Annotated in this window: 52 protein-coding genes, 1 other RNA gene and 4 pseudogenes (1 of these 57 running past the window's edge); 21 read left to right on the forward strand and 36 right to left on the reverse strand. The window is 73.4% G+C overall.

What is annotated here, in order from left to right; translation table 11 throughout:
• The 5 genes from HF519_RS08650 to HF519_RS08670 all read right to left on the reverse strand — a co-directional run.
• Positions 1 to 430, reverse strand: a 430-nt coding sequence (locus tag HF519_RS08650) for a hypothetical protein (RefSeq protein ID WP_211169742.1), incomplete at its 3' end; no start/stop codon positions are given.
• Positions 427 to 711, reverse strand: coding sequence for a hypothetical protein (locus HF519_RS08655; RefSeq protein WP_169411970.1), 285 nt, complete (start codon positions 709 to 711; stop codon positions 427 to 429). The genes HF519_RS08650 and HF519_RS08655, both read right to left, overlap by 4 nt.
• A 27-nt stretch (positions 712 to 738) precedes the next feature.
• Entirely contained in the window at positions 739 to 1,872 is a 1,134-nt protein-coding gene (locus HF519_RS08660; RefSeq protein ID WP_312859993.1) for a vWA domain-containing protein, read from the reverse strand.
• Positions 1,873 to 1,874: 2 nt separating this feature from the next.
• Positions 1,875 to 2,783 (reverse strand): AAA family ATPase, encoded by a 909-nt coding sequence (locus tag HF519_RS08665; RefSeq protein ID WP_169411972.1) that lies wholly within the window; start codon positions 2,781 to 2,783, stop codon positions 1,875 to 1,877.
• A 46-nt stretch (positions 2,784 to 2,829) separates the two neighbouring features.
• Entirely contained in the window at positions 2,830 to 3,171 is a 342-nt protein-coding gene (locus HF519_RS08670) for a hypothetical protein (protein WP_169411974.1), read from the reverse strand.
• Positions 3,172 to 3,303: 132 nt separating this feature from the next.
• On the opposite strand from HF519_RS08670, the gene HF519_RS08675 reads away from it, so the two are divergent.
• Positions 3,304 to 4,251, forward strand: coding sequence for a LysR family transcriptional regulator (locus tag HF519_RS08675; RefSeq protein ID WP_169411976.1), 948 nt, complete (start codon positions 3,304 to 3,306; stop codon positions 4,249 to 4,251).
• Here HF519_RS08675 and ptsP read toward each other — a convergent pair.
• From ptsP to dhaK, 3 genes are read right to left on the reverse strand one after another with little or no spacing between them, the layout of a single operon-like run.
• On the reverse strand, positions 4,210 to 6,792 hold the full coding sequence (gene ptsP / locus HF519_RS08680) for a phosphoenolpyruvate--protein phosphotransferase (RefSeq protein WP_312859994.1): 2,583 nt from the start codon (positions 6,790 to 6,792) through the stop codon (positions 4,210 to 4,212). The two genes, HF519_RS08675 and ptsP, sit on opposite strands and share 42 nt — an antisense overlap.
• A complete protein-coding gene (gene dhaL, locus HF519_RS08685) occupies positions 6,789 to 7,451 on the reverse strand; it encodes a dihydroxyacetone kinase subunit DhaL (protein ID WP_169411978.1) in 663 nt (220 codons plus the stop codon). The genes ptsP and dhaL overlap by 4 nt, the downstream gene beginning before the upstream one ends.
• 4 nt (positions 7,452 to 7,455) lie before the next feature.
• Entirely contained in the window at positions 7,456 to 8,457 is a 1,002-nt protein-coding gene (gene dhaK, locus HF519_RS08690) for a dihydroxyacetone kinase subunit DhaK (RefSeq protein ID WP_169411980.1), read from the reverse strand.
• A 200-nt stretch (positions 8,458 to 8,657) separates the two neighbouring features.
• Between dhaK and HF519_RS08695 the strand changes: the two genes are divergently transcribed.
• Positions 8,658 to 9,611 carry an aldo/keto reductase gene (locus tag HF519_RS08695; protein ID WP_169411981.1) on the forward strand — a complete coding sequence of 318 codons (954 nt, stop codon included), beginning with the start codon at positions 8,658 to 8,660 and terminating at the stop codon, positions 9,609 to 9,611.
• A 13-nt stretch (positions 9,612 to 9,624) separates the two neighbouring features.
• On the opposite strand, the gene HF519_RS08700 is transcribed toward HF519_RS08695, so the two are convergent.
• Complete coding sequence (locus tag HF519_RS08700) at positions 9,625 to 9,999, reverse strand: tautomerase family protein (RefSeq protein WP_169411983.1); 375 nt, start codon at positions 9,997 to 9,999, stop codon at positions 9,625 to 9,627.
• A gap of 91 nt (positions 10,000 to 10,090) precedes the next feature.
• On the opposite strand from HF519_RS08700, the gene HF519_RS08705 reads away from it, so the two are divergent.
• Entirely contained in the window at positions 10,091 to 11,269 is a 1,179-nt protein-coding gene (locus HF519_RS08705; RefSeq protein WP_169412054.1) for a winged helix DNA-binding domain-containing protein, read from the forward strand.
• Between the two features lie 431 nt (positions 11,270 to 11,700).
• Entirely contained in the window at positions 11,701 to 12,015 is a 315-nt protein-coding gene (locus HF519_RS33240) for a sortase domain-containing protein (protein ID WP_369009242.1), read from the forward strand.
• On the opposite strand, the pseudogene HF519_RS08715 reads toward HF519_RS33240, so the two are convergent.
• A pseudogene (locus HF519_RS08715) lies at positions 11,967 to 12,416 on the reverse strand (HAD family hydrolase); the annotation flags it as partial. The gene HF519_RS33240 and the pseudogene HF519_RS08715 sit on opposite strands and share 49 nt — an antisense overlap.
• Before the next feature lie 327 nt (positions 12,417 to 12,743).
• Here HF519_RS08715 and HF519_RS32255 point away from each other — a divergent pair.
• From HF519_RS32255 to HF519_RS08750, 7 genes are all read left to right on the forward strand, one after another.
• Positions 12,744 to 13,340 (forward strand): tetratricopeptide repeat protein, encoded by a 597-nt coding sequence (locus HF519_RS32255; protein WP_169411987.1) that lies wholly within the window; start codon positions 12,744 to 12,746, stop codon positions 13,338 to 13,340.
• A 162-nt stretch (positions 13,341 to 13,502) separates the two neighbouring features.
• Complete coding sequence (locus HF519_RS08725; protein WP_169411988.1) at positions 13,503 to 13,682, forward strand: hypothetical protein; 180 nt, start codon at positions 13,503 to 13,505, stop codon at positions 13,680 to 13,682.
• Positions 13,683 to 13,719: 37 nt separating this feature from the next.
• On the forward strand, positions 13,720 to 14,025 hold the full coding sequence (locus tag HF519_RS08730) for a DUF3099 domain-containing protein (RefSeq protein WP_169411990.1): 306 nt from the start codon (positions 13,720 to 13,722) through the stop codon (positions 14,023 to 14,025).
• Positions 14,022 to 15,029: a non-homologous end-joining DNA ligase gene (ligD, locus tag HF519_RS08735; RefSeq protein WP_312859995.1), complete on the forward strand. Its 1,008-nt coding sequence runs from the start codon at positions 14,022 to 14,024 to the stop codon at positions 15,027 to 15,029. The genes HF519_RS08730 and ligD (HF519_RS08735) overlap by 4 nt, the downstream gene beginning before the upstream one ends.
• Positions 15,026 to 15,922: a non-homologous end-joining DNA ligase gene (gene ligD / locus HF519_RS08740; protein ID WP_169411992.1), complete on the forward strand. Its 897-nt coding sequence runs from the start codon at positions 15,026 to 15,028 to the stop codon at positions 15,920 to 15,922. The genes ligD (HF519_RS08735) and ligD (HF519_RS08740) overlap by 4 nt, the downstream gene beginning before the upstream one ends.
• Before the next feature lie 367 nt (positions 15,923 to 16,289).
• Positions 16,290 to 17,708, forward strand: coding sequence for an MFS transporter (locus tag HF519_RS08745; RefSeq protein WP_211169744.1), 1,419 nt, complete (start codon positions 16,290 to 16,292; stop codon positions 17,706 to 17,708).
• Positions 17,709 to 17,888: 180 nt separating this feature from the next.
• A complete protein-coding gene (locus HF519_RS08750) occupies positions 17,889 to 19,433 on the forward strand; it encodes a GDSL-type esterase/lipase family protein (RefSeq protein ID WP_246242873.1) in 1,545 nt (514 codons plus the stop codon).
• 15 nt (positions 19,434 to 19,448) lie between these two features.
• Here the strand turns inward: HF519_RS08750 and HF519_RS08755 are convergent, their stop codons facing one another.
• From HF519_RS08755 to HF519_RS08770, 4 genes are all read right to left on the reverse strand, one after another.
• Positions 19,449 to 20,933, reverse strand: a complete 1,485-nt coding sequence (locus tag HF519_RS08755; RefSeq protein ID WP_169412060.1) for a SulP family inorganic anion transporter — start codon at positions 20,931 to 20,933, stop codon at positions 19,449 to 19,451.
• Between the two features lie 238 nt (positions 20,934 to 21,171).
• Complete coding sequence (locus HF519_RS08760; protein WP_169411993.1) at positions 21,172 to 22,779, reverse strand: peptide chain release factor 3; 1,608 nt, start codon at positions 22,777 to 22,779, stop codon at positions 21,172 to 21,174.
• Positions 22,776 to 23,168: a MerR family transcriptional regulator gene (locus tag HF519_RS08765; protein WP_438826385.1), complete on the reverse strand. Its 393-nt coding sequence runs from the start codon at positions 23,166 to 23,168 to the stop codon at positions 22,776 to 22,778. Before HF519_RS08765 ends, HF519_RS08760 begins: the two co-directional genes overlap by 4 nt.
• A gap of 126 nt (positions 23,169 to 23,294) precedes the next feature.
• A complete protein-coding gene (locus HF519_RS08770) occupies positions 23,295 to 23,771 on the reverse strand; it encodes a MarR family winged helix-turn-helix transcriptional regulator (protein ID WP_169411995.1) in 477 nt (158 codons plus the stop codon).
• Between the two features lie 1,452 nt (positions 23,772 to 25,223).
• Here HF519_RS08770 and HF519_RS08775 point away from each other — a divergent pair.
• The gene (locus HF519_RS08775) at positions 25,224 to 25,712 is read left to right on the forward strand and encodes a Crp/Fnr family transcriptional regulator (protein ID WP_211169745.1); all 489 of its coding nucleotides are present in this window, start codon (positions 25,224 to 25,226) and stop codon (positions 25,710 to 25,712) included.
• Between the two features lie 50 nt (positions 25,713 to 25,762).
• Here the strand turns inward: HF519_RS08775 and HF519_RS08780 are convergent, their stop codons facing one another.
• The gene (locus tag HF519_RS08780) at positions 25,763 to 26,611 is read right to left on the reverse strand and encodes a S1C family serine protease (RefSeq protein ID WP_169411997.1); all 849 of its coding nucleotides are present in this window, start codon (positions 26,609 to 26,611) and stop codon (positions 25,763 to 25,765) included.
• A gap of 166 nt (positions 26,612 to 26,777) precedes the next feature.
• Positions 26,778 to 29,474 (reverse strand): PEP/pyruvate-binding domain-containing protein, encoded by a 2,697-nt coding sequence (locus tag HF519_RS08785; RefSeq protein ID WP_169411999.1) that lies wholly within the window; start codon positions 29,472 to 29,474, stop codon positions 26,778 to 26,780.
• A 149-nt stretch (positions 29,475 to 29,623) separates the two neighbouring features.
• On the opposite strand from HF519_RS08785, the gene HF519_RS08790 reads away from it, so the two are divergent.
• Complete coding sequence (locus tag HF519_RS08790; RefSeq protein WP_169412001.1) at positions 29,624 to 29,815, forward strand: hypothetical protein; 192 nt, start codon at positions 29,624 to 29,626, stop codon at positions 29,813 to 29,815.
• Between the two features lie 20 nt (positions 29,816 to 29,835).
• Here the strand turns inward: HF519_RS08790 and HF519_RS08795 are convergent, their stop codons facing one another.
• From HF519_RS08795 to HF519_RS08815, 5 genes and pseudogenes are all read right to left on the reverse strand, one after another.
• A complete protein-coding gene (locus tag HF519_RS08795) occupies positions 29,836 to 30,615 on the reverse strand; it encodes a sulfite exporter TauE/SafE family protein (RefSeq protein ID WP_169412003.1) in 780 nt (259 codons plus the stop codon).
• Positions 30,616 to 30,705: 90 nt separating this feature from the next.
• Positions 30,706 to 31,161 carry an ATP-binding protein gene (locus HF519_RS08800; RefSeq protein WP_169412005.1) on the reverse strand — a complete coding sequence of 152 codons (456 nt, stop codon included), beginning with the start codon at positions 31,159 to 31,161 and terminating at the stop codon, positions 30,706 to 30,708.
• A 356-nt stretch (positions 31,162 to 31,517) separates the two neighbouring features.
• A pseudogene (locus HF519_RS30345) lies at positions 31,518 to 31,769 on the reverse strand (sigma factor-like helix-turn-helix DNA-binding protein); the annotation flags it as partial.
• An 88-nt stretch (positions 31,770 to 31,857) separates the two neighbouring features.
• A pseudogene (locus HF519_RS08810) lies at positions 31,858 to 32,262 on the reverse strand (YciI family protein); the annotation flags it as partial.
• Between the two features lie 31 nt (positions 32,263 to 32,293).
• Positions 32,294 to 32,896, reverse strand: coding sequence for an MEDS domain-containing protein (locus HF519_RS08815; protein WP_169412007.1), 603 nt, complete (start codon positions 32,894 to 32,896; stop codon positions 32,294 to 32,296).
• A gap of 682 nt (positions 32,897 to 33,578) precedes the next feature.
• Between HF519_RS08815 and HF519_RS08820 the strand changes: the two genes are divergently transcribed.
• On the forward strand, positions 33,579 to 33,929 hold the full coding sequence (locus HF519_RS08820; RefSeq protein ID WP_169412009.1) for an STAS domain-containing protein: 351 nt from the start codon (positions 33,579 to 33,581) through the stop codon (positions 33,927 to 33,929).
• 241 nt (positions 33,930 to 34,170) lie between these two features.
• Here the strand turns inward: HF519_RS08820 and rnpB are convergent.
• Positions 34,171 to 34,582, reverse strand: an RNA gene (gene rnpB / locus HF519_RS08825) — RNase P RNA component class A.
• Between the two features lie 60 nt (positions 34,583 to 34,642).
• On the opposite strand from rnpB, the gene HF519_RS08830 reads away from it, so the two are divergent.
• The gene (locus HF519_RS08830; RefSeq protein WP_169412066.1) at positions 34,643 to 35,401 is read left to right on the forward strand and encodes a sulfite exporter TauE/SafE family protein; all 759 of its coding nucleotides are present in this window, start codon (positions 34,643 to 34,645) and stop codon (positions 35,399 to 35,401) included.
• 72 nt (positions 35,402 to 35,473) lie between these two features.
• On the opposite strand, the gene HF519_RS08835 is transcribed toward HF519_RS08830, so the two are convergent.
• The 6 genes and pseudogenes from HF519_RS08835 to HF519_RS08860 form a co-directional block, all read right to left on the reverse strand.
• Positions 35,474 to 35,872 (reverse strand): hypothetical protein, encoded by a 399-nt coding sequence (locus tag HF519_RS08835; RefSeq protein ID WP_169412011.1) that lies wholly within the window; start codon positions 35,870 to 35,872, stop codon positions 35,474 to 35,476.
• Between the two features lie 48 nt (positions 35,873 to 35,920).
• A pseudogene (locus tag HF519_RS08840) lies at positions 35,921 to 37,011 on the reverse strand (bifunctional RNase H/acid phosphatase).
• A gap of 16 nt (positions 37,012 to 37,027) precedes the next feature.
• Positions 37,028 to 37,765: a zinc ribbon domain-containing protein gene (locus tag HF519_RS08845; protein ID WP_169412013.1), complete on the reverse strand. Its 738-nt coding sequence runs from the start codon at positions 37,763 to 37,765 to the stop codon at positions 37,028 to 37,030.
• The gene (locus HF519_RS08850) at positions 37,762 to 38,949 is read right to left on the reverse strand and encodes a Nif3-like dinuclear metal center hexameric protein (protein ID WP_169412015.1); all 1,188 of its coding nucleotides are present in this window, start codon (positions 38,947 to 38,949) and stop codon (positions 37,762 to 37,764) included. Before HF519_RS08850 ends, HF519_RS08845 begins: the two co-directional genes overlap by 4 nt.
• Positions 38,946 to 40,043, reverse strand: a complete 1,098-nt coding sequence (gene cobC, locus HF519_RS08855; protein WP_169412017.1) for an Rv2231c family histidinol phosphate aminotransferase CobC — start codon at positions 40,041 to 40,043, stop codon at positions 38,946 to 38,948. The genes HF519_RS08850 and cobC overlap by 4 nt, the downstream gene beginning before the upstream one ends.
• 31 nt (positions 40,044 to 40,074) lie before the next feature.
• Positions 40,075 to 40,242: a hypothetical protein gene (locus tag HF519_RS08860; protein ID WP_169412019.1), complete on the reverse strand. Its 168-nt coding sequence runs from the start codon at positions 40,240 to 40,242 to the stop codon at positions 40,075 to 40,077.
• A gap of 222 nt (positions 40,243 to 40,464) precedes the next feature.
• On the opposite strand from HF519_RS08860, the gene HF519_RS30350 reads away from it, so the two are divergent.
• A complete protein-coding gene (locus tag HF519_RS30350) occupies positions 40,465 to 40,878 on the forward strand; it encodes a low molecular weight protein-tyrosine-phosphatase (protein WP_211169756.1) in 414 nt (137 codons plus the stop codon).
• Positions 40,875 to 41,723, forward strand: coding sequence for a fructosamine kinase family protein (locus HF519_RS08865; RefSeq protein WP_438826386.1), 849 nt, complete (start codon positions 40,875 to 40,877; stop codon positions 41,721 to 41,723). The genes HF519_RS30350 and HF519_RS08865 overlap by 4 nt, the downstream gene beginning before the upstream one ends.
• Positions 41,724 to 41,742: 19 nt before the next feature.
• Here HF519_RS08865 and HF519_RS08870 read toward each other — a convergent pair whose 3' ends face one another.
• The 3 genes from HF519_RS08870 to HF519_RS08880 all read right to left on the reverse strand — a co-directional run bounded on the left by HF519_RS08870 (position 41,743) and on the right by HF519_RS08880 (position 44,505).
• Complete coding sequence (locus tag HF519_RS08870; RefSeq protein WP_169412023.1) at positions 41,743 to 42,672, reverse strand: GNAT family N-acetyltransferase; 930 nt, start codon at positions 42,670 to 42,672, stop codon at positions 41,743 to 41,745.
• Positions 42,673 to 42,790: 118 nt separating this feature from the next.
• Entirely contained in the window at positions 42,791 to 43,975 is a 1,185-nt protein-coding gene (locus tag HF519_RS08875; RefSeq protein WP_169412025.1) for an FAD binding domain-containing protein, read from the reverse strand.
• Between the two features lie 8 nt (positions 43,976 to 43,983).
• A complete protein-coding gene (locus tag HF519_RS08880; RefSeq protein WP_169412027.1) occupies positions 43,984 to 44,505 on the reverse strand; it encodes a pyridoxamine 5'-phosphate oxidase family protein in 522 nt (173 codons plus the stop codon).
• 19 nt (positions 44,506 to 44,524) lie between these two features.
• Between HF519_RS08880 and HF519_RS08885 the strand changes: the two genes are divergently transcribed.
• Positions 44,525 to 46,126: a thiamine pyrophosphate-binding protein gene (locus HF519_RS08885; protein WP_169412029.1), complete on the forward strand. Its 1,602-nt coding sequence runs from the start codon at positions 44,525 to 44,527 to the stop codon at positions 46,124 to 46,126.
• Between the two features lie 117 nt (positions 46,127 to 46,243).
• Here the strand turns inward: HF519_RS08885 and HF519_RS08890 are convergent, their stop codons facing one another.
• The 3 genes from HF519_RS08890 to HF519_RS08900 form a co-directional block, all read right to left on the reverse strand.
• Positions 46,244 to 47,641, reverse strand: a complete 1,398-nt coding sequence (locus HF519_RS08890; RefSeq protein ID WP_169412031.1) for a WS/DGAT/MGAT family O-acyltransferase — start codon at positions 47,639 to 47,641, stop codon at positions 46,244 to 46,246.
• Between the two features lie 70 nt (positions 47,642 to 47,711).
• On the reverse strand, positions 47,712 to 48,950 hold the full coding sequence (locus HF519_RS08895; protein WP_169412033.1) for an SAM-dependent methyltransferase: 1,239 nt from the start codon (positions 48,948 to 48,950) through the stop codon (positions 47,712 to 47,714).
• Positions 48,947 to 50,356, reverse strand: coding sequence for an FAD-binding oxidoreductase (locus HF519_RS08900; protein ID WP_169412035.1), 1,410 nt, complete (start codon positions 50,354 to 50,356; stop codon positions 48,947 to 48,949). The genes HF519_RS08895 and HF519_RS08900 overlap by 4 nt, the downstream gene beginning before the upstream one ends.
• A gap of 81 nt (positions 50,357 to 50,437) precedes the next feature.
• Between HF519_RS08900 and HF519_RS08905 the strand changes: the two genes are divergently transcribed.
• Positions 50,438 to 51,145 carry a dienelactone hydrolase family protein gene (locus HF519_RS08905; RefSeq protein ID WP_169412037.1) on the forward strand — a complete coding sequence of 236 codons (708 nt, stop codon included), beginning with the start codon at positions 50,438 to 50,440 and terminating at the stop codon, positions 51,143 to 51,145.
• Positions 51,146 to 51,187: 42 nt separating this feature from the next.
• Here HF519_RS08905 and HF519_RS08910 read toward each other — a convergent pair whose 3' ends face one another.
• Positions 51,188 to 52,171: an aldo/keto reductase gene (locus tag HF519_RS08910; RefSeq protein WP_169412039.1), complete on the reverse strand. Its 984-nt coding sequence runs from the start codon at positions 52,169 to 52,171 to the stop codon at positions 51,188 to 51,190.
• A gap of 123 nt (positions 52,172 to 52,294) precedes the next feature.
• Here HF519_RS08910 and HF519_RS08915 point away from each other — a divergent pair, with 123 nt between their 5' ends.
• Complete coding sequence (locus HF519_RS08915) at positions 52,295 to 54,226, forward strand: primary-amine oxidase (RefSeq protein WP_169412041.1); 1,932 nt, start codon at positions 52,295 to 52,297, stop codon at positions 54,224 to 54,226.
• 88 nt (positions 54,227 to 54,314) lie between these two features.
• On the opposite strand, the gene HF519_RS08920 is transcribed toward HF519_RS08915, so the two are convergent.
• Positions 54,315 to 55,370 carry an alpha/beta hydrolase gene (locus tag HF519_RS08920; RefSeq protein ID WP_169412043.1) on the reverse strand — a complete coding sequence of 352 codons (1,056 nt, stop codon included), beginning with the start codon at positions 55,368 to 55,370 and terminating at the stop codon, positions 54,315 to 54,317.
• Positions 55,371 to 55,456: 86 nt separating this feature from the next.
• Between HF519_RS08920 and HF519_RS08925 the strand changes: the two genes are divergently transcribed.
• Positions 55,457 to 56,465, forward strand: partial view of an acyl-CoA dehydrogenase family protein gene (locus tag HF519_RS08925; protein ID WP_169412045.1) — the 5' portion only. The gene runs 137 nt beyond the window's last position; the window shows 1,009 of its 1,146 coding nt (coding positions 1–1,009); the start codon lies at positions 55,457 to 55,459; the stop codon falls past the right edge of the window.

Below are 56,465 nucleotides of genomic sequence, written 5' to 3' on the forward strand. Positions count from 1 at the left end.
CTGGAGATCCCGGGCGGCGAAGGGGTAGCGGGGCTGTGTTGGGGGCGTCGGAGTACTCCCCGATCCACTCGTCGCGCCACGCCGTGTCGTAGCGCTGCTCGTTGCAGTGCGGGTCGTAGACGGAGATCAGTTCCCGGGCGACCATCTCCCGGTGCCCCCGCCCGCCGCCCGGGATCTCCAGGGTGGCGATGTGCACCTTCCACTTCGACCCCGCGCGCTGCACCCAGCAGTGCGCCCGGCGGTGCTTGAACGGGAAGCCCTCCGCGGACAGGTCGTCGGCGTGCCCGACGTAGACGACCGCGTAGCGCTCCCGGTCGGGGTCCGGCTTGTAGAAGATCGCGTAGACACCCGGCTCGGCCGGCGGGGTCCACCCGCCCAGCAGCCGCGGGCCGGAGAACGCGTAGCCGGCGAGCGAGCCGAGCCGGATCACGCGTCCGAGTCCTCGTCCTCGCTGATCGCCTCGACGCGCACGATCGGGAACACCGGCAGGCCCGCCGTGCGCACGGCGTCCTCGAAGGTCGCCGTCCCGCGCTCGATGGCCTCCTCGCGCGTCTCGGCGAGCACGACGACCTGCGCCCCGTAGCGGTTGCTACCGATCCCGGTCGCGATGCCGCCGCTGGTCGCCACGGCGTCAGCCAGTTCGACGACCTCGTCGTGGGACACGATGCGGTCGCCCTCGGCCTCGACGCCGACGCTCCACCGGATCGTCATCCGGCTCTCCTTCCACCGGTGAGATGACTAGCCCAGCTCGGGGAGCAGGTCGGCCAACTCTTCCAGACTGCTCAGGTCGTGACCGGACAGCAGCAGGTCGATGTGCGGGTCGGCGACCATCATGGCGACCGTCTGCGGCCGGTAGTTCGCGTTGTTCTGCTTGTGCGGGTTCATCCACACGATGCGGTGGCTCAGCCGCGAGAGTCGCTCCATCGCCGTCGCGAGCACGTCGGGGTCGCCCCGGTCCAGGCCATCGGAACAGATCACCACGATGCCCCCGCGTGCCATCCCCCGCCGGCCCCAGTGCCGCACGAACGCGTCGAGCGACTCGCCGATCCGGGTGCCGCCCTCCCAGTCGACGACGAGCCCCGCGGCCCGCTCCAGCGCGTCGTCGGGCTTGCGCGTCTCCAGCGACGCGGTGAGGTGGGTGAGCCGGGTGCCGAAGCAGAAGACCTCGACCTTGGCCGAGGCCCGCTTGGCCGAGTACGCGAACTGCAGCAGCGCCCGCGAGTAGTCGGCCATCGACCCGGAGATGTCCAGGATGAGGATCAGCGGGCGCAGCCGGAGCCGGCGACGCCGCCAGTGGAGATCGACCATCTCGCCGTGCATCCGCAGTGACCGGCGGATCGTGGCGCGCAGGTCCGGCCGGCGCCCCCGCCGCGCCGGGCGGGACCGACGGGTGCGCCGCCGCGGCGGGGTCAGCCTGATGCGCGCCATGATCCGGCGCAGCGCCTCCAGCTCACCGTCGGTGCACGCGGCGAAGGACTTGCGCTTCAGTGTCTCCGCATCGGACGCCATCAGGCCCAGCACGGTCTCCTCGTCGGGCTCCTCGGCACCCGGGTCGACGGCCGGGATCTCCAGCACCGTCTCGGCCTCGGGTTCGGCCCGGGCCTCGATCTTCACGAGGTCCTGCACCGGGTTGCCCGCGTCGAGGAAGAACTCCTTGAACACCCGGTCGTAGACGACGATGTCGTCACCGCGGGTGACCAGCGAGACCCGCCCGCCCCAGTACAGGTCGACGAGGTCGGTCGGGTCCAGCGGCGTCATCGCGGCACAGAACGTCAGGACGTCCCCCGTCCCGACCGAGACGCCCTCGGCGCGCAGTGCCCGGCCGAACCCGACGAGCACGCCGACGAGTCCGGGCGAAGCCGTCGTCGTCACCGCTACCGCGAGGTGATCTCGTCGAGCCGGGACCGCACCAGTTCCTCGTCGTCGTGCTCCTTCACGACCGACCCGAGCGTGAGGCCGGCGGCCTCGGCGTCGAGTTCGGACTCGCCGAGGAAGTCGAGCATGCGGGCCCAGTCGATCGTCTCCGCGACACCTGGTGGCTTGGCCAGGTCCATCTCGCGCAACCGGTTCACCGCGGCGACGACCTTGGCCGCGAGCTCCGTGGACACCGACGGCTCCCGCACCGTGACGATCTCGATCTCACGCTCCGCGGAGGGGTACCCGAGCCAGTGGTACAGGCAGCGGCGCTTGAGCGCGTCGTGCAGCTCGCGGGTGCGGTTGGACGTCAGCAGCACCAGGGGCGGGCGGGCGGCCTTGACCGTGCCCACCTCGGGGATGCTGATCTGGAAGTCCGACAGCACCTCGAGCAGGAAGGCCTCGAACTCGTCGTCGGCACGGTCCACCTCGTCGATCAGCAGCACCGCGCCGTCGCCGGCCTTGATCGCCTCCAGCAGCGGGCGCTCGAGCAGGAACCGCGGACCGAACAGCTTGTCGACGACGGCGTGATCGTCGGCGGGGTCGTCGGCGGGGTCGTCGGCGGAGCCGGGCAGGCGGCGCTCGGAGAGCGCCCGGATGTACAGCAACTGGCGGGCGTAGTCCCATTCGTACATCGCCTGGTTGGTGTCGATGCCCTCGTAGCACTGCAGCCGGATGAGCTTGCGTCCCAGGACCGTGGCCAGCGTCTTGGCCAGCTCGGTCTTGCCGACGCCGACCTCACCCTCCAGGAGGATCGGGCGGTCGAGCGACATCGCGACGTACACCGCGGTGGCCAGCCCGCGATCCGCCAGGTACCCGCCCGCACGTAGCGTCTCGGTCAGCTCGGCGACCGAGCCCGGTTGATTCACGAAGCGTTCTCCTCAGATACGGGCAGCGCCACCGGGCAGGGGACGGTCAGTCGGAGTCGGGGTGGCGGATCATCTCCCCGATGCTCACGCCCCCGGGGCGCAGCTTGCCCTCGCGTTCGAGCCGGGCCCGCCACGCCGATCGCAGATCGGGGTCCACCGGGGTGTTGGTCCCCTCGGGCCCCGAGGGGACCGCGTCCGGCGCCATGCCGCCGAATCCGATGTCCTTCATGTTCCTGCAGACCTTGGTGTGGCCGGTGCCGAATCGCTCCTCCAGCTCGGCGCTGGTCTGCCCCCGGGCTGACCAGATTCCACGCAACACCGACATCGCCTGCCGTTGCTCGTCGCCGTGGTCGTGGGCCGGTCGTGGGTCCTGGTGGTCTCCGCTCATGCCCGGCACCCCTCTCCGCTCGCGGTCGACCGTGGTGGGTCCGAGCATCGTGGCCCAGTGCCGGACCCCCGACAAATCACACTTAAGTCTTTACTTAGGTCCGCCCGGGATGATGGGGGTCACACTACTCACATGACGTTGACACAGTTGTCTGCGTTCGTTCTCGTGGCGCGCCTCGGCTCGGTGAAGGCGGCGGCCAACGCCCTCTCGGTCAGCGAACCCGCCGTCTCCCAGGCGCTCGCGGCGCTCCGGAAGTACCTGGGTGATCCCCTGCTCACGCGTGCCGGCAACGGGATGACGATGACGCCGGGGGGCAGCAGGCTGCTGAGCATCGCGGCGCAGATGGTCGCGCTGGGCGCCGAGGCGGAGGCGGCGGTCCGGTCGGCCAAGGGCGCTCCGGAGCAGCTGCGGCTGGTGGCCCCCAGCACGATCGTGGAGTTCGTGGCCGGGCCCCTCGCCGATGCCTTCACCGCCCGGTCGTCGGGCTCGATCGAGGTGTCCGCGGGCGTGGCCGCGACCGACGAGATGGCGGTGCTGGTCTCGCAGCGCCTCGCCGACCTCGCGCTGGGTCCGAACCTGGGCGCCGACCGCAGCCTCGGCCTGGTCAGCGAACCCGTCTTCCGATGCCGGCTCGTGGTGCTCGGCGCCCCGGACACTCGGTTCCGGGGGTCCCCGGCGCAGTGGCCCTGGCTGGTCGAGTCGGCGGCGACGGACCCGAACAGCGACGTCAGCCGGTTGCTGCGCGCGCTCGGTGTGCCCGAGTCCCGGCTGAGCGTGTTCCCCAACCAGACCGCGGCGTGGGATGCGGCAGCCCGGGGTGCCGGGGTGGCCCCGGCCATCGCGCATCTCGCCGTGCACCAGCTACGCCGCCGTGAGCTGACGGTCATCGACATCCCGGGCACGCCGATGGACGTGGTCTGGCACGCGACGACGCTGCCCCTCGACCGGCGCTCGGTGGCCGCCGGCTCGCTACGGCACTTCCTCGGCACACCGGAGGCGATGCGGCTGCTGCGCGCCCCGGGCTCCGGGGTGCCGCCGTCACGGTTCCGCCCGCCCGTCTACGTCACGATCTGGAGCTGACCCGGACGGGCCGGCCCGCCCCGGTCGGCGCTCCCCCACCAGCTCGCGCACGGCGGCCGGTGTGCCCAGCCCAAGCGCCGCGCCCGCGAGCGAGCGCGCCCGGTCCATGTCGAGCTCGCGCACCGCTTCCTTGATCCGCGGGACCGCGGGTGGCGCCACGCTGAGCTCGCGCACGCCGAGCCCGAGCAGCACCGCGACGGCCTGCTCGTCGGCCGCCAGCTCACCGCAGACCGCGACGAGGGTGTCCGGTCCGGCGCCCCGGCACACCGCGTCCACCAGCGCCAGCACGCCCGGGTCGAGCGCGTCGGCGAGTCCGGCGACGGCGTCGTTGCCGCGCTCGGCGGCCAGCGCGTACTGGGTCAGGTCGTTGGTGCCGATGCTCAGGAAATCGACGTGCGGGGTGAGCACTGGCGTCTTCAGCGCCGTCGCCGGCACCTCGACCATGATCCCCACCTGCAGCCCGTCCGGGCGTCCGCGTCCCTCGCGGGCGATCGCGTCGTCGAGCATCCGGCGGGCGGCCAGCAGTTCGTCGAGCGTGCTGACCATCGGGAACATCAGGCTCACCGGCGCGTCGTGGGCCACCCGGACCGCGGCCAGCAGCTGATCGGCCAGCAGGGCCGGGCGCGCCAGCCCGAGCCGGATCCCGCGGAGTCCGAGGAACGGGTTCGCCTCCGCCGGCACGGGCAGGTAGGCCAGCGGCTTGTCCCCGCCCACGTCCAGGGCCCGCAGAGTGATGCGCCGGCCGCCGAAGGCGTCGGCGATCGCACGGTAGGCCGCTTCCTGCTCCTCGACGTCCGGGGGGTGCTCCCGGCCCAGGAACAGGAACTCGGTGCGGACCAGCCCGGCCAGATCGGCGCCGAACCCGGCCGCCGCCACGGCATCGGGAAGCGACCCGACGTTCGCGCCGACGAGGACACGGGTGCCGTCGCGGGTGGTCGCGGGGGCGGCCGCCCGGGCCCGTACGTGCTGTTCCCGCGCGGCGAACGCGCCGGCCCGGGCCTCGAAGTCACGCAGGACCGCGTCCGGCGGATCGACGATGAGCTCACCGGTCCCCCCATCGAGAGCGATCGGGGTGCCGTCGGCGACGTCGAGCACGGCCGCTCCCGCGCCGACGACGGCCGGGATACCACGGGCCCGCAGCAGGATCACGCTGTGGGCGGTGGGGCTGCTGTAGGCGAGGACGACACCCGAGACGTCCGCGGGGTCCAGTTCCGTCGCCTCGGCCGGTGTGAGATCGCCGGCCACCAGCACCCCGGACGGCCGGGGCCACCCGCGGTCGTCCGGACCCTGCAACGCGCGGAGCACCTGGTCGCCGACCGCGAGCACGTCCGCCGCCCTGGCCTGCTGGTACGCATCGGGCAGGGCCGCGAACTCCCCGGCCACGCGGCGCACCCCGCCGGCCCAGGCGGGCGCCGCGGCCTCGCCGCCGTCCACCCGGGAACGGACCTCGTCGAGCAGGCCGGTGTCGTCGAGCAGCAGCAGGTGCGCGTCGAAGATGGCGGCCTCGGCCGTCCCGACCTCCTGCGCGGTGCGCGCCCGCACCCGCTCGATCTCCTCACGCACCGCGGCCAGCGCCGCGGTCAGGTCACGCCAGGCCCCGGCCGGGTCGTCCGTGCGCTCGGCGGGAACGTCCGGCATCTCCTGCCGCAGCGGTCGAGCCGGGCCGATTCCGGTGCCCGGCGACGCGGCGACCGGGCCGCGCGGCGGCACCGGGGTCTGGGCCGGAGCCGCAGCGGCGGGGCCTTCGTCGAACTGCCGTTGCGCGAGGGCGAGCAGGCGGTCCAGGGTGTCGCGGGCCCCCGGCCCCGCCACCTCGATCTCGACCTCGTGCCCGCACTGCGCGCCGAGGGTGGCGACCCGGGACAGGCTGGCGGCGGGCACCCACTCCGAGCCGGTCGTGCGGTTGCGCAGGCGGACCTGCGCTCCGGACGCCCGGACCTCCTGCACCAGCCGGGCCGCCGGGCGGGCGTGCAGTCCGTGCGGGTTGCCCACGGTGAACGAGCCGGTCGGCGCGCCGTTCCCGGTGCCCGCCGCGGGCCCGGTACTCACCGCGCCCCCGGCACCCGCTGCCGCTTCGGTGCCGCCCGGCTCGGGGCCGGGCGCGGCTGCGGTAGCTGCCGGCGGTCCGCCCAGCTGCGCCGTCTTGCCGGCCAGCGCGGCGCTCGCCTCCGCCGCCACCTCCGTCCGGTCCGCCCCGCCCGCCGCCGCGACGGCCGCGACGACCAGGCCCTCGACGAGCGGTGCCGGGCAGAGCAGCACCCGGTCGCGGGCGTCGTCGTCGAGCAGCTCGCACGCGAGCTCCGCGGAGAGCACCGCGCTACCCAGGTCCATCAGCACGACCACCCCGGCGCCGCTGTCCGCGGTGGCGACCGCGTCGGCGATCGCGGCCGCATCGGTGCCGAACGTGTCCTCGTCCAGTCCCGCGGCGACGACGATGGGCACCTGCCCGCCGTGCAGCATCTCCCGGGCCAGCTCGACCGCGGCCCGGGCCAGCGGCCTGCTGTGCGCGACGACGACGAGCCCGACGGGCGGATCGCTCACCGCTGCCCCGGCCCGCCCAGGGCGGTCGCCGCGGCGGCCACCAGCAGCGCCACCGACGTCGCACCCGGATCCTGGTGCCCGACGCTGCGTTCACCGAGGTAGCTGGCCCGGCCCTTGCGGGCCTGCATCGGGATCGTCGCGTCCCGGCCCGCATCGGCCGCCGCCGACGCGGCCCGCAGCGCCGCACCGAGCGAGGCACCCTCGTCGAGGCCGGCGTCCAGGGCGTCGACCGCGGGGGCCAGGGCGTCGAACATCGTCTTGTCCCCGGCCTCGGGCTTGCCGCGCGCGACCACCCCGTCCAGCCCCGCGCGCAACGCCTTGGCGAAGCCGGGACCGTCCAGCTCGTCGACCTCGCCCGCCGTGGCGCCTACCCGCAGGAACAGGGTCCCGTAGAGCGGCCCGCTGGCGCCGCCGGTCTTGCTCACCAGCGTCATCCCGACCTTCTTGAACAGGGCGGCGGCACTGGCCGGGGCCGCGGCGTCCAGGGCGGCGATCGCGGCGGTCATGCCGCGATCCATGTTGATCCCGTGGTCGGCGTCGCCGATGGCGGAGTCCAGCCGGGTGAGCTCGTCGCGGTGCTCGCCGACGAGCCGGGCGAACTCGCGGATCCAGCCGCCCAGCGCGTCGAGATCGACGGTGTCCGCGCCGGCACCGGTCACCGGATCACACCCCCCAACGCAGCGCGGGGGTGCGGACCGGGGCGTCCCACAGCCGGAGCAGGTCCTCGTCGGCCTTGAGCAGCGTCACCGAGCAGCCGGCCATGTCCAGGCTGGTGATGTAGGGCCCGACCAGGGAGCGCGCCACTCGTACGCCCGCCTTCTCCAGGATCCCCGCCACCTCGTGGAACATCAGGTACAGCTCGAGCAGCGGGGTCCCGCCCATGCCGTTGACGAACGCGATCACGCCGTCGCCGCCGCTGAAGTCGGTGTCGGCCAGGATCGGCTCGAGCAGGTACTCGGCCACCTGCCGGGCCGGGACGTGCGGCACGCGCCGCCGGCCGGGCTCACCGTGGATGCCGATGCCGATCTCGATCTCGGTCTCCGGGAGCTCGAACGTGGGCTGCCCGGCGGCGGGCACCGTGCACGATGTCAGCGCCATCCCCATGCTGCGGCCGCCCTCGTTGACCCGGCGGGCCACGTCGGCGACCTCGGTGAGGCTGCGGCCCTGCTCGGCGGCCGCGCCGGCGATCTTCTCCAGCAGCACGGTGACGCCGACCCCGCGGCGACCGGCGGTGTAGAGGCTGTCCTGGACCGCGACGTCGTCGTTGGTGACCACGGACGCCACCTCGACGCCCGTCTCGGCCGCGGCCATCTCCGCGGCCATCTCGAAGTTCATGACGTCGCCGGTGTAGTTCTTGACGATGTGCAGGACTCCGGCGCCGCCGTCGACGCGCTTGGTGGCCTCGACCATCTGGTCGGGCACCGGCGAGGTGAAGATCTCCCCGGCGCAGGCGGCGTCGAGCATCCCGGGTCCGACGAATCCGGCGTGCAGCGGCTCGTGGCCGGATCCGCCGCCGGAGATCAGGCCGACCTTGCCGCTGACCGGGGCGTCGCCCCGGTAGACGATCTTGTTCTCGTGGTCGACGCGCAACTCGGGATGCGCCGCGGCCATGCCGAGGAGCGCCTGCGAGACGACGTCGGCCGGATCGTTGATGAGCTTCTTCATCGATGCTCCTCCAGACTTTGACGTGCGTGGAGACCAGGGTGCTTCGAGCGCGGGCCGGGCGCCAGGGCCGTGCGTGTGGGCGCCGGCCCCGATCGCGGGCAGGATGATGGTGGCCGACCCCGGCGCAGCCAGGCCGCGGCGGCCGGAAGGAGCAGGACGGTGATCCGGATGGGCCAGGGGCCACCGCGAGGCGGGTCCGCGTGAGCGCCCGGCTGGGCATCGGGCTGGCCGCCGTCGGGCGCCCGGCCTACATCAACGCCGGACGCGCCGCGGACCTCGGCGACCGGCGCAGCGTGACCGAGCTGCGCGCCCGCACCGAGGCGGTGCTCGACGCCTCCTACGCGGCCGGCATCCGCTACGTCGACACCGCCCGGTCCTACGGCCGCGCCGAGGAGTTCCTGGCCGGCTGGCTGGCCGCGCACCCGGAGATCGACGACGTCGAGATCGGGTCGAAGTGGGGCTATCGCTACGTCGGCGACTGGCGCCTCGACGTGGGCGTGCACGAGGTCAAGGACCACTCGCTCGCCGCGTTCACCGCGCAGTACGCCCAGACCCGGGCACTGCTGGGCCACCGGCTCGGCGTCTACCACGTGCACTCCGCGACACTCGAGACCGGTGTGCTCGCCGACGCCGCCCTGCACCGGGCGCTCGCTCGGCTGCGCGAGACCGGGGTGCGGATCGGCGTCTCGACGTCGGGGCCCGCCCAGGCCGACAGCGTCCGCCGCGCGCTCGAGGTGGCCGTCGACGGCGCCCCGCTGTTCACCTCGGTCCAGTCGACCTGGAACGTGCTCGAACCGTCGGTCGCCCCGGCGCTCGCCGAGGCGGCCGCGGCGGGCGCGCGGGTGATCGTCAAGGAGGCGGTGGCGAACGGCCGGCTCGCCCCTGGCGGGCAGGACGCGACACCCGGGGCTCGGCGCGCCGCGGAGCTGGCCGCCGAGCTGGGCGTGCCCGTCGACCAGCTGGCGATCGCGGCCGCGCTGGCGCAGCCGTGGGCCGGGTGGGTGCTCTCGGGCGCCGTCGACCCGGCGCAGCTGGCCAGCAACGCCGCCGCGGAGCACCTCGTCCTGCCCGCGGCGGTGCGCGACGAACTGGCCGCGCTCGCCGAGCCGCCCGCAGCCTACTGGCGCGCCCGCTCCGACCGCGCCTGGGCCTGACCGGTCGGTCGCATCAGTCCTCGCCGGCCTCCGGCAGGATCACACCCTCCTCCATGACCTGGTGACCGGGCACCTCCTGCAGGAACAGCGCGAACCCCTCGACCGGCTCGCCCGTCACCTCGCTCCACGCGTTCGCCAGGCCGGTGATCAGCTCCCGCTTCACCTCCGCGGTGCGCCCGGCGCGGATGATCCCCACCATGCGGCCCTGCTCGACGGGCCGCCCGGCCACGAAGATGCTCCCCGCGGGGACCTCGACGAACGAGCAGTTGACGTATCTCGCGGGCGCTCCGGTGACCTCCGTGTGCACCTTCGTGAACGCCGCCGCGATCTCGGCCTTGCGCCGGGCGCTGGGGCTGTCGGCGGGGACGGTAAACTGGTAATACGGCATCGGGGCTCCTCGGATCCGGCCACCGGCGATCGGGGAATTGTCACAGCTGGGCGGCCCCGGCGCAGCACACGGGGGGACGGCGATGACGCACGTGGTACGGCGGATCGGGGTGGCCGAGCGACGGGCCCGGCTGGCGGTGCGGCACCGGCTCTGCCCCACATCCTGGGCCGACGACTCGGTCCCCGGCGCGGCCGCCGTGGCGGCGTCGCTGGTCGCGCTGCACGCCACCGACCCGGCGACGGTGTTCCTCTCCGTCCTGGCCCGGACCCGCGACGGGCAGGTCGGCACCGTCGAGCGCGCCCTCTACGACGACCGGGCGCTGGTCCGCATGCTCGGTATGCGCCGCACGGTGTGGGTGCTCGACCGCGAGCTCGCCCCGGTCGTCCAGGCCGCCTGTACCCGGGCGGTCGCGGCGACGCAGCGCAAACGCCTGGTGCAGCACCTGCAGGAGTCCGGTGTGGACGACGCCGCTGCCTGGCTCGTCGACGTCGCGGACTCCACGCACCGCGCGCTGGCCGTGCGCGGGGAGGCCGCCGCCACCGAACTGTCGGCCGACGAGCCACGGCTGCGCACGCGCCTCGAGGCGACCGGGCAGAACGCGACGGCGCGGGTCCTGCTGCAGCTGGCCGCCGACGGGCACATCGTGCGCGGCCGGCCGCGGGGATCGTGGACGTCCACCCAGTACCGGTGGTCACCGACGACGACGTGGCTGGGCGCACCGCTGGCCGAGCTCGCCGTCGAGGCCGCGCAGGTCGCCCTGGCCCGGCGCTGGCTGGAGGCGTTCGGCCCCGCCCCGGTGAGCGACCTGCGGTGGTGGACCGGATGGGGTGCCCGGGAGACCACGCGGGCGCTGGCCGCGCTCGACGTCGTCGAGGTGGACCTCGACGGTGTCCCCGGCATCCTGCCCGCCGACGACGAGATGCTCCTCGACACGGCACCGCCGCCGCCCGAACCGGTCGCGGCGCTGCTCCCGGCGCTGGACCCGACACCGATGGGCTGGCAGGAGCGTGGCTGGTTCCTCGGCGAGCACGGACCGGCGCTGTTCGACCGGACCGGCAACATCGGCCCCACGGTGTGGTGGGAGGGCCGGATCGTCGGCGGCTGGGCGCAGCGCCCGGACGGCGAGGTCGTGGTCCGGTTGCTCACCGACATCGGGGCCGAGGGCCGGGCCGCGGTGCAGGCCGGGGCCGAACGGTTGTCCGGCCACCTCGGCGACGTGCGCGTGACCCCGCGCTTCCGCACCCCGCTGGAGCGCGAGCTGTCGGCCTGACGGCGAGCCCGGGCCCCTCCTGACCGTCCCGGCCCCGTGCACGACGAGGAGGACCTGGTGATCAGGGTGGCCCCGGCGCGCCGTTCCCACCACCAGGGCACCGGCCGCATCCACCGGTCGAACCTGATCGGCATGGGGGTGCTGCCGCTGCAGTTCCCGAACGGTGAGTCGGCCGGCTCGCTGGGCGGCAGTGGGCCGGCCATCGTGCGTGCACTCGGGGGAGCCCTGATCACCCTCGGCGTGGTCGCGCTCCTGCTCGCCGGCTACGAGCTCTACGGCTCCGCCAGGATCACCCGGTACGAACAGCGACAGGCCGCCGCGGACCTGGACCAGTACAGGCGGACCGGACCGGAACCCGCCGGCGCCCAGGCGGAGCCGCCGGCACCACGACAGCCGTTCGCGCGGATCTACATCCCGCGGTTCGGACCGGACTGGTCCTTCACGATCGCCGAGGGCGTCGGCCAGGACGTCCTGGCCGCGGTCCCGGGCATTACCCGCAGACCGCCTTACCGGGCCGACCCGGCAACTTCGCCGTCGCCGGCCACCGGATCGGGCGCGGCGCGACCTTCGGCCCCGCCGACATCCTCGTAGTCCGTCCGGCCGCACCACCCCACCGGAGCTCCGCGAGCTCTGAGGAAGGTTGCCCAGCACCCGCTGCGCCGGACTCGGCGATCAGGAGGGCGGGGAGGTCGGCGACCGAGTCGATGACGGCGTCGGCGCCCGCCGCGCGCAGCGCAGGCTCATGATGCGCACCCGAGCGCACCCCGATCGCGAGACCGGCTCCGGCGCGGCGGGCGGCCACGATGTCGGCGGTCGCGTCACCGGCCATGACCATCTCCCCCGGACCCACGTCGAACCGCCGCGCCGCGGCGAGCGGCATCGCCGGGTCCGGCAGCCCGTAGCCGCCGACCTCGGCCGGCGACAGCACCAGGTCGATCATGTCCTCCCAGCCGAGGGCGGCAGCCAGCGCGTCCCGCACTCCGGGGGCGAAACCGCTGCTCAAGGCCACGGCGACACCTTCGGCCCGGAGCGCGCAGAGTGCGGCACGCGCTCCTGGCACCTCGCGCAGGCCCGCGCGCAGGGCGTCCAGCACCACGCCGTCGTCCATCACCGTGGTGCCCGCCATGTCCAGGACGGCGACTCGCATCCGGGCCGGATGGCCATCCGTACACCGGCGTGGCCTCCGGGTGAACGGATCCCGGACGCCCGGCGGCTCGGGTCCTCAGGTGGCCAGGTCTCGCGGACGCCGAGACGAGGTGGCGATCGGGCCGGCTTTCGTCAACGCAAGATTGACAATTAGAGAGCGTCAATGAATCATTGACTAATGATGCCTGCCGATCCGTGGTTCCCACCGTTCGTCGCGGGCGGACGCCGGGCCGCCGTTGTTGGTCCCACGTTCATCGAAACGTCATGGTCACGATGGCGTAACGCTGGTTAGCCTAGGCTGACTACGCACCGAGGGTCGGGGGCCACAGTGGACGGAAACTTCACCACCGAGCTGCGCCGGGCTGCGCTGCGGGTGCTGACCGGCGCCGACACCCGGACCGAGCCGGAGCAGACCGTGCTCGAAGCGCGGCTGGCCGAACTCGGCGACGCCCTGGGCCCGCAGCATCCGGACGCGCTGCGCGCGGCCAACGACCTCGCGCTCGCCCACCTGGCACAGGGGCGGCCGGCCCGCGCGGCCATCAGGTTCGAGCGACTCGTCGCCGACTGCACCCGGGTGCTGGGCCCCGATCACCCCGACACCCTGACCGTGCGTGGCAACCAGGCGGTGGCGTGGCTGACCGACGCCGAGCCCGGCCGGGCCGCCGCCGCACTCACCCACGTGCTCGACGCCCGCCGCCGCGTCCTGGGCCCGGACCACCCGGCCACCCTCAACGCCGGGCTCGCGCTCGCGCTGGCGCTGCTCACCCTCGGCCACGTCGAACCGGCCGCCACCCTGCTCGAGCACGCCCTGCCTCGCTGGCGGCACGTCGCCGGTGCCGACCATCCACTCACCCGGGCCTGCGCCGACCTGCTGGCCCACACCCACGCCGAGGCCGCCTTCGCCACGGCGGCCGGCATCCTCTGAACCAGCAGGCCGGCCGGCTCCATCCGTGGATCGCCGTCCACGAGACCCCGAGCCAGATTCGGGCCCACCAGATGCCGGCACACCGGCTCTCCCGCGGCCGTGGCGGCGCATGATGGACGTACCGGCCCGGTCGCGACCCGGGCCGGGAGGGTAGGTGGCGGTATGGCGGTTTCCGGCTTCACCGGTGTGGCCCACCTCGCGACGACGGCCGGCGAGTGGGCCGACCTGGAGCGCCGAGCCGAGCACCTCGACGCGCTGGGCGTCGGCCACGCACCGGTGCGCGACGCCGGATACGCCACGTTCCAGGACGAGCCGTGGTGGGCCGGACCGGCCGGAGGGTGACCCCCGCAGCCCCTGCACCCGGCGGGCGGGCCCCGCCGTGAGGTTCCGCCGCGTCCGCGCCGAGGTCGTCACCGACGCCCCGCTGTCACCCGCCGAGGAGCAGCGCCACCGCGAGCGCGTCTACGCCGCGCTGATGGTCGTGCACCTGGTCGGGCTGCTCGTCGGCGGCCTGCTGTACCTGCGGGCCTGGGAGGTGGGTCTGGCGTTGATCATCATCACCGGCCCGCTGCCCTGGGTCGCGGTCGTGCTGGCCAACGACTCGTCGCGCCGCTGGGGCAGACGCCGGCGCCGGGATCCCGGCGAGGTTTCACCGCCGCCGAGGACGGGCACAGGCGGCACGTGACGCACCCGGCGTTGGACGCGCTGCATCCGGACGAACGCGCACAGGTGCGCCCGGCGGGGCCGGTCCGGTTCCGGCCGCCGATGCTGGCCACCCTCGCCGACGAGCACTTCTCCGACCCGGACTGGCTCTACGAGCGCAAGTTCGACGGTGTGCGGGCGATCGTGGTGCGTCGTGACGGCCGCACCGAGCTGTACTCCCGCAACGAGAAGGACATGACCGGCACCTACCCCGAGCTGGTCCAGGCGCTCGACGCGCAGGATCTCCCCGATCTCGTCGCCGACGGTGAGGTGGTCGCGTTCGACGACGGCCGCACGAGCTTCGCGCGGCTGCAGGCCCGACTGGGGCTGTCCGACCCGCGGCGGGCCCGCGAGACGGGCGTCCCCGTCTACCTCTACCTGTTCGATCTGCTCGTCCTCGGCGACGCCGACCTCACCGCGGTGCCGCTGCGCGGACGCAAGCGGGTGCTGCGTCGCCTGGTGCGGTGGGACGACCCGATCCGGTTCGCCGCGCACCGCAACGGCGATGGCGAGCGCTATCTGGAGTACGCGTGCGCGCACGGCTGGGAGGGGCTGATCGCGAAGCGGGCGGACTCCCGGTACCGGCCCGGACGGACGACGGACTGGCTGAAGTTCAAGTGCGTCCGCGACCAGGAGTTCGTCATCGGCGGGTGGACCGACCCCGCGGGCTCCCGGATCGGGCTCGGGGCGCTGCTCGTCGGCTACCACCCGGCGGAGGGTGACGGCCGGCTGCGCTACGCCGGCAAGGTCGGCACGGGTTTCACCCGCTCGACGCTGCAGTCGTTGCAGAAGCGGTTCAGCGGGCTGGGCCGGGAGGACTCCCCGTTCGACTCCCCGGTACGCGAGCGCGGGGCGCACTGGCTGGAGCCGGATCTCGTCGCCCAGGTCGGCTTCACCGAGTGGACCCGCGACGGCCGGCTGCGCCACCCGCGTTACCTGGGGCTGCGCGAGGACAAGTCCGCCGCTGAGGTGGTGCGCGAGGGGTGAGTGCCGTCCCGGCCGGGATCTCGCATGCCGACAAGGTCCTCTACCCCGACCCGGGGCTGACCAAGGCCGACCTCGCTCGCCACTACGCTCGGGTGGCCGACGTGATGCTCCCCCACCTGGCCGGCCGGCCGCTGTCGGTGGTGCGCTTCCCCGACGGGCTCGACGGTTCCGGCTTCTTCCAGAAGCAGGCTCCCGAGAACGCCCCGGTGCCGACGGTGCAGGTCCCTGCGAACAACCGGCGCGGCCATGTCGAGCACATCGTGGCCGAGGACGCCGACACCCTGCAGTACCTGGCCAACCAGTCGGCCCTGGAGGTGCACCGGGGACTGTCGCGCGTCGACGCGCTGGACCGCCCGGACCTGATGGTCATCGACCTGGATCCTCCCGAACGGTCCGACCTGGCGGCCCTGCGCCGGGCGGCCCGCCGGACCCGGGACCTGCTCGACGAGGTCGGGCTGGTCCCCTTCCTGATGACCACGGGCAGCAGCGGCTACCACGTGGTCGCGCCGCTGGACGCGAGCGCGGACTCCGGCGCGGACTTCGACGAGGTGCGGGATCTGGCCCGCGCGATCGCCACCCGGCTGGAGGCCGCCGACCCCGACGCGCTGACCACCGCGCACCGGATCGCCGACCGCGGGGGCCGGATTTACCTCGACGTCGGCCGCAACGCCTACGGCCAGACGGCGATCGCGCCGTATTCCCCGCGAGCCCGCGCCGGCGCCCCGGTGGCCACCCCGATCCGGTTCGACGAGCTCTCCCGGGTCGCTCCGGATCGGTTCACGATCAGCACGATCGGGCGCCGGCTGGCCCGCACCGGCGACCCGTGGGCGGACATCGCCGAGCACGCGCGCCCGGCAGCGGCAGCGCGCGAGCGGCTGAACCGACTCGGCTGACCGGAGTCCGCGGTGAGCGACCTCACCACCGTGGGCCCTGGTCGTGAGTGACCTCACCGCCGAACCGGCTGCGACGGGACCGCATGGATCGGTTGCATGGAGTGCGGTGCCCGTGGTCGTGCGCCGCTCCCCCTCGATCGACCGACATCCGGTGACGCCCGCAGGAATCTGAATCGATTCAGAGCACCGTCGCCGCCGGAGGAACACCATGTCTCATTCAGCGACGTCTCATTCAGCGACGTCTCATTCAGCGACGTCTCATTCAGCGACGTCTCATTCAGCGGCCCATCCGGGGTCCCGATCCACCGGGGCCAAGCCGATACCGCGACATCCCCGGATCCGTCGCCTCGCCGGTGTCGCCCACCGCATGCAGCCCGCAGCCGGGCCGCCGTCCTGGCGACGGCTGCGGTGGGCCATCGCCGCGCTGTTCGCCTTCGACGGGTTCGTGTTCGGCAGCTGGGCCGCGCGGATCCCCGACGTGACCACCCAGGTCGGCGCGACCGAGTCGACGCTGGGGATCGCCCTGCTCTGCGTGTCCCTCGGGGCACTGGCCAGCATGCAGCTCACCGGAGCGCTGTGCGCGCGGCTCGGGTCCGGACCGGTCGGCGCCATCTCGGCGTTGCTGCTGGCCACGATCGTCGCCCTGCCGGGGTTCGCCTCCTCGGTCCCGGAACTGTGCGCGGCCCTGCTCGTGTTCGGCGCCGTGACCGGTGTGGTCAACGTGGCCGCGAACAGCCTGGGCGTGCAGGCCGAGCAGCGCCGGTCGACGCCCGTGCTGCCGTCGCTGCACGCCGGGTTCAGCTTCGGCGGGCTGGGCGGGGCCGCGGTGGGCGGGCTCGCGTCGACGATGGGCCCGGTCGCGCCGCACCTGCTCGTCGTCGCCGGAGCCGGGCTGCTGCTCAGCGCGGCGATCGCCCCGACGCTCGCGGCGGCCGACCCGGTCCGGCCGCGACTGCGCCGGGGCACCACGGCTGATGCCCCGGCCGATCGGCGCCGCGGTACGGCGTTCCCCCGTGCGCTCGTGGTGACGCTCGGGCTGATCGCGGGCTGCACGGCCTACGGCGAGGGCGCGCTGACCGACTGGGGCGCGCTGCACCTGCGCGACACCGTGCACGCCTCCCCGCTCGTCGCGGCGGCCGGCTACGCCGGCTTCTCGCTGGCCATGGCCTGTGGCCGGCTCGGCGGGGGGGCGCTGATCCGCGCTCTCGGCGAGACCCGGCTGCTCGCCGGCGGCGCGCTGCTCGCAGCGGCCGGGATGCTGGTCGCGGTGCTGTCCCCCACCGCCTGGGTGGCCGTGGCCGGGTTCGTCGTCGTCGGGCTCGGGCTGGCGAACATCTTCCCGATCGCGATCGCCCGCGCGGGAGCGGCGGGTGGCGCCGGTGGCGTCGCGCTGGCCTCGACCGTCGGCTACAGCGGCCTGCTCGGTGGGCCGCCCCTCATCGGCTTCCTCGCCGCTGCCGCCGGGCTGCCGTTCGCCCTGGCGACGGTGTCCGTGCTCGCCACGGTGGCCGCAGGCCTCGCGGTCGTCGTGGCCGCCGAGCGCCCCGCCGTGCGGGCCCGGCTGGTGACCGCCGGGTCGCGGCTGGCCGCCTCCACCCGGGCCGTCGCCACGCAGGGTGCGCTCCTGGTGGGCGCGTCCGCGCGGGTGGCGACCGGCCTGGCCCCGGCCCTGCGCGCCGCAGCGGTCGAGTACGCACGGGAACTCCCGCTCCTCACCGGCCACACCCCGGACGCGGGCCGCCCCCTGCAGCCCTACCCGGGCCTGGGCCTACCAGCCACCCTCTGAGAGCGGCCCCGCTCCCCCGCTGCAACCCGGGAGGCGGCACAGGCCCACGGACAGTCGTCCACGTCACTGCGATGCCCACCGATCGTCCGATGATCCGCGCGCGCCCGGCACGCATGCTGGGAGGCGCTACCGCAACGGGACCGGCATCCGACGACCAGCGCACGCGGAGGGGTTCACCCGATGCTGATGACCGCCGACCACCACTCCGACCGGCCGACGCCGGGGCAGCGGCCCGGGCGCCGGGCCGGCCGCAGACTGCGGGATCTGGCGCGGGAGCTGCTGTCGTGGCCGACGTTGCTGGTCATCGCCTTCTGTCTGCTCGTCGGGCTCCCGGTCATCGTCGCGCTCACCCCGAATCAGCAACTGGTCGTGCTCGGCCAGCACATCTCGGTGGGGGCGCGCACACCGAACCTGTCCCTGTCCGGCCCCGCGCAGCTGGTGCAGATCGGCAACACCGAGCTCGACATCGCGCCGCTGCAGGTCGACGGCCCGCTGCGCCCGCAGCTGACGCTGGGCCCGGTGCAACGCAACGAGGCCGCGGCCGAGGTGCTGCGGCCGGACACGACCCGGCAGGCCCGCGCCGACGCCGCCTCGACGCTGGGCGGCGGTTTCCTGCGCTGGTACCTGCTCGGCGGTCTCGGCCTGGTCGTCTTCACGCTGTCCACCTGCGCGGTCGCCGGCTGCGCCCGGATGCTGGCCATCCTGCGCCGGCAGAGTCGGGCCGGTCGCGAGCACGTCCCCGTCGCAGAGATCCGGCAGTGCTGCGCCGGCACGATCGGCCGGATGACCGTGCTCGCGGTGACGGCGTCCGTGCTGGCCTGGGGTGCCTCCGGGGCGCTGGCCTACAGCGGGGCGGTCCGTGGGCTGGCCGACGTGCGATCGCTGTCGGAACTGGTGGGGGCCCACCACCTGTCGCCGTCGCCGGTGGGGCCCGAGGTCTTCGGCTACTCCGGTGCCGTCATCGGGGACTCCCGGGCCGCGCGCGTCGGGGGCCCGCCGCCGGACGGCGCCACCCGGGAGGACGTGGCCTGCGAACGCAGCGCCGACTCGCTGGCCGGCGAGCTCGGCCGGCTGCTCCCCGCCCAGGTGCTCAACCTGGCCTGTTCCGGGGCCTCCGTCACCGAGGGCCTGCGCGGGCCGCAACAGCGCGGCGACCTCACGCTGCCGGCGCAGGTCGGACTGCTCAAGCAGGTGCAGGACCTGCGCTTCGTCGTCGTCGCGATCGGCCCGAACGACCTGGGCTGGAGCGACTTCCTCACCTACTGCTACGGCGTGGCGGACTGCTCGGACAACCTCACCCAGGGCGAGTTCGACTACCGCCTGGCGGCGTTCGACCGTGAGTACGGCAAGCTGCTGCAGGACCTGGCCGAGCTGCCGAGCCGGCCGCAGGTCGTCGTCGTCGGCTCCTACGACGTGTTCGACCCGGGTGCGGACTGCCCCGACTCCCGCGGTCCCGCGCAGGCCGCGGGCCTGACCCCGGGCAAGATCGAGCTGCTGATCCAGCGCAACGGGCAGCTCAACGCCATCCTCGCCGGGGGCGCCGAGAAGTACGGGTTCGACGTCGCCCGCCCGGAGCTCACCCGGCTCTGCCGGCCCGGCACCGCCGGCCTCGCTCCCGACCTGCAGGGCCTGTCCGACAGCCACCCGTTCCACCCCACCGGGGTCGGGTCGATCCGGATGGCGGCCGGGGTGGCCCGGCTGATCGGCCCGGGCAACGGCGGGTGACCCCGGGCCCGCCGATCAGTGCCCGGCGGAGAGGTGGCCGGCCAGCGCGGCGTGCCGGGTGCGGCTGTTGTCGTTCATCCCGACGATCGTCACCGTCGTGCCGCGCGCCGCGTAGCGGGCACTGATGCCGTCCCGGGCGGCGACGGTCGAGGCGTCCCAGACGTGCGCGGCGGACAGGTCGATGACGACGTCCGGGGGGTCGCCGGCGTAGTCGAACTGCATGACCAGGTCGTTGCTGGAGGCGAAGAACAACTGCCCGCTGATCCGGTAGATCTTCGTCGTCCCGTCCGGGTCGAGCACGGCGGTGACCTCGACGAGCCGGGCGACCCGGCGGGCGAACAGCACCATCGCGACCAGCACCCCGACGCCGACGCCGTAGGCGAGGTTGTGGGTGAGCACCGTGACCGCCACGGTGGAGACCATCACCGTGGTCTCGCTGCGCGGCATGCGGCGCAGCGTCGCCGGGCGCACGCTGTGCCAGTCGAAGGTCGCGACCGCGACCATGATCATCACTCCGACCAGGGCGGCCATCGGGATCAGCGCGACGACGTCGCCCAGCGCCACCACCAGCACGAGCAGGAACACCCCGGCCAGGAAGGTCGAGATCCGGGTCCGGGCCCCGCCGACCTTGACGTTGATCATCGTCTGGCCGATCATCGCGCAGCCGCCCATGCCGCCGAAGAAGCCGGTGACCACGTTCGCCACGCCCTGGCCCCAGGACTCCCGGGTCTTGCTCGACCGGGTGTCGGTGATCTCGTCGACGAGCCGGGCCGTCATCAGTGACTCGATGAGCCCGACCAGGGCGACGGCCAGTGCGTACGGCGCGATGATCTGCAGCGTCGCCAGGTCGAACGGGACCGATGGCAGCCCGGGCACGGGCAGGCTCTCCGGCAGCGCGCCCTGGTCCCCCACCGTCGGCACGACGAGGCCGGTGGCCACGGCGAACGCCGTCAGGCTGACGATCGCGACCAGCGGCGCCGGGACCGCGGTGGTGAGCCGGGGCAGACCGACCATCACGGCCAGCCCGACGGCCAGCAGCGCGTAGACGGTCCAGGGCACGTCGACCAGGTAGGGCACCTGCGCCGTGAAGATCAGAATGGCCAACGCGTTGACGAAGCCCACCATGACGCTGCGCGGCAGGAAGCGCATGAGCTTCGCGACGCCGAGGGCCGCCAGCAGCACCTGCAGCACACCGCCGAGGATCACGGCGGCCAGCAGGTGGTCGAGCCCGTGCTCGCGGACGAGCGGGGCGACCACGAGCGCGACGGCCCCGGTGGCGGCCGAGATCATCGCCGGACGCCCGCCGGTGATCGCGATGGTCACGGCCATCGTGAAGGAGGCGAACAGCCCGACCCGCGGGTCGACGCCCGCGATGATCGAGAACGAGATCGCCTCCGGGATGAGCGCGAGCGCGACCACGAGCCCGGAGAGGGCCTCGGTACGCAGCACGCGCGGCGACGGCAGCGACGGACGGCGGGACAGCACAGCAGGCAGCGACATCGGCTCTTTCACCGGGAGGAAGAGGACGAGCCACACACGGCGGGGCTCGAGCGACGATCAACCCTACCGCGACGGAAGGGTTTCCCCGTCCTGCTGTGAGCCGGGGAACAGCGCCCGCGGACGGTCCGGCACCGCGACCGCCCCGGCCGCGGTACGTGCGACGCCGGACGCGTCCCCGGCCCCGGCGAGGCGCCATGGGTGCACGCCCGGCAACCCTCCCGGGACGGGAGGGTATCGATCAGTCCGCCGCGTCGGCCGAGCCCGCGGGCAGTGCCTCCAGCACGATCTCCGGGTAGCGCCGGCGGATCGTCTCCAGCCGCCACTTGCTCCCGAACACGGCGAGGAGCGCGCCGTCGGCGTTGCGGGTGAGCACCTCGACCTCGCTCTGCCGGTCGAGCACCTCGGCACCCGCGGCGTCGGTCCGCCGGGTCACCGAGTAGCCGAGCGGTTCGAGCGTCACCGGCGCCCGGAACTCCGACTCCAGGCGGTGGGTGGCCACCTCGAACTGCAGCGGGCCGACCGCCGCGAGCACCGGTGCCTGGTCGCCGCGCAGGTCCGAGCGCAGTACCTGGATCACGCCCTCGCTGTCGAGCTGGGAGATCCCGCGCCGGAACTGCTTGTGCTTGCCGGCCTCCGCGCAGCGGACCACGGCGAAGTGCTCCGGCGCGAAGCTCGGGATCGGCGGGTACTCGACCGGGTCCTCGGCGTAGAGGGTGTCCCCCGGGCGCAGGGCACCGGCGTTCACCAGTCCGACGATGTCACCGGGGAAGGCCTCCTCGATGGTCGTGCGCTGCTGCCCGAACACCGACTGCGCGTACTTGGTCGCGAACGGCTTGCCCGTACCGGCGTGGGTGAGCACCATCCCGCGCTCGAAGCGCCCGGAGCAGACCCGCATGAAGGCCATCCGGTCGCGGTGCGACGGGTCCATGCCGGCCTGCACCTTGAACACCAGGCCGGAGAACGGCGCGTCGACCGCCCGGGGCCGCCCGTCGACGTCGGTGCGCTCCGCCGGCGACGGGGCCAGCTCCACCAGTGCGTCGAGCAGCCGCGCCACACCGACGTTCGGTAGTGCCGCCCCGAACAGCACCGGCGTGGCCACGCCCGCAAGGAACGCCGCCTCGTCGTACTTCGCGCCGATCTCGTCGAGCAGCGCGAGCTCGTCCTGGGCGTTCGCCCAGTGCGGCGCCTCCTCGACCGCGGCACGCTCGGCCGGGACGATCTCGGCCTCGGCTCGGGTGGCACCGCCCGCGGTCCGGCGGAAGCGGGTGAACTCGCCGGTCGCGCACTCGACGAGCCCGCGCAGCTCACCGGCCACGCCGACCGGCCAGGTGACGGGCATGGGCCGCAGCCCGATGGTCTGCTCGACCTCGTCGAGCAGCTCGAGCGCCTCGCGCCCGGGCCGGTCCCACTTGTTGACGAAGGTGAGCACCGGGATCCGGCGGCTGCGGCAGACATCGAACAGCTTCAGGGTCTGCGGCTCCAGGCCCTTGGCCGCGTCCAGCAGCATCACCGCGGCGTCGACGGCGGCCAGCACCCGGTAGGTGTCCTCGGAGAAGTCACCGTGGCCGGGGGTGTCCAGCAGGTTGATCACGGAGTCGCGGTAGGCGAACTTCAGGACCGCGGAGGTGATGGAGATGCCGCGCTTGCGCTCCATCTCCATCCAGTCCGACGTGACGCCGCGGCGGCCGGCCTTGCCGTGCACCGCGCCCGCCTCGTCGATCACCTCGGCATGCAGGGCGAGCGCCTCGGTCAGGGTCGACTTGCCGGCGTCGGGGTGGCTGATGACAGCGAAGGTGCGGCGCCGTCCCGCCTCCCCTGCGACGGCGCCGTGGGACGTGGCGCTCACCGGCTCCGGCCGGCCGTTCGACGCCCGGAATCGCCGGACAACCTGCCCAGCTCCCGGGACAAGGCCTCCAGGCCCTGCACCTGCGCACGCAGCGCTTCCACCCGGCTGTCGGCCACCGCGCGGAACAACGCCAACCGGCCCTGCAGCTCGGCGGTCACGTCCTCGTCCCCTCCGTCGTCGTTGCGGGCCCCGTCCACCGTGGCCAGCAGCTCGCGCATCTGCTCGAGCGTGAAGTCCAGCGGCTTGAGCGTCTTGACCAGCTCGAGACGCTCCACGTCGGCCTCGGTGTACAGGCGGAAGCCGCCCGCCGACCGGGCCGAGGGCACCACCAGCCCGACCTCGTCCCAGTGCCGCAGCGTCCGCAGCGACAGACCGACGCGGGTAGCCACCTCACCGATCTGCATCAACTGCCCAGCCCTGTCCAGCGATTCCACACCTCAGCACACGAACCGGCGATGTCGCACCGCCTGCTCCGAGCCTAGCCCGGCGCCGGCGGTGAACCGCCGAGACGTTCGCTACCGCTCGCGCAGTGTGGTGGCGCGCCGCTGCCGGCCCTCGTCGGAGTCGAGCAGCTCGGCGATGGTGCGCAGCGAGTTGCCCAGCCGGCGCTTGGCGTCGGCGCTGAGCGACGACACGACGAAGCTCTCCTCGGCGTGGAACCGCGGAAAGAGATGTTCGATGAGCAGTTCGCCCTTGGGCGTGAGCTCGACGATCACGAGGCGACCCTCGGTCTCGTGGCCGCGACGGGTCAGCAGGCCACGCCGCTCGAGGGTCGCGAGGACCCCGCTCAGCGTGCTGCGGTTCACCCCGACCTCCTCGGCCAGGTAACGCGTCTGCATCTCGCCGCGCACCCACAGCGTCCAGAGCACCGCGAAGCCGGTCCAGGTGAGCTCGCTCTCCTTGAGCACACCTTGCTCCAGATGGTGCCGGATACGCATCGCGATGCGCTGTATGCCCGAAACCGTCGCCATCGCCTGCAGATCCACCGACATGCCCGGTCCCTGACGTTCGCTCAGCAGCTCCGCCAGGGAGTGGGTCGTCGATCGTTCGCTACCGACCTTTTCGGAGCGAACGGAATCGGCCGGTTCTACCCGGCCTCGCCGTCGAGCCGAGGGACCACTTGCCATGCATCCATAATAGCCATCTTTGGGCGGCTCAACCTTCTTCGGGCCCTGCTCCGCGTGCCCGGGCGGTCACGATCCGACGTCGGCGGCCAGCGCTTTCACGCCGACTCCGGCGGGGGCGGAAAATGCTGATTGAATACCTGCCGAATTCGGCGGGACAGACCGGATGAATGGAGTTTCACACATCCCAGGAGCGGACCGGAGCCGCCGGAGCCGCAATGGCCGCCGGCGTCGCTCGCGACGAGCCCGGCACCGGTCCGCTCGCCACTCGGACCGGCACCTGCTCGACCCGGCCCCGGGCCGGCGCCCGCCTCCGGACTCGACTCGGGATTCGCCGTGCGCGCCAGGCACCCGCGGGCACCCGTACACAGCGGGCTCCTGTAGCCAGCCGGCGGCCGCGTTGCGCCAAGGACCGCCGGACTGGTCGCCGGAGTGGTCACGAAGTGGTCACGGAGTGAGTCCTGGAGTGGTCGCCGAGCGATGGGATCACCCGCCGTACCGCGACTCTCCGGAAAGACGGTGAATGGCCTCGACCCTACGGGCCCTTCACACCTACGATCCACCGCTCGACCCGCTCCGCCGGTCCCGATGACGGCTCCGGGGTCGATCGATCATGGCCCTACCTGCAACGGCGGTCCGGGGGCGGCCGGCCGGAGCCCGATCCGCACGGCGACCGGCGAAGGATGCCGGAATGCCCGCCATCGGCAGGCGCGGTTCGCCGGGACGGCGCGACCAAGTCACCGAGAGATCTCTTGCGGCCAACGATCCATGACCCCCGATGCCGACGAGACATTTCCACCGACCACGATCCCGAGCAAGCTCCTGCACATCCGTCAGGACATTCCGACGGCAGTCGCGAACCATCGGCCGGTGCCACTGCAAACCATGTCCCCCTACGGACTCGTTTCCCGGATTTCGGCGAACGAACTCTGCTGTCGCACCTCGTAAATTATTCGACGGCCACGAGCCGTGGAGCTTTCCGACATCGCCGATAATCTCTGCGGATCCGAACCGCGGAGAGCGGACCGGCTTTCACTGGCCGGAAGGTGATCGAGCCACGGAAGCACCTCACGGGGCGGCGTTTCATCCGTCCCCACAGGAGGTCACCCGCGGGGCGCCGGGGCGTCCGCGGCTCAGCAGCCACCGGGCGCGCCGCGGCGGCCGTGGAGGGGTGCGGCTCGGGCCAGGACCGGACGGCGGGACCTCCGGCCCTGGGACCACCGGCGGCCACCGGGTTGAGTCGGGCTCCGACCGCAGCCGAAGGACAGGGGGCGCCGTGCCCGACCGGCCGGAGCGCACCAGCACAGCGGAAGCGCGACCGTGACCGACGAAGCCGCCCGGATCGCCGACCACCCCGTCTTCGCCACGCTCGGTGCCGCCGAGCGGGTCCAGATCGCCGCGGTCGCCCGGCCGGTGCGGTTCGGGGCCGGGCAGCGGGTCTTCGCCGAGGGCGCTCCCGCCCGCGGCTGCTGGCTGCTCCAGGAGGGTCGCGTCGCGTTGGAGGTCGACGTGCCGGGCGGCGGCCGGGTGGTGGTCCAAACCCTTGGTCCCGGGGATCTGCTCGGCTGGTCGTGGTTCGCCCCGCCGTACCGCTGGCAGGTCACGGCCCGCGCCCTCGGCCCGACCTCCGCCATCGAACTGGACACGACCGAACTCCGGGCGATGGCCGACCAGGACCCGCGCTTCGGCTACGCGCTGGCACGCACCTTGTTCGCGGCGTCGCTCGAACGGCTGCAGGCCACCCGCGCCCGGCTGCTCGACCTCCGGCGGAGGCCCGACGAACCCCGTGGCCGGGCCGCTCCCCGCTGAGGCACCTGCCGCGGTGCCCGGAGCGCCGTCCCGGGCACCGGGGCGTGCCGTCAGCGGCGGGCGGACACGTCGAGCCCGAGCCGGCGCAGTGCCGCCGCGACACGGTTCGCCGGGATCACGAAGCCGACGTTCTCCACCGTCGTCGTCTGGTCCCCGACCGCGACCGCGTACGTCATGCCCATGACACGCGCCGAATCGTCGACCATCGCACCGCCCGAGCTGCCCGAGCTGATCGCCGCGTCGGTCTGGATGAGGCCGGTCATGTTCCCGGCCGAGCGCCCCACGGCGGACACGATGCCGCGGGTGATCGAAGGCGCCCCGGGGAGGTTGAGCCCGTTCGAGATCACGACGACGTCCTGTCCCACCTCGACGGCCCGCGAATCGCCCAGCCGGGCCACGCGCAACCCGGAGGCGCGGTCGATGCGCAGCCAGGCCACATCCGCCGCGGTGTCCTTCCCCATCACGCGCGCGGTGTAGGTGTCGCGCGTACCGATCACCGTCGCGCTGGTCGCGGTGCCCACCACATGGGCGTTGGTGACCAGGTCACCGGAGGGGGTCAGCACGATGCAGGTCCCGGCCCCCTGGGTGGCCGAGGTGGTGACCTCGACGCGCATGACCGCGGGCCCGACAGCGGCCACCACGGCCGGGACGTCAATGGACTGGGTCGGAGCGGCGGTCCGCTCGAGCCGTGGCGAGGCCGTGGCGGCGGTACTGCCGACGAGGGCCAGCAGCACGAGGGCCACCGCCAGGGTGACGCGCCGCAGCAGCGGTGTCCCGCGCCCCGGCGGCACCGGCCGCCGCCGGGGATCGATCCCGATCGGCCGGTGGGCCATCTGGTCCCGGGCGGTCGGGTCCTGTCGCTGTGGGCTGCCCGGTGGGGCCTCGCCGCTCGTCGTCATCGTCACTCCCCACACCGATGGACACGGCCGACCACCCAGGCTGGAGGGCCCACGGACCCGGGGGCAGGGGCGCACGACCCGTCTCGACGGGACGTCTGGGGCTCGACAACGCGGGCACCGCGGACCACACCGCCGCCGCAGCGGCGGCACGCCGGATCGCCGCTGCTCAGGACGTCACGACGGTTCCGGCCGCGCCATCGACCGTGATCTCCTGCCCGGTCGCGATCCGCAGCGTCGCGTCCGGGACGCCGACCACCGCCGGAATGCCGTACTCCCGGGCGACCACGGCACCGTGGGAGTTCGATCCGCCCATCTCCATGACCAGTCCCCCGGCGGTGAGGAACAGCGGCGTCCACCCCGGGTCGGTCGAGGGCACCACGAGGATCTCGCCGGGCTCGAGGTGGGCACCGACGGGATCCAGCACCACCCGCGCCGGTGCGGTCACCGTTCCCGCCGACGCCGGTGAACCGGCGAGCACCCCGTCGGTGGGACGGCCACGGCCCGCAGCACCGGCGCGCACCGCCTCGGGCTGGGTCCCGTCCGAGAGCACGATCCGCGGCACCTGCCGGCGGCGCAGCTCCTGGTCGTGATCCTCGCGGCGGCGGGTGACCACGTCGCGCAGGTCGGCGCCACCGATCGCGGTACGGACCTGCTCGAGATCGAGGAAGAACACGTCGTCGGCGCCGTCCAGCAGGCCCCGGGCGGTGAGCTCGGCGCCGACGTTGGCGAGCTCGGCCCGGGCCTCGGCCAGCACGCGGACCAGGAAGTCCTTGTGCGTCTCGCGCATCCCCGCCAGCTCCCGGACCCGCCCCAGCGCCAGCCGCACCAACCGCGCGCGCACCCGCGACCGGCGTGCGACGCGGCCGACCACGGTGTCGACCGCTGCCCGCGCGGCCCGCTCGCCGCGGGCGAACTGCGCGTCCGGGGCGAGCGCGGGGTCCGCCTCGACGACGAGACGCAGGTAGTTGGCCAGCACCCCGAGCACGTACGCCGGATCGTCGGACCAGCGCGGCACCCCGAGGTCGATCTCCGCGACGGCCCGATGGCCGTGCCGGCGCAGGAACCCGGCGAGCCCGTCCTGCAGGACCCCCGACAGCGCTCCGTGCTGGTAGCGCGCCGCGAGCTCGGCCGGGTCCTGCTCCCGCAGCGCCGCGGCTGCGGCGGTGTCGGCGCGCAGCCGGGTGGCCAGCGCCCACAGTTCGAGATCCATCATCGTGGTGACGTTGTGCGGCAGCGAGCGGAGCACCTCGTGGACGTCGTTGGCCCGGAAGTCCGCGCCGGCGAGCCGGCGCGCCAGGCCGAGCATGGCGAACCCGGCGCCGGCCACCGGGACCACCGTGGGCATGATCGGAAAGATCGCCTGCAGCAGCCGCTCGACGCGGTCCAGCCGCTGGGTGGCCGTCCGCTCGCCGGTCGCCGCGAGCAGGTCCTGCAACCGCCGGCCGACCCGGTCCGCGTGCCGGCGACCCGCCGCGGGGCTGACCAGGGCCTGGACCGCGCGCAGCGGGATCCGGAACCGGGCGGCGACCCGCGCCACGTTCCGCACGAACGGCCACCACGACGTGCTGCGGACGGAGAAGGCCGGATCGTCGAACAGCGACCGCAGCACCGTGGCCGAGCGCGCCTCCATGACATCGAGGACACGGGGCATCAGGGTCCGACCGGCGCGGCTGCGCAGCGCGGTGGTGAGGTCGATGAACAGCCGCCCGCCCGCCGTCGCGAACGCGGGCGGGCCGGTCCGCGGGTCGCCGACGGGAACGCCGAACAGGTGGTGCGCGGCGACCGAACCGAGGACCCGGAAGGCCGCGATGCCCATCGGCGTCAGCGGCCGGACGAGCCCCTGGGCGAGGCTGACGCAGAAGTACACCCGGCCCGCGCGGACCGGTTCCGGTATCGGGAACAGCGTCGTGATCGGCCGTGCCTGGGTCAGCCAGATCCGGCCGGCGGCGTCGACGGCCCACTCGATGTCCTGCGGCGCCCCGTAGTGGTCCTGCACCCGGCGGCCGAGCGCCGCGAGCTCCCGGAGCTGCGGGTCGCTCAGGCAGAGCTGTCCGAACCGGTCGTCCGCACCGTCCCGGGTGAGCCGTTCGGTGCCGCCGCCGGGCAGCGAGCGCACCTCGACGCGCTTGTCCCCCGCCCGGCGCTCCACGATCCCGCCCTCGGCGTCGACGACGACGTGGTCGGGGTTGACCGCACCGGACACCACCGCCTCGCCCAGCCCCGGACTCGCGTCGATGACGGTCCACCCGCGGCGGCCGGTGAGCGGGTCGGCGGTGAACGCCACCCCCGCCACCCGGGCGTCGACCATCCGCTGCACGACGGCCGCGAGCCGCACCGTGCGCTGGTCGATGCCGGTGCTCACCCGGTAGGAGACGGCGCGATCGGTCCACAGGGAGGCCCAGCAGCGGCGGACCGCATCCAGCACCGCGTCCGGGCCGACGACGTTGAGGTAGGTGTCCTGCTGGCCCGCGAAGCTGGCGCCCGGCAGGTCCTCGGCCGTGGCCGATGAGCGCACCGCGACCGGTACGTCCGGGCCCAGGCCGGCGTAGGCGGCGGTCACCGCCGCCACGATGTCGGTGGGTACGGGTGTGGCGAGCAGCCGCTCCCGGATCCGTTCCGGCGCGGGCTCCCCGGGCCGGAACGAATTCGGGAGCACGGCGTCGAGTCCGGCCGCATCGGCGACCCGGGCGTAGGCCGCCGTCGTGACGCAGAACCCGCCGGGGACCTCGAAGCCGGCCCCGAGGAGCTCCCCCAGGTTGGCCGCCTTGCCGCCGACCTGCGGCAGCCGGGCGGCGTCGAGCCGGGCGAGATCGAGGACGAGGGCCCGATCGGTCGCGGCGCCGGGCGGCTGCGTGGTGACCATGAACGAGGGTAGCGCCGGAGCAGAGAGCAACTCAACGCTTGATGAAAAATAGCTCGCACGGCTCGCGGGCCGGGGGTCCGCCGTGTCCGGCGGGCGGGTTCGGGGTAACCCATCCGTTCCGGACGACCCGTTCACCCTTGGAGGACACGGTGGCAGAACGCGGCAGTGCCAAACACGGCGCCCTGAAGGACGAGGCGCTCGAGCGCGAGATCGAGAACGATCTGCGGGGCGGGGGGCCGACGCGCGAGCAGTGGCGTGAAGCCGAGTTCCCCGACGACGAGGAGATCCAGGAGCTGGGCCTGGACGCGCCGCCGCGGCCCGAACTGCGGGACGAGGGCTAACCGATCCCGCAGGTGCCGGCTCAGGTGAGCGTGGCGACGAGGTAGCTGCCCGCGAGCGCGACGGCGAGGAGCCCGAGGACCGCTCGGAGAAGGCTCTCGGGCAACCGTGAGTGGATCCGTGCGCCGATGTAGCCGCCGATGAGGCCGCCGACGCCGCAGATCAGGCCGAGCGTCCAGTTCGGGGCGACGGAACCGCCGGCCGTCACGGACAGCAGCGTGTAGGCGAGGGCGCCGGTGATCGAGGTGAGGAAGGTGCTGGCCAGCGCCGCGGGCGCGACCTCGGCCACGGACACGCCGACGCCCACCAGGATCGGCCCGAGGATCGAGCCGCCCCCGATGCCGTAGACGCCCCCGGCGATCCCGACGGCCAGCGAGAGCGCAACCACCGTTCTCGGCGTGAGCCGCCGGGAGGCCTCGGCTCCTCGCCCACGACCGCGGGTGAGCAGCCAGAGGCCGGTCGGGAGCAGCAGCGCGGCGGCGAGGATCCGGAACGTCGCGGCATCGGATGCCAGGTAGACCCGCAGAACGGCCCCGATGGCGACGCCAGGCAGCGTCCCGGCGAGCATCTGACGCGTCAGCGGGCCCATGAGTTGCCCCTGACGCCGGTAGCGGAACAGGGCACCCGGGCCGGCCACGACGTTGAACAGCAGGTTCGTCGGCGTCACCTGCGGATTGGGGACGTGGAGGACGTCGAGCTGGACCGGGAGCAGGAACACCGCTCCGGACACGCCGACCGGCGTCGTCAGGACGGAGATGCACAGGCCGGCGGCGAACCCGAGAAGCAGGCCCTGCCAGGTCACGCGAGCCCGATTCCCATGCCGATCACTATCGCGCAGACTCCCGCCGCGGGTGGTGCCGGCCCGGCTCAGCGGGCCACCTCGCCGCTGCTCTCACCGGCACTGCGGCACCGCAGAGGCCAGCTCTTCGCCCCCGGCCCGCCCGGTCCCGGCCATCGGCTGCCGGAACAGGACCTGCGTGCCCCGCCGGTCGTGGCGGATCAGCACACCGTCGACGAGGCGGTGCATCAGCAGAATGCCGCGGCCACCGCCGGCGGACGGGCTGCCGGGGGCCCGCCACCGTCCGAAATCCGTGACCTCCATCCAGAGGGCGTCCGGCTCGGTCCACAACGTCACCTCGACGGTCCCGGCCTCGTCGGCGTCGTACGCATGGGCCACGGCGTTGGTCGCCGCCTCGCTGACCGCCAGGAGGAGGTCGTCCTCCAGATCCCCGAGCCCGAGCGGCTCCAGGCACTCGCGCAGCCGCTGTCGGATCGACGCCAGTCGGTCCGGGGTGGCCGGCCAGGTCAGGCGGACGAACTCGGTCTGGTGGTTCCTGGTATCGCGCACAGCGACGCCGCCTCCTGAGCATCGACGAACAGTTGCCCCGGGATTGCCCCGACCGCGGCCCGGGGAAAAGCCATCCACCGCGAGACGCCCCCCACTCACCGCTCTCGCCCCGCGCCGGCCACGGCGGCCGGGCCGTCGCGATGTGTCAGATCGAGGACTCGGACCGACCAGCGCTGATCGGTGCGCACTCGGCGGCGCGCCCGGCGAGCAGCGCGCGCTCGCCCCCGTTCCGCGTGAGTGAGGCCGCGCGCTCGAACTCGTCGTGCGCCTCGCCGAAACGACCGAGCTCGGCCAGGAGGTTACCGCGGACGCTCGGCAGCAGGTGGTAGGTCTTCAGCGACGGTTCCGAGACCAGCCACCACCGACGACAGCCGGGCGGCGCGTTCCTCCCCCGTCGGCACCTCGAACGGGACGCGGGCCTTGGCGAGGGTCCGTTCGGCCCGGACGATCCGCTGGGCGACGGTCGGCTCCGGGACCAGGAACGCACGCGCGATCTCCTCGGTCGCCAGGCCACCGAGCAGGCGGAGCGTGAGCGCGACCCGCGCCTCGGTGGCCAGCACCGGACGGCACGCGATGAACACCAGGCGCAGCAGGTCGTCCTCGATGTCCCCGTGCGACGAGCGTCCGAGGCCGCCGCGCCCCCGATCGGACAGCTTCGTCCGCGCCCCGGCAAGGCCGGGACGGGCCCGACCACCGCCGCTCCGCCACCTGCTCGCGCAGGCGCTGCTCCGCCTCCCTGAGCTCCGGGGTGAACTCGGCGCCGAGGTCATCGGCCTCGAACACCTGCCGGATCTCGATCTCGGACTCCCCCCTCGACCGGGTTGGGGCAACGCTTGACCCACTCGATCGCCTCGTCCAGAGACGTCACCTGGAGCAGCAGAACCCGGCGATGAGCTCCTTCGCCTCGGTGAAGGGACCGTCGATCACGGTCCGCTTCTCTCCGGAGAACCTGACGCGGGCGCCCTTCGAGCTCGGGTGCAGCCCCTCACCCGCGAGCAGCACGCCGGCCTTCGCCAGCTCCTCGTTGTACTTCTGCATCTCCGTGAGGAGCTCCTCGCCGGGGAGGACGCCGGAGCCCGGGATCGACACCGCGAGAAGGATTCTTCCGGCGGGTACCGCCGGCTGCCGATGGTCATACCGGCCGGGCCCCCTGGGCCAGGGGCAGCCGCGCCAGCACCTGGCCACCCATCCACGCGTCCCGGTGCGCCTTCAGCGATGCCATGAGGACGTCGCCGCCGAACACGCCGAAGTCGAACATGCAGACGAAGACGTGCGGAGCGGTGGTGGTGTACGCGCTCACCCGGACCTCGTAGGCCGCGAGCCGATCCTGGAAGCCGGCAGATCCGGCCAGGGTATGCAGGGCGGTCATGTCGGCGAGCGTGCGGGTGAAGCGGCGACGGTCCTGACCAGCGATTGCCCGGGACCAGCTGTAGGCCGCGCCGATCAACGAGTCGACGTCGAGCGGGCCGGCCATGGGCGTGGCACACGGTTGACTCACCTCGAACAGCCGCAGATCCACACCCTTGCCGGCCATCGTGGCGGCCATCCTCCGGCCGTCGCGGCGGTTCCCGACATAGCGGCACGCCTCCCCGTCCTCGAGGCCCTCGGTGAAGAACGACAGCGCCAGCCGCTCACGCTCCTCCTCGCCCAGTACGAAGGCACACACGTGATCATGGGCCGCCAGCTGGGCCCCACCGAACGTCGCCGTGCGCCGGACCTCGGCCGTCGTCGTCATCGCATCACCCGGACCGGAACGGACGGATACCGCCGGACAGGTGGACGTCGGTAACGGCGGGTGCAAGGTGTGATGGCCCAGTGCGGAAGGCATGATTCACAGCCCCGTTTCCGGAGGAGTCCCGGATCTCCGTAGGCGTCACCGGAGACGGGACAGCAGCGGTCGGCGGTCCCAAGGCGCCTCCGAGCGGCACCCACCGTCCTCGCTCCACCCCCCTTTGGCAAGCTCCGGTGGTGCGGGACGCACGAACCGGCAGGTATGTCGGACTCCCGACCGTCCAGCCGACACACCGCGTCTGAGCTGTGGTTTCCCGAATGGGACGCCCCGCTCCCGCTGGGCGGTACGCCGGCCGTGCTCACCCTCGAAGCCGCCCGCGGCAGGAGAGGCAGGGTCGGCAGACGATCGCCCAGCAGGAGATCGTCACATCGCGAACATGTCGTCAATCGCCCGCCGGGTCCGCTCCGCGCTGTTGGGGCATGAGATGGGAGCAAGTCCGGAGTGTGAAGTGACGCCGGCCGCCTTCCCGGCCGGGTTCGAGGGCGCCGCCTGCGGCGGCGCGGGCCGGCTACGCGGGCCCGTGCTTCCCCCGTGCATCGCCCACGATCGAATGAGGGCGTCCAGCAGGGTCCCCGTGCCCCGAACGAGGAGTACGGTCGGCCGTCGCACCAAGCTGGAGCCGGCGATGCCAAACGCACCCGATCAGACAGGCCCCGGGTCGTTCGCCATCGATCTCGAACGCCCGAGCCCGAGTACGTTGGTGTGCACGGTCCGAGGCGAGATCGACATAGCCACCGCGACGGCGTTTCGGACCGGCCTCGAACGCACCGTTGGTACCGCTCGCACGATCGTGATCGATCTCGGCGAGGTCACCTTCATCGGCTCGATCGCCGTAGCGATCATCCTCGATGTCCTCCCGGCGCTGAGCGACGTCCAGGCGCTCAAGGTCGTCACCAGACGAAGCACCGCAAAGGTGTTCGAGATGCTCGCACTCACCCAGATCATCGACTTCTTCCCGGACCGTTCGACGATCTGAGCCGATGCCCGGAGGGGACCGCGCACTCCCCGGCCATCCAGCGTCCGACGCCGACCTCGAATGCGTGTGAGTCGTGAAGTGAGGGGCCGGGGCACCGGAAGGCACGTCGAGATCGATCCCTGGACCGTCCGTGGGCCGTCGGACGTCGGGGAGCGCTGAGAACCCGGAGAACGAGCGAGCGCGTTTCGCCTGTTCACCAGAGATGCCCCGCTCCCCCGGGCACTGGTCCGAGGGGGCGGGGCGGACGAGCTGGCCTGTAAGCCGGATCCTGTTCCCGGGCGCCTCACGGCGCTCCGTTCGGCGGCCATCCATCTCGGCCCGCCGTCACCGGCGGGCTCTGCGCGGCCTACCCGCAGACTCGGGCGGGCAACCCTCGAACGTCTGCGCAGCTCCTGTCCGGTGAAGGACGGGAGCCTCTTGGCCTTGCTCCAGGTGGGGTTTACCGAGCCACCCCGGTCACCCGGGGTGCTGGTGGTCTCTTACACCACCGTTTCACCCTTACCCCGCGCTCGCGCGCGGGGCGGTCTGTTCTCTGTGGCACTGTCCCGCGGGTCGCCCCGGGTTGCCGTTAGCAACCACCTTGCCCTGCGGAGTCCGGACTTTCCTCGGCGGCGGTTCAGCCGAACCGCCGACGCGACCGCCCGGCCAGCTCGTCCGCACCTTCCATTCTACGCAGCCGGGTGCGGCGGGGCGGGATAGCGTGCCCCCTCGTGATGGACGCGTCGCCGGGTGCGCTGGTGTTCCTGCTCCTCGCAGGGCTGTTCGCGGGCGGAGTGAACGCCGTCGCCGGCGGCGGCTCGCTGCTGGTGTTCCCCGCCCTGCTGGCGGTCGGCTTCTCCCCGCTCGCGGCCAACGTCACCAACTCCGTCGCGCAGTGGCCCGGCTACCTGGGCATCGTGATCGGCGCCCGGCGGGACCTGCGCGAGCAGCGGCGCCGCATCCTGCTCACCTCCACCGTCGCCGTTCTGGGCTCGGGGATCGGCTGCGTGCTGCTGCTGATACTGCCCGGTGAGGTGTTCGACGCGGTCGTGCCCGCCCTCGTGATCATGGCCAGTCTGCTGTTGGCGCTGCAGCCCCGGATCAAGCGCTGGATCGGTCAGCCCGACCCGAGCGCCCCGGACCGGCTGGGGGTGCTGCTTCCCGCTGTCTTCCTCGCCGCGATCTACGGTGGCTACTTCGGCGGCGCCCTGGGCGTCATCCTCATCGCCACACTGTCCCTGTTCGCGAACGACCGCCTGGTCCGGCTGAACGCGCTGAAAGGGTTGCTGTCGCTGGTCATCGCGACGGTGACCGTGGTGGTGTTCGCGATCGGCGCGCCCGTCGACTGGCTGGCCGTATCTCTGTTGGCGCCGACGACCCTGATCGGCGGGTTCCTCGGCGCGAAACTCGCGCAGCGGCTCCCGGAGAACGTGCTGCGCTGGTGCGTCGTCGTCCTGGGCATCGCGGTCGGCATCTGGCTGACCGTGAGCTGAGGCTGGTCCGGGTCGCCGCGGCGGGAGTGACCCGGTGGACCACCTCATCCGCCAGGGCCGGCTACGGGGTTACTACCCCATCATGAACCCCTCGCGCCGGGTTTCGACGCGGCCGGGGACGGTCGAGCAGGCCGGCCGGCCGCCCTCGGGTTCGCGCCGGGCGACCCGGTGTTCGGCTGCGTGCGCCGCGACGAGGTGCAGTGCGGCACCCATGCCGAACTGGTGCCCGCCCCGCTGCGCACGCTCGCCCACCGACCGCCCGAACTGGACCTCACGCAGGCCGCCGCGCTGGTGGGCGGATCCGGAGACCGCGCTCGCCCAGGGCGGGCGGTACGTGCGGGTCCAACCGGGCTCCGAGCAGCTCGCCTGGCCGGCCCGGGCGCAGTGCAGGGGCGCCCGGGCATCGAGGTGCAGCAGGCCTTCCCACTGGAGCAGGCACCGCAGGCCCAGGCGCTGCTGGAGGAGCGTCACGTCCGGGGCGAACTCGTCCTGCTCGTGTGAGCCGGTGACGTCGCGCGATCAGGCCGCCGGGAGGTAGGACGTGTCGTTCACCAGGCGCACCGAGGTACCGCCGTCGGGGTAGAAGTCGGCGATGCACAGCGACGCGAGATCCAGGTGCACCCGATAGAGGATCTCCGGGCCGGACCCCAGGGCCTCGCACAACAGCATCTTGATCGGGGTCACGTGGCTGACCACCACCACGGTGGACGCCGGGTACTCGGCGACGATCTTCGCCCGCTCCGCCGCGACCCGTCTGCCGACCTCGGCGAAGCTCTCCCCGCCCGGCGGGCGGACGTCCTGCGAGCCCAACCACCGAGCGTGCAGCTCCGGGTCGCGGTCGCGGGCCTCGGCGAAGGTGAGGCCCTCCCAGTGGCCGAAGTCGGTCTCGATCAGTCCCTCGCGCACCACCAGGGGCGCAGCGGTCGCCTCGGCGACGGCCGCAGCGGTCTGCCGGGCCCTCCGCAACGGCGAGGTCAGCACCGCGGCGATCCCGTCCATCCCGGCCAGCCGGGCGGCCGCACCCGCGGCCTGGGCGTGGCCCAGCTGGGTGAGCTCGGGATCGCCGTGCCCCGAGTAACGCCGATGCACCGACAGCGGCGTCTGGCCGTGGCGCAGGAGCAGCAGCCGCGTGGGCTGCCCGACCTGGCCCGTCCACGCGGTGGTGGCCGTCTGCTCCCCCTTGCCCGCGGCGGAATCCGACGTCGTCACCGCTCCGCCTGCGCGTCCATGGCCTCGTTCGCCAGCGCGTCGGCCCTGCTGTTGCGCGCCCGCGGGACCCAGCCGAACCTCGCCCCGCCCAGCTCGCGGACCAGCGCGGCGGCCTCGGCGGCCAGCGCCCGCAGCGCGGGGTGCTTGATCTGCCAGCGCCCCGACATCTGCTCGACGACGAGCTTGGAGTCCATCTTCACCTCGACGTCGGAGGCGCCCAGCTCCCGCGCCGCCTGCAGGCCCGCGATCAGGCCCTGGTACTCGGCGACGTTGTTGGTGGCGATGCCCAGGCCGCCGTGCCGCTCGGCCAGCACCTCCTCGGTGGCGGCGTCGAGCACGACGGCCCCGTACCCGGCCGGACCGGGGTTGCCGCGCGACCCACCGTCGGCCTCGACGATCACCTTCACCGGGCCGCCTTCACAGACCGGACTCCTTCGTGCGCACCAGGATCACGCCGCACTCCTCGCAGTGCACCACCTCGTCGGCCGGCGCGCTCCGCAGCGCCCCGAGCGCGGTCCGGTCCAGCTCGAGCCGGCAGGCGCCGCAGCGCCGCTCGCGCAGCGCGGCCGCGCCGACGCCGCCCTGTTCCCGCCGCCGCTCGTAGGCGGCCAGCACATCGGCCGGCAGGGCCGCGACGAGCTCCGCGCGGGCGCGCCGGCGCCCGGCTTCGGCCGCGTCGATGTCCAGCAGCGCGGTGTCACGGCGCGCGGTGATCTCCGAAAGCTTCTGCTCCGCCTCGGCGAGCACGCTGCGGGCGTGGTCGAGGTCGATGCCCAGCGCCTCGCGGCGCTCCATCACCTCGAGCTGCTCGTCCTCCAGAAAACGCTGGCGGCGGGCCAGGGTCTCCAGCTCGTGCTGCAGGTCGGTGGCCTGCTTGGCCCCGACCCCGGCACCGGCCAGGAGCTGCTGGTCGCGAGCGGTGCGCACCCGGACGCCCTCGACGTCACGCTCCAGCCGGCGGATGTCGCGGTCCAGGTCACCGGCGGCGGTCTCGGTCTCGACGAGCTTGTCCTTGCCCGCCCGCACCGCCGCTTCCGCGCCGGTGAGCTCGGCGTGCTCGGGCAGGGTGCGACGCCGGTGGGCCAGCCGCGTCAGTTCGGCGTCGACGTCGGCGAGGTCGAGCAGCCGCCGCTGTACGGCGGGATCGGCCTTCATGAGGAGGTCCTTCCGGTCGTGCCTGATGTAGCGGGTGTCCCGATCGTCCCGATGGTCCAGGGGTCGGTGCGCAGCCGGGAAACGTGGACTTCGACGCTACCCCCCAACGCGGCACGCACCACGTCGGCCGCCTGCCCGCACCACGGCCACTCCGACGCCCAGTGCGCGACGTCGACCAGCGCGGGCGACGGGCGGCCGGGCAGCGACCCGGCGAGCAGATGCTCGGCGGCCGGGTGGTGGCGCAGATCGGCGGTCACGTAGGCGTCCACACCCGCGGCGATCGCGGCGCCGAGCGCGGAGTCACCGGCCCCACCGCATACCGCGACCCGCCGGATCTCCCGGTCCGGATCGCCTGCGGCGCGCACTCCCCACGCGGTCGGCGGCAACGCTGCGGCGACCCGCTCGGTGAACACCGACAGCGGTTCGGGCGCGGCCAGCGCGCCGACCCGCCCCAGCCCGACCGATGCCGGGAGGCCGGCGAGTTCCAGCACGTCGAACGCCGGCTCCTCGTACGGGTGGGCGGCGCGCAGCGCGGCGACGACGGCGGCCCGCTTGCGGCGCGGCAGCACCATCTCCAGCCGGGTCTCGGCGACCCGCTCGAGTTTGCCCACCCGCCCGATCGCCGGGTTCGCGCCTTCCAACGGCAGGAACTGCCCGGTACCCGCGGTCGCGAACGAGCAGTGGCTGTAGTCCCCGATCTGACCGGCCCCGGCGGCGGCCAGGGCGTCGTGCACGGCCGTGATGGCCGGACCGACCGGGACGAACACGACGATCTTGTCCAGTTCCTCGGCGGGCGCCGGCTGCAACGGGCCCTCCACGTCGAGACCGATCGCCGCGGCGAGCGCGTCGGAGACGCCGGGATCGGCGGAGTCGGCGTTGGTGTGCGCAGTGTACAGACCGGTACCGGCCCGGATCAGCCGGTGCACCAACGCGCCCTTCGGGGTGTCCGCGCCGACGCCGTGCACCCCGCGCAGCAGCAGCGGATGGTGGGTGACCAGCAACTGCGCGCCGGACCCGATCGCCTCGTCGACGGTCGCGCGTACCGGGTCGACGGCGAACAGGACCGTGTCGACCGGATCGTCCGGATCGCCGCAGACCAGGCCGACGGCGTCCCAGTCCTGGGCCAGCGCGGGCGGGTAGGCGGCTTCCAGGGCGGCGGTGACGTCGGCCAGGCGGGCGGTCATGCGGGGACCTCGATCTCGTGCAGAACCTTGTCCAGCGCCTTCTCCAGCGCCTCGACGAGCCGGGCCACCTGCTCGGGTGGCCGGACCGCAACCCGTAGGTGGTCGGCACAGAGCCCGGGGAACGTGTCGCCGCGGCGCACCGCCACCCCGGCCGCGCGCAGCTCACCGCGCACCCGCTCGCCGGAGCCGTCCGGCAGCCGCAGCAGCAGGTAGGGCGCGGCGCCCGGCAGCACCGTCACCCCGTCGACGGCGGCCAGCGCCGCGGCCTGGCCGGCCCGGGCTGCCACCAGTCCCTCGGCGGCCCGCTGCGCCTGCGCCACCGCCGTCGGCTCGCTGCACGCGATGACGGCCTCCAGCGCGATCGTCCCGACCGGCCACTGCGGGCGGGGGGCGGCCAACCGGGCGAGCAGGTCGGGGGCGGCCAGGGCGTACCCGGCGCGCAGCCCGGCCAGGGCCCACGTCTTGGTCAGGCTGCGCAGCACCAGCAGACCCGGGACGTCGCCGGCGGCGGCGAGCGATTCGGGCTCCCCGGGCAACGCGTCGGCGAACGCCTCGTCGACGACCAGCACCCGGCCCGGCCGGGCCAGCGCCCGGATCGCCGACGCCGGGTGCAGCACGCCGGTCGGGTTGGTGGGGTTGCCGACCACGACGAGGTCGGCCTCGGCCGGGACGTCCGCGGGACGCAACCGGTGCCCGTCGGCCTCCTCGGTGTGCACCCGGGTCACCGGGACGCCCGCGCCGCGCAGGGCCGCCTCGGGCTCGGTGAACCCCGGATGCACCACGCAGGCCAGCCGCGGCCGCAGGGCCGGGAGCAGCGCGAAGCCCTCCGCACTGCCGGCCAGGACGAGCACCTCGTCGGGACGGCGCCCGTGCCGGCGGGCGACCGCGGCGCGGGCGGCCTCGTCGTGCGTCGCGCTCGGGTACCGGGCCAGCCCGTCCAGCGTCGCGGCGAGCCGCTCGCGCAGCCAGCCGGGCGGCGCGACACCCTGCACGTTGACCGCGAAGTCGAGCAGGCCGGGCTCCGCGTCGACGTCGCCGTGGTGGCGCAGGGCCGATGTGTCGTACCCGTCGTCGCGCTGCAGGTCTCCCGCCATGGATGAGCACCCTACGGTGATCGTGTAGATCTCAGTTCGGTCTGTGTCCACCGCTCGGTTCGCAGGGTCGACGTGACCCGCCGATCCGCGATCCGGCACATCTCTCAGGATCGCAGCCCGCCGAGCCGGCGATGCGGCCGCCGATCCCGTCGATGGCGCGGCCGCCGTGCAGTTCGAGGTCGAGCAGCGCCATCAGCACCTGCCGCTCATCGATCTCCGGGTCGGCCGGCGCCCGGGTGACCAGGGGCCCCGCCGGGGTGCACGGGACGGCCGATGTGCCGACCGACCGGCCCGGCCGGTGGACAAGATCACCGCGCCGAGCGCGCCACCGGCCGGATCGGTCAGACTTGGCCATGTGACCGCTCCACGAGAGACGTTCTCCGTGACGTTCGTCTGTACCGGCAACATCTGCCGCTCGCCGATGGCCGAGAAGGTCTTCGTCGCCGAGCTCGCCAGGGCGGGCCTGTCCGACCAGGTCAGCGTGACCAGCGCGGGCACCGGCGGATGGCACGTCGGCAACCCGGCCGACGAGCGGGCGGCCGCGGTGCTGCGCGCACACGGGTACCCCGACACGCACGTCGCACGGCAGGTCGACGCCGAGGTGCTCTCGGCGGATCTGATCATCGCGCTGGACAGCGAGCACCGCCGGGCGCTGCAGCGGTCGGTGCCCGAACCGGACCGCGTCCGGCTGCTCCGCTCGTTCGACCCGGCCGCACCGGCGGGCGCCGAGGTCCCGGACCCCTACTACGGCGGACCGGACGGGTTCGACGAGGTGCTGGCGATGGTGAAGGCGGCGATGCCCGGGCTCCTGGACTGGGTCCGGGCCCGGCTGTGAGCCCCGGCGCGGCCGCGGCCCGGCTGCTCGGCGTGCCCGTGCGCCGGACCGCCCCGCTGGGCGGCGCCAGCCGGGTCGACCTCGACGACGGCCGCAGGGTCGTCGTCAAGCCGGGGCACGGCGCGGGTGCCGTCGCCGCCGAGGCGGCCGGGTTGCGCTGGCTGGCGGTCCCCGGCGGGCCGCCGGTCCCCGAGGTTCTCGCGGCCGACGACGCGTGGCTGGTGACCGGGTTCGTGACCGCCGGCGGGGCGCCGCCGGGTGCCGCGGCCGAGCTGGGCCGCCGGCTCGCCGCGTTGCATGCGGCCGGAGCCCCCGCGTTCGGGGCCCCGCCCCCGGACGGGCCGGTGGACGCCTGGATCGGCCGGGCGCCCATGCGCAACGTCGCGGGCCCGGGCTGGCCCGAGTGGTACGCCGCCGACCGGGTGCTGCCCTACCTGCGCGCGGCCCGTGACGCGGGCACGCTCACCGCCGCGGAGACCGCGGAGATCGAGACCGTGTGCGACCGGCTGCCCGCCCTGGCCGGGCCCGGCGAGCCGCCCGCGCGGCTGCACGGTGACCTGTGGTCGGGCAACGTGCTGTGGGCGACGGACGGCGCATGGCTGATCGACCCGGCGGCCCACGGCGGTCACCGGGAGACCGACCTCGCGATGCTCGCGGTGTTCGGTTGTCCCGGCCTCGACGAGCTCCGCTCCGCGTACACGGAGGCCACCCCACTCGCCGACGGCTGGCGCGAGCGGGTCCCGCTGCACCAGCTGTTCCCGCTGCTGGTGCACGTGGTGCTGTTCGGCCGCGGCTACGCCGGACAGGCCGTCGCCGCCGCCCGCGCCGCGCTCCGGGCGGGTTGACACAGGGCTCTCAGCCGGCTCAGCGCCAGTCGTCGATCAGGTAGACGCCGGCACGGTCGTAGCCCTCCACGTTGGGCCGGTGCATCGTCACCCCGGGCACGTCGGTGCGGAACCCGGAGGCGACGAGGTGGCGGTAGGCCTCGTGCCGGGCGGTGTTGACGCCGAGCGCGAGGTGCTGGGCACCGGTCCCGGCGGCGTAGGCCTGGCACGCGTCGAGCAGCCCGGAGAAGTGCGCGCCCGCATCCCGACCGGGCCGGACCGCGGCGAACTTGACGTAGCAGAACCCGGACCCCGCTTCGGAGCCCGCGCCCGCGTGGCAGACGGCGAGCGCGTGCGGCGCGACGGGATCGTCGCCGAGCAGCAGGACGTCACCGAGCTTCTGGTCGATCACGGCGTCGATCTCACCGCGAACGTCGAGGCCGGGCAGGATCGCGCCGGTGAGCTCGCCGCACGCGGCCACCACGGCGGCCCGGTCGGGCATCTCGGTGAGCCGGGTCCAGGCGGTGCGGGCAGCCGGGACGCCGGTCACCTCGCGGGACATGATGGCGGTGAGGAACCGCGGCCAGAACCCGAACTTCTGGTACAGCCAGTGGTGCCTGGGGCTGTGCGCGAACGTGAACAGTCCCTGGTGGGTGACCCCCCACTCCGCGAACACGCCCAGCGTGGCGTCGACGAGCCGGGCGCCCACCCCGCGGTCCCACAGCCGCGGGGTCACCGACAGCGGGCCGAAGTACGCGACGCTGCCCCAGCGGGTCACCAGGTTGGAGCCGATGAGCTCACCGTCGGCGTAGGCACCGAGCGCGACGACGTGGTCGGCCCGGAAACGGGTCCGCACGAGGTCGGTGTCGCCGAACATGTCCGTACCGAGGAAGGTGCCGAACGCGTCGCGGAAGATCAGGTCGGCGGTGTCCAGATCGCTCTCGGCGAGGGGGCGCACCTCGATGTCCATCCGGGAAGGATGCCCGCTGGTCCATCGTGTACGGACGCCGGGTCGGTGGCGAACAACCGCATCGGATCGCCCGGCGGACACGGATCGGCGGCCCTGCACGAGCGTGCGGTCATCGAGCTCAGCGCCCCGGGCCGCGCAACCCGAAGATCAATGCCGGGTCACCGGGGGTGAAGGTACCCAGCCGCTGGGAGGCGTCGCCGATCTGCCGGTTGCGTTCGAGCAGGCCGCGGCCGAGCGCGAGCTGCCGGCGCTCCCACGCGGCCAGCGCGGACTCGACGTCACCGTGGTGCGCGGTGAGCTGGGCGGCCAGCTCCCACCCGTCCGCCGCCGCCTTGGCCGTCCCGGCGGCGGCGTGCGGACGGACCGCGAAGGCCGCGTCGCCGATCAGGCACACCCGCCCGTGCACCATCCGAGGCACCTCGATGTCGAACACGGCCTGCACGAACGGCTCGGCCACCCCGGTGACCGCCTCGGCGATGACCGGCGCGAGCGCGGCGGTCGCGTCGTCGCGCAGCCGGGACGCGAACTCCGGCCGAGCCGCCCCCGGCGGCAACGAGACCTGCCGGAACCGGCCCTCCCGGTCGGTCATCAGCTCCTCGAAGTCCGCGCCGGTCGCGACGTTGCGGTACCAGACGAAGTTCATCAGCCGCTTTCCCGGCTCCAACGACCCGTCCGGGCCCGGGATCGGGTAGACGAGGACGTGGCTGTCGGTGAGCACCTGGTAGGTGATCGCGTCGGACAGCGCGGCGAAGGTGGGCCCGGTCAGCGCCGATTCCGGCAGCGTCCCCCGCCAGGCGACGTAGCCGGAGTAGCACGGCGCGACCTCGGGCAGGAGCGCCGAGCGGGCTGCGGAGTTGATCCCGTCGGCACACACCAGCAGGTCGGCGTGCAGCCGGTCCCCGGAGCGCAGTTGCAGTTCGACCCCGTCACCGTGCCCGGCGAAGCCGGTCACCTCGTGGTCCAGCCGGTAGCGCTCTCGCGGCAACTGGTCGAGCAGCGCGCGATAGATCGTGTTCCAGGACGAGAACCGGTAGGCGTGCGCGCGCTCGTGCACGATCCCGCCCCGGGAGTCGAGGAAGCGGATGAACCCCGTGGAGCTGCACAGCGTGTCCGGCGGGATCTCGGTCTTCTCGGCGAACCAGCGCACCGTCTCGTCCAGTACGCAGATGCCCGCCCCCCGGGCCTCCAACGTGGACGGTGAGCGCTCGTGCACCGTCACGTCGCAGCCGGCGGCGGCGAGCACCAGCGCCGCGGTGAGGCCGCCCAGCGATCCGCCGACGACGGCGACGGTGGGAGCCTGCAACGGCACGCTCAGGGCCGGCCGAACGTCGCGATCCGGTCGACGGTGAGCTCGAAGAGCACCCGTCGCTCGTTGATCGACGGGTCGCGCAGGCCGTAGGGCGGCTCGTTGCCGGTGTACTTGGTCCAGATCCGGTCGAGCTGCGCGGTCACCCGCGGGCCCTCCTCCGGGTCGTCCTCGGACACCTCGCGCCGCACCGTGCACTTGATCGACACCCAGTGGTAGGCGTTCGCGGGGTTCATCAGCGCGAACGTCAGCTGCGGGTTCTGCCGCAGCCACTCCACCTTCTTGCGGTGCGTGGCCAGGTTGAGCAGCACCAGGTCGCCCTCGTAGTCGAACCACACCGGCGTGAGGTTGGAGCGCCCGTCCTTGCCCGTCACCGAGACGATCGCGGTGACCGGATCGTCGAGCAGACGCTTGTAGGTCGGATCGAGATCGGACAACGACGAGATCGACCCGTGGTCGCCCACGGTGAACTGCCCGGGCTGCAGACCGTCGGCCACGTCCAGGAAACGAGCAACGCTGATCGTCATGGCGGCTAGCGTAGACAACATGTCGGCTGGGTCACACACTTTCACCTCCGTCGCCGCCGGGCTGGCCGACGGCCTGCACGGTGCCGGAGTGCGGCGGCTGTTCGGGATGCCCGGCGGCGGGCCGAACCTGGAGATGATCGGCGCCGCCGCCGAGCGCGGCATCGGCTTCACCCTCGCCCACGGCGAGACCGCCGCATGCGTGATGGCCGGGGCCTTCGGGCTGCTCACCGGCACCCCGGGCACCGCGCTCGTGACCCGCGGGCCCGGGCTGACGAGCGCGGTGAACGGGCTCGCCCAGGCCTTCCTGGACCGCTCGCCGCTGCTGCTCCTCAGCGACTGCGTGCCGGCCGTCCAACGCGATCGGATCGCCCACCAGCGTCTCGACCAGCTCGCCGTCGCCGCGCCGGTGACGCGGTGGAACGGGACCCTCGGCCACCGCGACCCGGCCGCCACCGTGGCCGCCGCAGCCGCGCTGGCCGCCGGGCCACCGGCCGGGGCGGTGCACCTCGACTACGACGCGAGCGTCCCCGGCGACCTGCCGCCGGCCGTCGTCCCGCCCGCGGCACCCGACGCCGCCGCGCTCGAGCGGGCGATCGCCGTGGCCGGTGGACGGCGGCGTCCGGTGGTGGTGCTCGGTGTCGACGCGGTGGCGCACGCGCCGGCGCTGCGGGAGGTCCTCACCGGCGGCGGCGTCCCGGTCCTGACCACCTACCAGGCGGCCGGCGTGGTCGACTCCGGTTCCCCGGAGTCGGCGGGGCTGTTCACCAACGCCGCGCTGGAGCGCCCGCTGCTCGACCGGGCCGACCTGATCGTCGGGGTCGGTCTCGACCCGGTCGAGCCGTTGCCGGCACCGTGGTCCTACGACGCCCCGACCCTGCTGCTCACCCCCGCCGAGGTCGACCCGGCGTACTTCGGCTCCCCCACCGTGGTCGACGGCCCGCCCGCCCCGGCGCTCGCGGCCGTGCTCGGCGCCTGCATCCCCGACTGGCCGGCCGGGGCCGGGCAGCGGCACCGGCGGGCCCGGCTCGCCGACCTCGCCGCGGACGCCCGCGACGGCGCGGGCCTGCACCCGATCGACCTGGTCCGCGCGGTGCACGAGATCGCCGGGCACGCGCAACTGACCGTCGACGCGGGTGCGCACATGCTCGCCGCGATGCCGTTCTGGCCGGCCACCCGCCCGCACGGGATCCTGATCTCCAACGGGCTCGCGACGATGGGTTACGCGCTGCCCGCCGCGATCGGCGCCGCGCTGGCCAGGCGCGGGGAGCGGGTCGTCTGCCTCGTCGGCGACGGCGGGCTCGGGATGAGCCTCGCCGAGCTGGAGACCCTGGCCCGGATCGCCCTGCCGGTCACCGTCGTCGTGTTCGACGACGCGGCGCTGAGCCTCATCGAACTCAAGCAACGGGCCGGGCAGGGCGGAGCGGACGCGGTGCGCTTCGATCCGGTCGACTTCGCGGGGGTCGCCGCCGCGATGGGAGTGCCGAGCGCGGTCGCCGACGACGTCGCCGGGGTCCGGGCCGCTCTCTCGGCGCCGTCGGCGGCCGGCCCGGGCCCGTTCCTGCTCGACGCCCGCATCGGCCCCGCCGGCTACCGCCACATCATCGACGTCTCGCGTGGCTAGGGCCGTTCGACCAGGACCCGAGGACCTTCAATCGCCTACCCGACCGGACTGAAGATCCGCAACACCGAGCCGGGCCTGCTCGGTGCGGGCGAGTTCGCCAGCTGTGACCGGCGACGTTCAGGACCGCTCGCGCAGCTCCGCGAGCGAGCCCGTCATCGCGTCGGCCAGCACGTCCACGTCGGGCATCGCGTCGCGGTCGGCGTTGAGCCCGTAACAGACCCGCCCGTCGTAGGACGTGATCCCGATCCCGACGGCCTGGCCCTTGGCCAGCGGCACCACCGGGAACAGGTCCTGCATCCGGGCGCCCATCGCGTACAGCGGCCGCGGCGGGCCCGGGACGTTCGTCACGAGCACGTTGAACAGCCGGCTGGAGTACTGGCTGGTGAGCCGTGCGCCCATGCGCTGCACGGTCGGCGGGGTCAGCCCGGCCAGGCCGACGAGCGCCGCCGGCGCGGCCGCCCGCCCCTCGCGCTTCTGGGCGTCCATGACCGCGGCGATCCGCCGCAACCGCTGCACGGGGTCCGGCTCGCCGACGGGCAGATCGACGAAGTAGGCCGAGATCTGGTTACCGGCGGCCCCGTCGGCGCCGCCGCGCCGGGCCCGGACGCTGACCGGGACCATGGCCCGCACCGGGGTGTGCTCGTACAGCGGCTCCCCGCGGGTGATGAGCCAGTACCGCAGGGCACCGGTGACGACGGCGAGCACCACGTCGTTGACCGTGCCGCCGTGCGCCTTGCGGACGGCCCGGTGGTCGGCGAGCGCCGTGCGCGCCATGCCGTAGCGGCGCTGCTCGCCGATGGCCCGGTTCAGCGGCTCCACCGGGCGCCCCTGGGCGGCGCTGCGGGTGGCCTCGACGATCCCGCTCACGGCGCGTCCGACGGTGGCCACCACCTCCCGCACGTCCGCCCCGGCCCGGGCCACGGCGTCGAGGGCACCCCGCGGCCGGCGCAGGTTCTCCAGCACGGCCGAGGCGGCGAGCTCGAGCCCGGACGGTTCGGGCTGCGGGCGCCACTCGTCCGCCGGCGTCTCCCGCGGCCGCGGAGTCTGGTCCAGCAGAATCGAACCGATGTCCATCGACGCCACACCGTCGACCATCGCGTGGTGCGTCTTGGTGATCACGGTGAGCCGGCCGCCGGCCAGCCCCTCGACGAGGTAGATCTCCCAGAGCGGCCGGCTGCGGTCGAGCTGACGGCTGAACAGCCGGCCGACGAGCTCACGCAGCGCGGCATCGGTACCGGGTGCGGGCAGCGCGGAGCGGCGGACGTGAAAGCTGAGGTCGAAGTCCTGGTCGTCCACCCAGACCGGCAGCCCCAGCCGCCCGGGCACCTCGCGCAGCTTCTGCCGGTAGCGCGGCACCAGCGCCAGCCGGTGACCGATCAGCCGGATGAACGCGTCGACGTCGAACTCCTCGCCCTCGGGAGGCGTGAACGTCATCACCCCACCCACGTGCATCGCCGTCGTTCGCTGCTCCATGTGGAGGAACGACGCGTCCAGGGGGGACAGGCGGTCCGGCACGTGGGGTCCTCCCGGCTGGGGTCCGTGAGCGGAGACCCACGCTATAGCGCGCATCGCCGCTCACGGAGGACTACCACCCCCGCAGTGGGAACCCGGAGCTGCCCTGTTCGCCGAGCTTGACCCCGAGCACCTGGTGCAGCTGGATGTTGTCGCGCTCGAAACCGAGCCGGCTGGCCGCCATGTACAGCCGCCAGACCCGCGCCTGGCCGGGGCCCACCTCGGCCACCGCCGCCTCCCAGTGCTCCTCCAGGTTGGCGCCCCAGCAGGCGAGCGTGCGGGCGTAGTGCTCCCGCAGGTTCTCCTCGTGCCGGACCTCGAAGCCGGCGTCGTTCATCACCGAGACGAGGTGCCCGAGGGGTTCCAGCTGGCCGTCCGGGAAGACGTAGCGGGAGATGAACGGGTCGAGGCGGCGGGTGAGCGGGGTCCGCGGCTGGGTGATGCAGTGGTTGAGCAGTCGGCCCTCCGGGCGGAGCTTGCCGTACAGGAAGCCGAAGTACCTCGGCAGCTGCGCCTTGCCGATGTGCTCGGTGAGCCCGATCGAGCTGACGGCGTCGAAACCGTCCTCGGTGACGTCGCGGTAGTCCAGGTGCCGGACCTCGGCGAGATCGCCCAGCCCGCGCCGGGCGATCTCGGCCTGGGCCCACTGCGCCTGGTTGCGCGAGAGCGTCACGCCCAGGGCGCGCACGCCGTGCTCGGCGGCGGCGTGCATGACCATGCCACCCCAGCCGCACCCGACATCCAGCAGCCGCATCCCCGGCTTCAGGGCGAGCTTCGCGGCGACGAGCTCGTGCTTGGCGGCCTGCGCCTGCTCCAGCGTCGCGTCCGCCGTCGGGAAGCACGCGCAGGTGTAGGTCATCGACGGGCCGAGCACCCATTCGTAGAACCGGTTGGACACGTCGTAGTGGTGCGCGATCGCCCGGCGGTCCCGGGCCCTGGAGTGCAGCCGGCCCGGCGGCCGGTACTCCAGGTCGGGCGGCGGGACGCGGTGGCGCAGCCAGACCGGCAGCAACTGCCGTGCCAGCCGCAGCTGCCGCCCGCGCGGGATCGAGTGCAGCGTGACGTCGGCGAGCGCGGACAGCGCCGTGTGCAGGTCACCATCGACCTCGATCTCCCCGGCGACGTAGGCGCGGGCCAGCCCGAGCGAGCCCGGCGCCGATGCCAGCCGCGCCAGCGCCCGCGGTGAGGAGATCCGCAGCGCGACCTCGGCCCCGTCCGGGCCGGCCTTGCTGCCGTCGTAAGCGATCAACCGGACCGGCGCGTCCGCGCCGATCACGCCCGAGAGGATGCCTGCGACAGGTACCCCGCTCATCGTTCCCCCGTTCCCACAACCTTCGCGAAGAGGCCGGGAAGCCGGCCCTCCGGGTCGTACCGGTCCTTGACCGCCCGATAGGCCGGGCCGTTGTAGCGCTCCCAGAACTCAGCCTCGTCGTAGTGCACCGTCGAGTACAGGGACTTGTGCCCGCCCAGGTCGGCGACGAGCGTCTCGATCAGGCGGTTGTGCGCGTCGGCGGGATGCCCGGGCCGGCGCGGCACCGCGGACCAGAACCCGACGTTGACGTAGAGCTCGCCGGGCTTCATCGGGTAGAGCGGCCAACTCCGCTCGCCGCGCAGCCGCACCGGGCACAACCAGACCGGGGAGATCCCGACGTCGCGGTGGAACACCTCGAGGAACTCCGCCAGGCGCGACACCGGGATCTCGACGTCCTGGATCACCGGTTCCTCGGACGGGGCCCCGGCGAGCCGGCGGACCCGGTCGCTCGCGCCGAAGCGACGGTCCAGCGCCACCAGACGGCGGTAGACGTCCGAGCGGCGGTAGCGCCGCGGCCACAGGCGCCGGACCACCGGGTTCTGCACCCCGAAAGCGCGCGAGCACCAGAACCAGTCGGTGTCCCAGCGCCAGAGGTAGTCCCGGACGCGCAGGTGGTCGACGGGGCGCCGGCGCACCGACCGGTAGAAGATGTCCTGCCCGGTGTAGTCGGAGACCCGGGCGCCGGGCATGGGGACGTCCACGAACTCCCCGACGGTCAGGTACTGCTCGCCGCGGCCGAACACGGTGCCGTCCAGGACGTCGGGCGAGCCCCGCCTTCCGGGCCCGAGAGCGGACAGCCGCTCGATCTCGGCGGACGCGGCGGCGGCCGAGTCCTCGCCGGTGAACCGGCGGTGGGTCAGCCGGACGTAGGGCGCCACCGGCTGGAGTTCGATGACCAGGCGCAACGCGTACCCGAGGGTGCCGTAGGAGTTCGGGAACGCGGCGAACAGATCCGCGTGGGCGTTGCCGGGGGTGGCGGTGACGAGCTCGCCGGACCCGGTGAGGACGTCCATCTCGAGCACGGACTCGTGCGGCAGGCCGTGCCGGAACGACGTCGACTCGATCCCGAGCCCGGCCACCGCCCCGCCGAGGGTGATGGTCTTGAGTTGCGGCACGACCAGTGGCATCAGCCCGTGCGCGAGTGTCGCATCGACCAGGTCCTCATAGGTCGTCATGCCCTGCACCTCGGCGGTGCGGGCGATTCGGTCGATATGGATCACCCCCGACAGCCCGCTGGTGTCCAGGCGTCGGGTGTCGGACCCATCGGTACCGAAACGGAACAAATTGGAGGTTCGCTTGCCGAGCCGGACGGGCGCGCCGGGCGGGAGCTCACGGAAACGTCGCACCAGGTCAGTGGCTGTGTCCGAGTGCTGGGCGGGCGACACGAGCGCGGCCTGGGTGCTCATCTGATCGACGCTAACCCTCGACGGCCGACCTGCCCAGAGTCCAACGAGCAGTTGCTACAGGCCTGTGATCTGATCTCGGCCGTGTCCCCAGTAGATTCCCCGAATCCACGGCAGAACGTCACGTTCCCGAGCAACGGCAGCACCGCCCACGGTTACCTCGCCCTCCCCGAATCGGGCCGCGGGCCGGGCGTGGTCGTCATCCAGGAGTGGTGGGGCCTCACCGATCACATCGCCGACGTGGCCAACCGCCTCGCCGCGGAGGGCTTCGTCGCGCTGGCACCCGACCTCTACGGCGGCGCCACCACCCACGACTCCGACGAGGCCGGCGAGCTGATGGGCAAGCTGCCGGTGGGCGACGCGGCCACCGACCTGGGCGGCGCGGTCGACTTCCTGCTCGCCCACGAGGCGGTGACCTCGTCGAAGGTCGGCGCGGTCGGCTTCTGCATGGGCGGCGGGTTCGTCCTCGTGCTCGCCGCGCAGCAGGGCGACAAGATCGGTGCCGCGGTGCCGTTCTACGGCGTCCTCAAGGAGGACTACCCGAGCTTCGCGAGCCTCACCGCACCGCTGCTCGGCCACTTCGGCGAGACCGACCAGATGGCCGACCCCGACGCGGTGCGCGCCCTGGCCGAGCGGATCGAGCGGGAGTCGGGCGTCACGCCGCAGTTCCACATCTACCCGGCCGGGCACGCGTTCTTCAACGACGAGAACCACATGGGCACCTACGACCCGGAGCAGGCCCGGCTGGCCTGGGACCGCACGCTGGAGTTCCTGCGCGCCCACCTGGGCTGACGCCCGGTGAGCGGGGACTGCCGCCCTGGCGGCCGTCCCCGCTCACGACCGTTTCACGAGCCCGGCGACGATCTTGGGCAGCGCGCCGGCACCGGTGGCCGGGTGGTACTCCTCGGCGGTCCGGGTCAGCGCCGCGTGCTCGGCGTCGGTGAGCGTGATGTCCGCGGCGGCCGCGTTGCTCTCCATCTGCGCCACGCTCGACGCGCCGGGGATCGCCAGCACGTTCGGGAAGTGGATCACCCAGGCCAGCGCGACCTGGGCCGGGGTGGCGTCGTGCGTCTGCGCGACGTCGCGCAGGGCGTCGAGCAGCGGCCGCGCCGCCTGCAGGTTCTCCGGCAGGAACAGCGCGTTCGCCGAGCGCACGCCGCCCGACGGCCGGTTCGTCTCGTCGTAGCGTCCGGACAGCAGGCCCTGCGCGAGCGGGCTGTACGCGATGATCACGTGGCCGGTGCGCTGCGCCCACGGCAACATCTCCCGCAGCGGCGCGCGCGAGACCAGGCTGAACTGCACCTGGTTGGACAGCACCCGGGAGCCGTAGGCGACCTCGCTGCGCTGCCAGCGCTGCAGCGGGTAGTTGCTCACGCCCACCTCGTCGACGATCCCGACGTCGTGCAGCGCGCGCATGCCCCGCATGGTCGTGCTGTCCGGGACCAGTGGGTTGGGCTGGTGGACCTGGTAGAGGTCGATCGTCCGGACACCGAGGCGCTGCGCGCTGGCCACACCGCGCTGCTCCACGACGCCCGCCGTCGGCAGCACCGGGAAGACCTTGCTCGCGACGACGACGTCGTCGGTGCCGCCCGACTCGCGCAGCGCCTGGCCGAGGATCCGCTCACTGCGGCCGAAGCCGTAGATCTCCGCGGTGTCGAACACGGTGACGCCGAGCTCGCGGGCCCGCGCGACGATCCGGCCGGCCTCGCGGTCGGCGTAGTCCCCGCCGTAGCCCCACTCCCGGGAGCCGAACTGCCAGGTGCCCAGGCCGATGGCCGAGTAGCGCTTCGTGGTTCCGATGTTCTCGAGGTAGCGCATCGGCTCAGTGAACACCGTGATCCGGGGGGTGGTCGCGACGAAGCGCCGGATACATCCGGATCACCCCTGGCGTGACCGGCGTCATGCGGGGCAGGGTGGGGAGGCCCCTCAGGAGGAGACGTCATGACCGTGACCGAGCCGGCAACGACGCCGGACACCACGCTCACCCACCCGCTCGAACCGCTGTCCGCCGCCGAGATCAGCGCCGCGGCCGACCTGCTCCGCGCGGCCGGACACATCGGGCCGGCCTCCCGGTTCGTCTCACTCGTGCTGCGCGAACCGGCCAAGGACGCCGTGCTCGCCCACGACGCGGACGGCAGCCCCGTCGACCGCCAGGCGTTCGCGGTCGTGCTCGACAAGTCCGACGGCCGGACCTACGAGGCCGTCGTGTCGCTCACCGACCGTGGCGTCGTGAGCTGGGAGCACGTGCCGGGCGTGCAGCCGCAGGTGATGCTCGAGGAGTTCTTCGAGTGCGAGGAGATCGTCAAGGCCGCGCCGGAGGTGCAGCAGGCGCTGCGCGACCGCGGCGTCACCTCGTTCGACGGTGTGATGGTCGACCCCTGGTCGGCCGGGCACTACGGCGACGAGCACTCCGGCCGGCTGCTGCGCGCGCTGGTCTGGATCAAGATCGGCGGACCGGACGACAACGGTTACGCCCACCCGGTCGAGAACCTGGTCGTCTACGTCGACATGAACGCCAAGCGGGTGGTCGACCTGCAGGACCACGGCGTCGTCCCGATACCGCAGCAGCCGGGGCCGTACACGCCCGACGCGCACCCACCGCGCACCGACCTCAAGCCCATCGAGATCACCCAACCCGAGGGCACGTCCTTCCAGGTGGACGGGCACGAGGTGCGCTGGCAGAAGTGGCGGTTCCGGATCGGCTTCACCCCGCGCGAAGGGGTCGTGCTGCACACGGTGCGCTACTCCGACGGCGACCGGGAGCGCTCGATCCTGCACCGGGCCTCGCTCTCGGAGATGGTCGTGCCGTACGGCGACCCGGCCCCGACGCACCGCCGCAAGAACGCCTTCGACGCCGGCGAGTACAACATCGGCACCCTGGCCAACCCGCTGGAGCTGGGCTGCGACTGCCTGGGCGAGATCCGCTACTTCGACGGTGTGATCGTCGACGGTGACGGCAACCCGCTGACCATCCCGAACGCGGTGTGCCTGCACGAGGAGGACTACGGCCTGCTCTGGAAGCACACCGACTTCCGCACCGAGAAGACCGAGGTGCGCCGCTCGCGGCGGCTGGTGATCTCCTTCGTCGCCACGGTGGGCAACTACGAGTACGGCTTCTTCTGGTACCTCTACCAGGACGGGAACATCGAGTTCGAGGTCAAGCTGACCGGGATCCTGTCCACCGGCGCGGTGGCACCGGGCACCACGCCGACGCACGGCCAGTTGCTCAACGCCGACGGGCTCTACGCGCCGATTCACCAGCACGTGTTCAACATGCGGCTCGACTTCGACGTCGACGGCGTGGCCAACTCCGTCTACGAGATCAACACCGAGACCGACCCGCCCGGCCCGGACAACCCGATCGGCAACGGCTTCCGGACGGTGGCCACCCTGCTGGGCACCGAGCAGGCGGCGCAGCGGAGGGTCAGCCTCGATTCGGCGCGGTACTGGAAGATCGTCAACCCGCACGTGCCGAACGCCGTCGGCGAGCCCGTCGGGTACGTGCTCAAACCGCACGGCACGGTCGTGCCGTTCGTGCAGCCCGACGCGAGCGTGATGAAGCGGGCGGGATTCATGGCCCAGCACCTGTGGGTCACCCCGCACTCCCCCGCCGAGATGCACGCCGCGGGCGACTACCCGAACCAGCACCAGGGCGGCGAGGGACTGCCACGGTGGACGGCGGCGGACCGGAACGTCTCCGACACCGACGTCGTCGTCTGGTACACCTTCGGCACCCACCACCAGGCGCGGCTCGAGGACTGGCCGGTCATGCCGGTGCAGTACGTCGGCTTCTCGCTGCAACCCTCGGGGTTCTTCGACCGCAGCCCGGCGCTCGACGTGCCACGGCCGGCGAACGGGCACTGCGGGAGCTGATCGACGGCCGCACGGCGGCGGGTGGGGACCGGATGTCCGGATCCGCCCGGCCTGCCGTCGGGCGGCGCGTACGGCGGACGGCCCGGGATCAGCCCGCGTGGTCGTCGAGGAAACGGTCCAGGTACGTCCAGGTCGTCCGGCGGGCCCGGCGCCCGGTGAGCACGCCGAGGTGCCCGCCGGGCGCCGTCTCGAACCGGACCTCCGGCGATCCGCTGAGCAGCCCGGCAACCCGCTGCACCGCGGCGAGCGGGGCGATCACGTCGTTGCGCCCGGCGACGACGAGCACCGGCACCGCGACCGCGGACAGCGGGATGCTGCGCCCGGCCAGCGCGAGCTTGCCGTCGGCGAGGTCGTTGTTGCGCAGCAGCAGGTGGTAGATCTGACCGAAGACCCGTCCCGGGTAGCCGTGCATGTTGTTCATCAGGTGGTCGACGGCCTCGATCTGGGCCAGACAGTCCCGGTCGTCGAGCCGCGAGAGCAGGGTCAGCGGCTTGGTGATCAGCTTGTCGACGGAGGTGAGCTGGAACGCCCAGCTCACCATGGGCGCCGGGAAGCTGCCGACGAGCTGGTAGACCGCCGAGAGACCCCGGCCTCCGGTCACCGCCGCGAGCGGGCGCAGCGGCGCGACCAGCGGGACCGCCGCGATGTCCACGGGGCTGCCGATCGCCGTGACCGTGCGCACCGGGAGCGGTTCCCCCGCCTCGACGGCCGCGGCCACGGTGAGCAGGGCGAAGATGCCGCCGAGCGACCAGGCGACGAGGTGCACCCCGGCGGCGGCGTCCGCGGCGACCCGCCGGACCGCGTCGGGCACCACGTCGTCGACCCAGTGCTCCATGCCGAGGCGGCGATCGGCGAAGGAGATCGGGCGGTAGTCGATCAGGTAGACGGTACGTCCGGCCTGCAGCAGGTGCTCCACCAGCGAGCAGTCCCGGCGCAGGTCGTAGGCGAAGTCGGGAGCGCCCAGCGGGGGCACCAGCAGGACCGGCGCCCCGTCCCGGGCGGGAGCCTCGGGCAACGCGTCGTAGCGGTACAGCGTCGCGTGCGGGCCTGCCTCGATCACCGTTCGGGGCATGCGGGTCAGGTCCGCGACGCCACGGCGGATCACCTTGTCCCGCAAGTTCACCGCGGCCGCCGTCAGCCTCATGGCCGGAGGGTATCCGGCCTGCCCGGGCCATTACCGGCACGGCCGAGCCGTTCCGAGGTTACCGACGAGTATGTGACACTGCGCTCATGCAGCGTGACATCTTCGACGCCGAACACGACGCCTTCCGCGACCTCGTCCGCTCCTTCCTCGCCAAGGAGGTCGTCCCCTTCCACGAGCAGTGGGAGTCCGACGGTCAGGTCAGCCGCGAGGTCTGGAAGGCCGCCGGTGCCGCGGGCCTGCTGGGCACCGACGTCCCCGAGGAGTTCGGCGGCGGCGGGGTCGACGACTTCCGCTACAACGCCGTGCTCACCGAGGAGATCGCGGCGGCCGGGACGAGCGGTCTCGGCTTCCCCTTGCAGAACGACGTCGTCGCGCCCTACCTGCTGCGGCTGGCCACCGACGAGCAGAAGCGCCGCTGGCTGCCCGGGTTCTGCTCCGGGGAGATCATCACTGCGATCGCGATGACCGAGCCGGGCACCGGCAGCGACCTGCAGGGCATCCAGACCTCCGCGGTCCAGGACTCCTCCGGCGACTGGATCCTCAACGGCTCCAAGACGTTCATCACCAACGGCATCATGGCCGACCTGGTGATCGTCGTGGCGCGCACCGACGCGGCCGCGGGCAGCCACGGCTTCAGCCTGCTGGTGGTCGAGCGCGGGATGCCCGGCTTCGAGCGCGGCCGCCGGCTCAACAAGGTGGGCATGAAGGCCCAGGACACCGCGGAGCTGTCGTTCACCGACGTCCGGGTGCCGGCCGCGAACGTGCTCGGCGAGGTCGGGCAGGGCTTCATCTACCTGATGCAGAACCTCGCCCAGGAGCGGCTGTCGATCGCGGTCGGCAGCGTGGCCGGCGCCGAGGCCGCGCTGCGCCACACGGTGCAGTACGCCAAGGACCGCAAGGCCTTCGGCCGGCCGATCGGGAACTTCCAGAACACCCGGTTCGAGCTCGCCGAGATGGACACCGAGATCACCATCGCCCGGGTGTTCGTCGACCGCTGCATCCGCGAGCACGTCGAGGGCGAACTCGCCATCGCCGACGCCGCCAAGGCCAAGTGGTGGGCCTCGGACCTGCTCAAGCGCGTCGTCGACCGCTGCG

Source organism: Pseudonocardia bannensis (assembly GCF_012911875.1).
GTDB classification, from domain to species: domain Bacteria; phylum Actinomycetota; class Actinomycetes; order Mycobacteriales; family Pseudonocardiaceae; genus Pseudonocardia; species Pseudonocardia bannensis.

Coding starts and splice junctions, on each gene's coding strand:
- HF519_RS08655 (WP_169411970.1), bottom strand. CDS start 711: ATGACGATCCGGTGGAGCGTCGGCGTCGAGGCCGAGGGCGACCGCATC.
- HF519_RS08670 (WP_169411974.1), bottom strand. CDS start 3,171: ATGAGCGGAGACCACCAGGACCCACGACCGGCCCACGACCACGGCGAC.
- HF519_RS08675 (WP_169411976.1), top strand. CDS start 3,304: ATGACGTTGACACAGTTGTCTGCGTTCGTTCTCGTGGCGCGCCTCGGC.
- dhaK (WP_169411980.1), bottom strand. CDS start 8,457: ATGAAGAAGCTCATCAACGATCCGGCCGACGTCGTCTCGCAGGCGCTC.
- HF519_RS08700 (WP_169411983.1), bottom strand. CDS start 9,999: ATGCCGTATTACCAGTTTACCGTCCCCGCCGACAGCCCCAGCGCCCGG.
- HF519_RS08725 (WP_169411988.1), top strand. CDS start 13,503: ATGGCGGTTTCCGGCTTCACCGGTGTGGCCCACCTCGCGACGACGGCC.
- HF519_RS08745 (WP_211169744.1), top strand. CDS start 16,290: ATGCAGCCCGCAGCCGGGCCGCCGTCCTGGCGACGGCTGCGGTGGGCC.
- HF519_RS08750 (WP_246242873.1), top strand. CDS start 17,889: ATGCTGATGACCGCCGACCACCACTCCGACCGGCCGACGCCGGGGCAG.
- HF519_RS08755 (WP_169412060.1), bottom strand. CDS start 20,933: ATGTCGCTGCCTGCTGTGCTGTCCCGCCGTCCGTCGCTGCCGTCGCCG.
- HF519_RS08770 (WP_169411995.1), bottom strand. CDS start 23,771: ATGTCGGTGGATCTGCAGGCGATGGCGACGGTTTCGGGCATACAGCGC.
- HF519_RS08780 (WP_169411997.1), bottom strand. CDS start 26,611: ATGACGACGAGCGGCGAGGCCCCACCGGGCAGCCCACAGCGACAGGAC.
- HF519_RS08785 (WP_169411999.1), bottom strand. CDS start 29,474: ATGGTCACCACGCAGCCGCCCGGCGCCGCGACCGATCGGGCCCTCGTC.
- HF519_RS08815 (WP_169412007.1), bottom strand. CDS start 32,896: ATGACGACGACGGCCGAGGTCCGGCGCACGGCGACGTTCGGTGGGGCC.
- HF519_RS08820 (WP_169412009.1), top strand. CDS start 33,579: ATGCCAAACGCACCCGATCAGACAGGCCCCGGGTCGTTCGCCATCGAT.
- HF519_RS08830 (WP_169412066.1), top strand. CDS start 34,643: ATGGACGCGTCGCCGGGTGCGCTGGTGTTCCTGCTCCTCGCAGGGCTG.
- HF519_RS08845 (WP_169412013.1), bottom strand. CDS start 37,765: ATGAAGGCCGATCCCGCCGTACAGCGGCGGCTGCTCGACCTCGCCGAC.
- HF519_RS08850 (WP_169412015.1), bottom strand. CDS start 38,949: ATGACCGCCCGCCTGGCCGACGTCACCGCCGCCCTGGAAGCCGCCTAC.
- cobC (WP_169412017.1), bottom strand. CDS start 40,043: ATGGCGGGAGACCTGCAGCGCGACGACGGGTACGACACATCGGCCCTG.
- HF519_RS30350 (WP_211169756.1), top strand. CDS start 40,465: ATGGCCGAGAAGGTCTTCGTCGCCGAGCTCGCCAGGGCGGGCCTGTCC.
- HF519_RS08870 (WP_169412023.1), bottom strand. CDS start 42,672: ATGGACATCGAGGTGCGCCCCCTCGCCGAGAGCGATCTGGACACCGCC.
- HF519_RS08880 (WP_169412027.1), bottom strand. CDS start 44,505: ATGACGATCAGCGTTGCTCGTTTCCTGGACGTGGCCGACGGTCTGCAG.
- HF519_RS08885 (WP_169412029.1), top strand. CDS start 44,525: ATGTCGGCTGGGTCACACACTTTCACCTCCGTCGCCGCCGGGCTGGCC.
- HF519_RS08895 (WP_169412033.1), bottom strand. CDS start 48,950: ATGAGCGGGGTACCTGTCGCAGGCATCCTCTCGGGCGTGATCGGCGCG.
- HF519_RS08900 (WP_169412035.1), bottom strand. CDS start 50,356: ATGAGCACCCAGGCCGCGCTCGTGTCGCCCGCCCAGCACTCGGACACA.
- HF519_RS08910 (WP_169412039.1), bottom strand. CDS start 52,171: ATGCGCTACCTCGAGAACATCGGAACCACGAAGCGCTACTCGGCCATC.
- HF519_RS08915 (WP_169412041.1), top strand. CDS start 52,295: ATGACCGTGACCGAGCCGGCAACGACGCCGGACACCACGCTCACCCAC.
- HF519_RS08920 (WP_169412043.1), bottom strand. CDS start 55,370: ATGAGGCTGACGGCGGCCGCGGTGAACTTGCGGGACAAGGTGATCCGC.